Source organism: Aquipseudomonas ullengensis, from assembly GCF_014174475.1.
Taxonomy (GTDB): domain Bacteria; phylum Pseudomonadota; class Gammaproteobacteria; order Pseudomonadales; family Pseudomonadaceae; genus Aquipseudomonas; species Aquipseudomonas ullengensis.
This window is the reverse complement of sequence record NZ_JACJUD010000007.1, coordinates 113,072-170,742: the sequence shown is the minus strand read 5'-3', so window position 1 is coordinate 170,742 and position 57,671 is coordinate 113,072. Positions and strand designations below refer to the sequence as shown.

47 protein-coding genes (2 of these 47 running past the window's edge) are annotated in these 57,671 nt (G+C 61.7%); 20 read left to right on the top strand and 27 right to left on the bottom strand.

Annotation, left to right across the window (positions count from 1 at the left end; genetic code table 11):
• The 5 genes from H3H51_RS19150 to H3H51_RS19130 form a co-directional block, all read left to right on the top strand.
• Positions 1 to 8 carry the final stretch of an N-acetylglutaminylglutamine amidotransferase gene (locus tag H3H51_RS19150; protein ID WP_183090674.1) on the top strand. The gene continues 1,762 nt to the left of window position 1, outside the view, so 8 of the gene's 1,770 nt are visible here — the last part of the coding sequence; the start codon falls outside the window, past its left edge; it ends in the stop codon at positions 6 to 8.
• 19 nt (positions 9 to 27) lie between these two features.
• The gene (ngg, locus tag H3H51_RS19145; RefSeq protein ID WP_183090673.1) at positions 28 to 1,767 is read left to right on the top strand and encodes an N-acetylglutaminylglutamine synthetase; all 1,740 of its coding nucleotides are present in this window, start codon (positions 28 to 30) and stop codon (positions 1,765 to 1,767) included.
• A gap of 43 nt (positions 1,768 to 1,810) precedes the next feature.
• Positions 1,811 to 3,007, top strand: a complete 1,197-nt coding sequence (locus tag H3H51_RS19140; RefSeq protein WP_183090672.1) for an osmoprotectant NAGGN system M42 family peptidase — start codon at positions 1,811 to 1,813, stop codon at positions 3,005 to 3,007.
• 104 nt (positions 3,008 to 3,111) lie between these two features.
• Entirely contained in the window at positions 3,112 to 5,865 is a 2,754-nt protein-coding gene (locus H3H51_RS19135) for a hybrid sensor histidine kinase/response regulator (RefSeq protein ID WP_183090671.1), read from the top strand.
• 29 nt (positions 5,866 to 5,894) lie between these two features.
• Positions 5,895 to 6,125 carry a YheU family protein gene (locus tag H3H51_RS19130; RefSeq protein WP_183090670.1) on the top strand — a complete coding sequence of 77 codons (231 nt, stop codon included), beginning with the start codon at positions 5,895 to 5,897 and terminating at the stop codon, positions 6,123 to 6,125.
• A gap of 24 nt (positions 6,126 to 6,149) precedes the next feature.
• Here H3H51_RS19130 and H3H51_RS19125 read toward each other — a convergent pair whose 3' ends face one another.
• The 3 genes from H3H51_RS19125 to H3H51_RS19115 are packed head-to-tail and all read right to left on the bottom strand — an operon-like array spanning position 6,150 to position 8,170.
• Positions 6,150 to 6,482, bottom strand: coding sequence for a YnfA family protein (locus H3H51_RS19125; RefSeq protein WP_183090669.1), 333 nt, complete (start codon positions 6,480 to 6,482; stop codon positions 6,150 to 6,152).
• 29 nt (positions 6,483 to 6,511) lie between these two features.
• Positions 6,512 to 6,940, bottom strand: a complete 429-nt coding sequence (locus H3H51_RS19120; protein WP_183090668.1) for a hypothetical protein — start codon at positions 6,938 to 6,940, stop codon at positions 6,512 to 6,514.
• A 60-nt stretch (positions 6,941 to 7,000) separates the two neighbouring features.
• The gene (locus H3H51_RS19115) at positions 7,001 to 8,170 is read right to left on the bottom strand and encodes an MFS transporter (protein ID WP_183090667.1); all 1,170 of its coding nucleotides are present in this window, start codon (positions 8,168 to 8,170) and stop codon (positions 7,001 to 7,003) included.
• A gap of 583 nt (positions 8,171 to 8,753) precedes the next feature.
• On the opposite strand from H3H51_RS19115, the gene H3H51_RS19110 reads away from it, so the two are divergent.
• Positions 8,754 to 10,934, top strand: a complete 2,181-nt coding sequence (locus tag H3H51_RS19110; protein WP_235981429.1) for a hypothetical protein — start codon at positions 8,754 to 8,756, stop codon at positions 10,932 to 10,934.
• Between the two features lie 46 nt (positions 10,935 to 10,980).
• Here the strand turns inward: H3H51_RS19110 and H3H51_RS19105 are convergent, their stop codons facing one another.
• From H3H51_RS19105 to H3H51_RS19090, 4 genes are all read right to left on the bottom strand, one after another.
• Positions 10,981 to 11,757, bottom strand: coding sequence for a hydroxypyruvate isomerase family protein (locus H3H51_RS19105; RefSeq protein WP_183090666.1), 777 nt, complete (start codon positions 11,755 to 11,757; stop codon positions 10,981 to 10,983).
• Positions 11,754 to 12,644, bottom strand: coding sequence for an NAD(P)-dependent oxidoreductase (locus H3H51_RS19100; RefSeq protein WP_183090665.1), 891 nt, complete (start codon positions 12,642 to 12,644; stop codon positions 11,754 to 11,756). Before H3H51_RS19100 ends, H3H51_RS19105 begins: the two co-directional genes overlap by 4 nt.
• A 105-nt stretch (positions 12,645 to 12,749) precedes the next feature.
• Positions 12,750 to 13,109, bottom strand: a complete 360-nt coding sequence (locus H3H51_RS19095) for a DUF5064 family protein (RefSeq protein WP_183090664.1) — start codon at positions 13,107 to 13,109, stop codon at positions 12,750 to 12,752.
• Between the two features lie 70 nt (positions 13,110 to 13,179).
• Positions 13,180 to 13,497 carry a DUF2288 domain-containing protein gene (locus tag H3H51_RS19090; protein WP_183090663.1) on the bottom strand — a complete coding sequence of 106 codons (318 nt, stop codon included), beginning with the start codon at positions 13,495 to 13,497 and terminating at the stop codon, positions 13,180 to 13,182.
• A 320-nt stretch (positions 13,498 to 13,817) separates the two neighbouring features.
• On the opposite strand from H3H51_RS19090, the gene H3H51_RS19085 reads away from it, so the two are divergent.
• From H3H51_RS19085 to H3H51_RS19065, 5 genes are all read left to right on the top strand, one after another.
• Entirely contained in the window at positions 13,818 to 14,939 is a 1,122-nt protein-coding gene (locus H3H51_RS19085; RefSeq protein WP_183090662.1) for a branched-chain amino acid ABC transporter substrate-binding protein, read from the top strand.
• 118 nt (positions 14,940 to 15,057) lie between these two features.
• Positions 15,058 to 15,981, top strand: coding sequence for a high-affinity branched-chain amino acid ABC transporter permease LivH (gene livH / locus H3H51_RS19080; protein ID WP_183090661.1), 924 nt, complete (start codon positions 15,058 to 15,060; stop codon positions 15,979 to 15,981).
• Positions 15,978 to 17,246 (top strand): high-affinity branched-chain amino acid ABC transporter permease LivM, encoded by a 1,269-nt coding sequence (locus tag H3H51_RS19075; RefSeq protein WP_220791085.1) that lies wholly within the window; start codon positions 15,978 to 15,980, stop codon positions 17,244 to 17,246. The genes livH and H3H51_RS19075 overlap by 4 nt, the downstream gene beginning before the upstream one ends.
• The gene (gene livG / locus H3H51_RS19070) at positions 17,243 to 18,010 is read left to right on the top strand and encodes a high-affinity branched-chain amino acid ABC transporter ATP-binding protein LivG (RefSeq protein WP_183090660.1); all 768 of its coding nucleotides are present in this window, start codon (positions 17,243 to 17,245) and stop codon (positions 18,008 to 18,010) included. The genes H3H51_RS19075 and livG overlap by 4 nt, the downstream gene beginning before the upstream one ends.
• Entirely contained in the window at positions 18,010 to 18,711 is a 702-nt protein-coding gene (locus H3H51_RS19065; RefSeq protein ID WP_183090659.1) for an ABC transporter ATP-binding protein, read from the top strand. The genes livG and H3H51_RS19065 overlap by 1 nt, the downstream gene beginning before the upstream one ends.
• A gap of 182 nt (positions 18,712 to 18,893) precedes the next feature.
• On the opposite strand, the gene H3H51_RS19060 is transcribed toward H3H51_RS19065, so the two are convergent.
• Together H3H51_RS19060 and H3H51_RS19055 are read right to left on the bottom strand one after the other, a co-directional pair.
• On the bottom strand, positions 18,894 to 20,156 hold the full coding sequence (locus H3H51_RS19060; RefSeq protein ID WP_183090658.1) for a type II toxin-antitoxin system HipA family toxin: 1,263 nt from the start codon (positions 20,154 to 20,156) through the stop codon (positions 18,894 to 18,896).
• A complete protein-coding gene (locus H3H51_RS19055; protein WP_183090792.1) occupies positions 20,149 to 20,466 on the bottom strand; it encodes a helix-turn-helix domain-containing protein in 318 nt (105 codons plus the stop codon). The genes H3H51_RS19060 and H3H51_RS19055 overlap by 8 nt, the downstream gene beginning before the upstream one ends.
• 304 nt (positions 20,467 to 20,770) lie before the next feature.
• Between H3H51_RS19055 and H3H51_RS19050 the strand changes: the two genes are divergently transcribed.
• On the top strand, positions 20,771 to 22,468 hold the full coding sequence (locus tag H3H51_RS19050; RefSeq protein WP_407926522.1) for a VRR-NUC domain-containing protein: 1,698 nt from the start codon (positions 20,771 to 20,773) through the stop codon (positions 22,466 to 22,468).
• Entirely contained in the window at positions 22,465 to 24,738 is a 2,274-nt protein-coding gene (locus H3H51_RS19045) for an ATP-dependent DNA helicase (protein ID WP_183090657.1), read from the top strand. The genes H3H51_RS19050 and H3H51_RS19045 overlap by 4 nt, the downstream gene beginning before the upstream one ends.
• Before the next feature lie 475 nt (positions 24,739 to 25,213).
• On the opposite strand, the gene H3H51_RS19040 is transcribed toward H3H51_RS19045, so the two are convergent.
• The 6 genes from H3H51_RS19040 to H3H51_RS19015 all read right to left on the bottom strand — a co-directional run bounded on the left by H3H51_RS19040 (position 25,214) and on the right by H3H51_RS19015 (position 32,040).
• Positions 25,214 to 26,593: an MmgE/PrpD family protein gene (locus tag H3H51_RS19040; RefSeq protein ID WP_183090656.1), complete on the bottom strand. Its 1,380-nt coding sequence runs from the start codon at positions 26,591 to 26,593 to the stop codon at positions 25,214 to 25,216.
• Positions 26,594 to 26,660: 67 nt separating this feature from the next.
• Positions 26,661 to 27,269: a 3-isopropylmalate dehydratase small subunit gene (gene leuD, locus H3H51_RS19035; protein WP_183090655.1), complete on the bottom strand. Its 609-nt coding sequence runs from the start codon at positions 27,267 to 27,269 to the stop codon at positions 26,661 to 26,663.
• 1 nt (position 27,270) lies between these two features.
• Positions 27,271 to 28,695 carry a 3-isopropylmalate dehydratase large subunit gene (gene leuC / locus H3H51_RS19030; protein ID WP_183090654.1) on the bottom strand — a complete coding sequence of 475 codons (1,425 nt, stop codon included), beginning with the start codon at positions 28,693 to 28,695 and terminating at the stop codon, positions 27,271 to 27,273.
• A 2-nt stretch (positions 28,696 to 28,697) separates the two neighbouring features.
• Positions 28,698 to 29,720 carry a phosphoglycerate dehydrogenase gene (locus H3H51_RS19025; protein WP_183090653.1) on the bottom strand — a complete coding sequence of 341 codons (1,023 nt, stop codon included), beginning with the start codon at positions 29,718 to 29,720 and terminating at the stop codon, positions 28,698 to 28,700.
• 167 nt (positions 29,721 to 29,887) lie between these two features.
• Positions 29,888 to 31,171, bottom strand: coding sequence for a CitMHS family transporter (locus H3H51_RS19020; protein WP_183090652.1), 1,284 nt, complete (start codon positions 31,169 to 31,171; stop codon positions 29,888 to 29,890).
• A gap of 134 nt (positions 31,172 to 31,305) precedes the next feature.
• Positions 31,306 to 32,040: a MipA/OmpV family protein gene (locus H3H51_RS19015; RefSeq protein ID WP_183090651.1), complete on the bottom strand. Its 735-nt coding sequence runs from the start codon at positions 32,038 to 32,040 to the stop codon at positions 31,306 to 31,308.
• Between the two features lie 181 nt (positions 32,041 to 32,221).
• On the opposite strand from H3H51_RS19015, the gene H3H51_RS19010 reads away from it, so the two are divergent.
• The 7 genes from H3H51_RS19010 (at position 32,222) to H3H51_RS18980 (ending at position 41,675) form a co-directional block, all read left to right on the top strand.
• On the top strand, positions 32,222 to 33,424 hold the full coding sequence (locus tag H3H51_RS19010; RefSeq protein WP_183090650.1) for a citrate synthase: 1,203 nt from the start codon (positions 32,222 to 32,224) through the stop codon (positions 33,422 to 33,424).
• A gap of 283 nt (positions 33,425 to 33,707) precedes the next feature.
• On the top strand, positions 33,708 to 35,486 hold the full coding sequence (locus H3H51_RS19005; protein WP_407926521.1) for a DUF1302 domain-containing protein: 1,779 nt from the start codon (positions 33,708 to 33,710) through the stop codon (positions 35,484 to 35,486).
• A 10-nt stretch (positions 35,487 to 35,496) separates the two neighbouring features.
• Positions 35,497 to 36,855 carry a DUF1329 domain-containing protein gene (locus H3H51_RS19000; protein WP_183090649.1) on the top strand — a complete coding sequence of 453 codons (1,359 nt, stop codon included), beginning with the start codon at positions 35,497 to 35,499 and terminating at the stop codon, positions 36,853 to 36,855.
• 211 nt (positions 36,856 to 37,066) lie between these two features.
• Positions 37,067 to 38,452 carry an acyclic terpene utilization AtuA family protein gene (locus H3H51_RS18995; protein ID WP_183090648.1) on the top strand — a complete coding sequence of 462 codons (1,386 nt, stop codon included), beginning with the start codon at positions 37,067 to 37,069 and terminating at the stop codon, positions 38,450 to 38,452.
• On the top strand, positions 38,452 to 38,760 hold the full coding sequence (locus tag H3H51_RS18990) for a DUF4387 domain-containing protein (RefSeq protein WP_183090647.1): 309 nt from the start codon (positions 38,452 to 38,454) through the stop codon (positions 38,758 to 38,760). The genes H3H51_RS18995 and H3H51_RS18990 overlap by 1 nt, the downstream gene beginning before the upstream one ends.
• 877 nt (positions 38,761 to 39,637) lie before the next feature.
• Positions 39,638 to 40,573 carry a lipase family alpha/beta hydrolase gene (locus tag H3H51_RS18985; RefSeq protein ID WP_183090646.1) on the top strand — a complete coding sequence of 312 codons (936 nt, stop codon included), beginning with the start codon at positions 39,638 to 39,640 and terminating at the stop codon, positions 40,571 to 40,573.
• 64 nt (positions 40,574 to 40,637) lie between these two features.
• A complete protein-coding gene (locus tag H3H51_RS18980) occupies positions 40,638 to 41,675 on the top strand; it encodes a lipase secretion chaperone (protein WP_183090645.1) in 1,038 nt (345 codons plus the stop codon).
• A 268-nt stretch (positions 41,676 to 41,943) separates the two neighbouring features.
• On the opposite strand, the gene H3H51_RS18975 is transcribed toward H3H51_RS18980, so the two are convergent.
• The 12 genes from H3H51_RS18975 to H3H51_RS18920 all read right to left on the bottom strand — a co-directional run.
• Entirely contained in the window at positions 41,944 to 43,077 is a 1,134-nt protein-coding gene (locus H3H51_RS18975; RefSeq protein ID WP_183090644.1) for an acyl-CoA dehydrogenase family protein, read from the bottom strand.
• Between the two features lie 10 nt (positions 43,078 to 43,087).
• Positions 43,088 to 44,281, bottom strand: coding sequence for an acyl-CoA dehydrogenase family protein (locus H3H51_RS18970; protein WP_183090643.1), 1,194 nt, complete (start codon positions 44,279 to 44,281; stop codon positions 43,088 to 43,090).
• A 99-nt stretch (positions 44,282 to 44,380) separates the two neighbouring features.
• Positions 44,381 to 45,466, bottom strand: coding sequence for a Zn-dependent alcohol dehydrogenase (locus H3H51_RS18965; protein WP_183090642.1), 1,086 nt, complete (start codon positions 45,464 to 45,466; stop codon positions 44,381 to 44,383).
• A 57-nt stretch (positions 45,467 to 45,523) separates the two neighbouring features.
• Positions 45,524 to 46,864 (bottom strand): coniferyl aldehyde dehydrogenase, encoded by a 1,341-nt coding sequence (locus H3H51_RS18960; protein ID WP_183090641.1) that lies wholly within the window; start codon positions 46,862 to 46,864, stop codon positions 45,524 to 45,526.
• Between the two features lie 164 nt (positions 46,865 to 47,028).
• Positions 47,029 to 49,482, bottom strand: a complete 2,454-nt coding sequence (locus tag H3H51_RS18955; protein WP_183090640.1) for a LuxR C-terminal-related transcriptional regulator — start codon at positions 49,480 to 49,482, stop codon at positions 47,029 to 47,031.
• Between the two features lie 299 nt (positions 49,483 to 49,781).
• Entirely contained in the window at positions 49,782 to 51,149 is a 1,368-nt protein-coding gene (locus H3H51_RS18950) for a DUF1329 domain-containing protein (RefSeq protein WP_183090639.1), read from the bottom strand.
• A gap of 26 nt (positions 51,150 to 51,175) precedes the next feature.
• Positions 51,176 to 53,077, bottom strand: a complete 1,902-nt coding sequence (locus H3H51_RS18945; RefSeq protein ID WP_183090638.1) for a DUF1302 domain-containing protein — start codon at positions 53,075 to 53,077, stop codon at positions 51,176 to 51,178.
• 215 nt (positions 53,078 to 53,292) lie between these two features.
• Positions 53,293 to 54,081, bottom strand: coding sequence for a crotonase/enoyl-CoA hydratase family protein (locus H3H51_RS18940; RefSeq protein ID WP_183090637.1), 789 nt, complete (start codon positions 54,079 to 54,081; stop codon positions 53,293 to 53,295).
• 11 nt (positions 54,082 to 54,092) lie between these two features.
• Complete coding sequence (locus tag H3H51_RS18935; protein WP_183090636.1) at positions 54,093 to 55,088, bottom strand: acyl-CoA dehydrogenase family protein; 996 nt, start codon at positions 55,086 to 55,088, stop codon at positions 54,093 to 54,095.
• A 25-nt stretch (positions 55,089 to 55,113) separates the two neighbouring features.
• On the bottom strand, positions 55,114 to 56,271 hold the full coding sequence (locus tag H3H51_RS18930) for an acyl-CoA dehydrogenase family protein (protein WP_183090635.1): 1,158 nt from the start codon (positions 56,269 to 56,271) through the stop codon (positions 55,114 to 55,116).
• Entirely contained in the window at positions 56,268 to 57,464 is a 1,197-nt protein-coding gene (locus tag H3H51_RS18925; protein WP_183090634.1) for a lipid-transfer protein, read from the bottom strand. The genes H3H51_RS18930 and H3H51_RS18925 overlap by 4 nt, the downstream gene beginning before the upstream one ends.
• Positions 57,465 to 57,492: 28 nt before the next feature.
• Positions 57,493 to 57,671: the 3' end of an acyl-CoA dehydrogenase family protein gene (locus H3H51_RS18920; protein ID WP_183090633.1), read on the bottom strand. It continues 961 nt past the right edge of the window; 179 of the gene's 1,140 nt are visible here — the last part of the coding sequence; its start codon lies beyond the right edge, outside the window; its stop codon occupies positions 57,493 to 57,495.

The window sequence follows — 57,671 nt, the reverse complement described above, 5'->3', positions numbered from 1 at the left end:
GCCTTTGAACACGACAGGGAGATCACCATGCGCGCCACCGCCTTGAACCAACGCCTGCTGCGCGGCCAGACACCCTCCTACGAACGCCTGCAGGCGCGCCTTGCCGAAGACGGCACCGCGCAGGCCAGCACGCCCCAGGTGCTGCACTGCGGCTGGGGCCGGCTGCTGATCGGGCATACCTACCCGGATGCCGCCAGCCTGGCCGCCGACCTGCTCGGCGAGCAGCCGGGCGAGCGCGACATCGCGCTGTACGTGGCCGCGCCGCAACAGGTGCTGGCGCAGGCGCCGCAGCAGCTGTTCCTCGACCCGTCGGACACCCTGCGCCTGTGGTTCAGCGACTACCGCCCGGCCCGCCGCCCGCACCGCGGCTTCAACATCCGCCGCGCCGGCAGCGACAGCGACTGGCAGGCAATCAACCGCCTGCACCAGCAACGCGGCATGCTGCCCGTCGACCCGACACGCCTGACCCCGCTGCACAAGGGCGGCCCCACCTACTGGCTGGCCGAGGACAGCACCAGCGGCGTGGTGATCGGCAGCGTCATGGGCCTCGATCATTGCCGCGCCTTCCATGACCCGGAAAACGGCAGCAGCCTGTGGTGCCTGGCCGTCGACCCGCAATGCCCGCGTCCGGGGGTCGGCGAATCGCTGGTGCGTCACCTGATCGAGCACTTCATGGGCCGCGGCCTGAACTACCTCGACCTGTCGGTGCTGCACGACAACCGCCAGGCCAAGAACCTCTACGCCAAACTCGGCTTTCGCGACCTACAGACCTTTTCCCTGAAGCACAAGAATGGCTTCAACCAGCCGCTGTTCCTCGGCCCTGGGCCGGAGGCGGCGCTCAACCCCTATGCGCGAATCATCATCGATGAGGCGCGGCGACGGGGCATCGGCGTGCTGGTCAATGACGCCGAGGCTGGCCTGTTCAGCCTCAACCACGGCGGACGGCGCATCCGCTGCCGCGAGTCGCTGAGCGACCTGACCAGCGCCGTAAGCATGACCCTGTGCCAGGACAAGCAACTGACCCACCGCGCCTTCGCCCGCGCCGGCCTGCGCCAGCCCGAGCAGCGCCTCGCCGGCAGCCCCGAGGACAATGCCGCGTTTCTCGCCGAGCATGGCAGCCTGGTGGTCAAGCCGGTGAATGGTGAACAGGGCCAGGGCGTTGCCGTCGACCTGCAGGACGCAGCGGCGGTCGAGGCTGCCATCGAGCGCGCCCGCCAGTTCGACAGCCGCGTGCTGCTGGAGAGTTATCACACGGGCCATGACCTGCGCGTGCTGGTGATCGGTTTCGAAGTGGTCGCCGCCGCGATCCGTCGCCCACCGGAAGTGATCGGCGACGGCCGCCACAGCATCGGCGCGCTGATCGAAGCCCTCAGTCGCCGTCGCCAGGCCGCCACCGGCGGCGAGAGCCGCATCCCGCTGGACGCGGAAACCCAGCGCACCCTGCATGCCGCCGGCTACGACTACGACCGCGTGCTGCCGGCCGGCATCCGCCTGGCCGTGCGCAAGACGGCCAACCTGCACACCGGTGGCAGCCTGGAAGACGTCACCGCGCAACTGCACCCTCAACTGCGCGAGGCCGCCCTGCGCGCCGCCCATGCCCTGGATATCCCCGTGGTCGGCCTGGACCTGCTGGTGCCGGACGCCACCCAGGCCGAGCACGTATTCATCGAGGCCAACGAACGCCCCGGCCTGGCCAACCACGAACCGCAACCGACCGCCGAGCGCTTCGTCGACCTGCTGTTCCCACTGCTGCGCCAGCAAAGCTGACGCCAGCGCGCCCACCCAGGCGCCGTACAACCAAGGAGACCCCATGCCCAGACTGCCCGAGCCCGATCTCGCCTACCTGCGCAAAGTCCTGCTGGAAATGCTCGCCATCCCCAGCCCCACCGGCTTCACCGACACCATCGTGCGCTATGTTGCCGAGCGCCTGGAGGAACTCGGCATCCCCTTCGAACTGACCCGTCGCGGCACCATCCGCGCCACCCTCCAGGGCCGCCAGAACAGCCCCGACCGTGCGGTATCCGCGCACCTCGACACCATTGGCGCCAGCGTGCGCGAGATCAAGGACAACGGCCGCCTGGCCCTGGCGGCCGTCGGTTGCTGGTCGAGCCGCTTCGCCGAAGGCAGCCGCGTCAGTCTGTTCACCGACCAGGGCGTGCTGCGCGGCAGCGTGCTGCCCCTGCTCGCCTCCGGGCACGCGTTCAATACCGAAGTGGACCAGATGCCGATCAGCTGGGATCACATCGAGCTGCGCCTGGATGCCTACTGCAGCACGCGCGCCGATGGCGAGGCGCTGGGCATCGCCATCGGTGACTTCGTCGCCTTCGACCCGCTGCCCGAGTTCACCGAAAGTGGCCATATCAGCGCCCGCCACCTGGATGACAAGGCCGGCGTGGCGGCGCTGCTCACGGCCCTGAAGATGGTTCGCGACAGCGGCGCCGAGCTGGAGATCGACTGCCACCCGCTGTTCACCATCACCGAGGAGGTCGGTTCAGGCGCGGCGGCCGCCCTGCCCTGGGATGTCAGTGAGTTCGTCGGCATCGACATCGCCCCGGTGGCACCGGGGCAGCATTCCAGCGAGCACTGCGTCAGCGTGGCCATGCAGGACTCCGGCGGCCCGTACGACTACCACCTGTCCCGCCACCTACTGCGCCTGGGCGAGGAAAACAAACTGCCCCTGCGCCGCGACCTGTTCCGCTACTACCACAGCGATGCGCAATCGGCGGTGACCGCCGGCCATGACATCCGCACCGCGCTGCTGGCCTTCGGCTGCGATGCCACCCACGGCTACGAACGTACCCATATCGACAGCTTGGCCAGCCTGACGCGCCTGCTCGGCGCCTACATGCTCAGCCCGCCGGTGTTCGCCAGCGATGCGCATCCGGGCAAGCACCATTCGCTGGAGCGCTTCAGTCACCAGATCGAACACGACGCGCAGATGGCCAGCGAAACCCAGGTGCCCACCGTTGAAAGCGTGTTGGGGGCACGTCCGCCGCAGGCCGACTAAGCTGCTCTAGGGTCTGTGCCTGGGGCAACACAGGGGGGCTTGTGGCCCCCTTGGCATACAAGGCACAGTGCAGCTACGGACGTATAAAAACAAAGAGGTAAGCGATGCCTCGCTTTTGTCTGGCCCTGCTGTTGTTGTGGCTTAGCGGGCCGCTCTGGGCGCTGACTCCAGCCCCCCTGGACCGCGAAGAACTGCGCCTGTCTCTGGCGCCCTACACCGGCTATTACCAGGACCGCGACGGTTCCCTGAGTGCCGAGCAGGTCCAGCACCTGCCCGACAGCGACTTCCAGCAGATCAACGGCGACCACGCCAACCTGGGCAAGAACGATTCGGTCTGGTGGTTCAAGACGCGCCTGGTCAACAGCCAGCAACACGTGCTGAACGGCTACCTGGAAATCAACTACGCCCTGCTCGACCAGATCGACGTCTACCTGCAGGACGCCGACGGCAACCTGCAGCATCAGGAAAGCGGCGACCGTTTCGCCTTCGCCCAGCGCCCGGTGCAGGTGCGCCACTTCTGGTTCCCGATGAACCTGCCGCATGGCAGCAACACCCTGCTGATGCGCATCGAATCCACCAGCACCCTGTTCGTGCCGCTGTTCTTCAGCACCTACGGAGCCAGCGCGGCAGCCCAGGAAAACCTCATGGGCATCAACGGCGCCTTCTACGGCGTGCTGTTCGCGATGTTCTGCTACAACCTGTTCCTGTTCATTTCCCTGCGCGAGAAGGCCTACTTCTGGTACCTGGTGTACAACGTCAACATCGGCCTGTTCGCCGCCTGCTTCGACGGCATGCTGTTCAAGCTGCTGCCCGAGCACGTTGCCCTGCAGTCGGTGAGCATCTACATCCTGATGTTCCTGCACTGCCTCACGGCCACCCAGTTCAGCCGCCACTTCCTGCATACCCGCCAGTATTTCCCGCGCCTCGATCGCGGCCTGCGCCTGCTGATGTTGCTGGCCTGCGGCTGCCTGTTGTCCGTCGGGGCCATCGGCCTGCAGGCCTGGAACATCCTCGCCAGCCTGGCCGTGCTGTTCGTCTCGCTGGTCCTGTTGCTGGCCGGCATCTACGTCTGGCGCCGCGGTATTCGCCACGGCTCCTACTACGTGCTGGCCTGGAGCGTGCTGCTGGTGTCGTTCATGCTGGTCACCAGCGGCTCGCTGGGCGTGGAGCTATTCGGCATCTACGGCGCGGAGATCGTCAAGGTTGGTGTCACCATCGAGCTGCTGACCCTGTCCATCGGTTTGGCCGACCGCATCAACCTGCTCAAGGAAGAAGGCTACCGCTCGCGCCAGGCCGCCGAGCAGGCCGAGGTGGAAAGCCTGGCCAAGAGCCGCTTCCTGGCCAAGATGAGCCACGAAATCCGCACGCCGTTGAATGGCGTGCTGGGCATGCTGCAACTGCTGCGCGACACCAGCCTGGACCGCAACCAACGGTTCTATGTCGACACCATCAGCAGCTCCGGCAGCTCGTTGATGGCGGTGATCAACGACATCCTCGATTACGCGCGCATCGAGTCCGGCAAGCTCAGCCTGGAAGAGATCGAATACGACCTCGAACAACTGCTCACCGACACCCTGATCCTGTTCAGCGCCCAGGCCCAGGACAAGCGCCTGCGCCTGTATGTCAGCCTGCAGGCCGGCGTGCCACGACGCATCCAGGGCGACCCGACGCGGCTCAAGCAGGTGCTGATGAACCTGCTGGGCAATGCCCTCAAGTTCACCCAGGAAGGCCATGTGGCGCTGAACATCTGCCGGCGTAGCGACAGCCTGGGCAACGCACACCTGGTGTTCAGCGTCAGCGACAGTGGCATCGGCATCCCCAACGAAACCCTAAGCGAGCTGTTCAAGTCCTTCTCCCAGGGCGACTCCAGCACCACCCGCCGCTACGGCGGCAGCGGCCTGGGCCTGGCCATCAGCAAGGAGCTGGTGGAAATGATGAGCGGCCAGATCGAGGTGCAGAGCACCCTCGGCCAGGGCACCCGTTTCAGCTTCAATATTCCGCTGCGCGCCGGCAGCGACGAGCCAGACGAGCTGGCCAGCCTGACCAGCGGGCGCACCGCCCTGCTCTGCTCGCTGGATGGCGCAGGGCTGGAAGCACTCAGTCACCTGCTCGAGCGCTGGGGCATGCGCACCCAGCGTTGCCAGGACCCCGAGCGCCTGCGCGACTACCTGGAAGACTTCGCGACACCCCCACTCCTGGTGCTAATGACGCCGTGGCCCGGCAGCACCAGCCACTGGCTGGACAGCCTCGGGCCCTTGCTTGACCGCGGCCAGCGCGTGCTCCTGCTGCACCCGCCCGAGCAGACGCCCAACCTGCCCAACGGCCAAGGCCTGCGCCTGCTCAACCTGCCACTGCCGATCGCCATCACCAGCCTGCGCAGCACCCTGCTGGAGCTGTACAGCGAGCGGCGCAACGAAACCCGCGCGGCCGAGCCGGAGCCCAGCAGCAATGGCAGCGCCGTGCCGTGCATTCTGGTTGCCGAAGACAATGTGGTGAACCAACTGGTGGTGCAGGGTTTCCTGAAGAAACGCGGCTACTGCGTGCGCCTGGTGACCAATGGCCTGGCAGCCGTCAACGAATACCAGCGCGACCCGGACTCGATCCAGCTGATCCTGATGGACTGCGAGATGCCGGAAATGGACGGTTTCGAGGCGACCCGGCAGATCCGCAAGCTGGAACACAGCAAGCAACTGGCCAACGTGCCGATCATCGCACTGACCGCGCACATCCTCGATGAGCACCGCAAGATGGGCGCCCAGGCCGGCATGGACGGTTTTCTCGGCAAACCGCTGGATAGCCAGTTGCTGTTCGCCACGCTTGATCGCTTTCTTCTCGATCAGCCCCTGACGAAGGATTAGCATGGGCGCCCCGTTGTAGAGAGCCCGCCATGCTGATCCCCTATCACCTGCTCGAAGCCGACACCCTGGACCGCCTGCTGGAAGATTTCGTTACCCGCGACGGCACCGACAACGGCGACGAAACCCCGCTGGTGACCCGTGTCGAACGCGCCCGTCACGCCCTGCACAAGGGCCAGGCCGTGATCGTCTTCGATGCGGAAAGCCAGCAATGCCAGTTGGCACTGAAAAGTGAGGTGCCACGCGAGTGGCTGGAAGAGTAACCCGCTAGCGCAGCAGCGCGCGGCTCAACGCCAACCGAGCCGTGGGCCGAACAGGATGATGCCGGCCCCGAGCAGGCACAGCCCTGCCCCCAACCAGTCGGTCGTCATCGGCCTGGCCCGCTCGATCAGCCACAGCCACAGCAGCGACGCAACGATATACACCCCGCCATAGGCCGCGTAGGCCCGCCCGGCATAGCTAGCCTCGACACGGGTCAGTAGCAGCGCAAACAGCGTCAGGCTGAGCAGCCCCGGAGCCACCCACCAGGCGCTCTTGCCCAGCCGCAGCCAGGTCCAGAAGGCGTAGCAGCCGGCAATTTCGAACAGCGCGGCAAGAAAAAACCAGAAGTAGTTGAGCATCACGGGCCTCAGGGCCTGGAGTTGATCGATCAGCCGCGCAGGCTGCCTTCACGTTCCCACACGCAGCGCATGCGCAGGTCATCTTCCTGCGGGCTGTGGAAGCCGCTTTCGGACTCCCAGCGAAAGGTGTGCATACCATTCAGCTCGGTTTCCAGGTGCACCACGGCGCTGGCCCAGTACAAGCGCTTGAGCAGCGCCTCGAACTCCTCGACCCAGAGCTTCCACTCGTACTCCACCGCCCGGTAGCTGGCACCGAAGTGAATCACCTGGGTCTGGTACAGGCCCTCGCCATCGGCCGAGCAGAAGGAAAACATCTCGCGCCCGAGGAAAGGCCAGGCCTCGCCCTGGGGTAGTTGGTCAAGCATCCGGCGGTTGGTATCGCGGCGCAGCAGACGCTGCTCGCGATCGCCAGAAGGCCAGTCACGGATGCAGCCATAGACGATGGATTCAGGCTCCACGCGGGTACTCCAGAAAGATCAGGCAGCCTTCTATCACAGGGTTTAGCCGCTGCAAAGGAACTATGCCTTAACTCGCTGCTCGCTTGGTGAACGCAATGCCCAGGCGAGCACGGTCATCAGCAGCGCCAGGCCGATCAGCACCATGAACGGCACCTGATAGCTGCCGGCCAGATCGCGCCCCAAGCCAACCAGAATCGGCGCCAGACAGGCCATACCGTAACCGGCGCAGAGCATCATCGCGGTCCAGCGGCTGACCGCAAGCGGCGTATGCACCTCATACAGCGGCAACACCAGAGACAACGAGAACGAGCCACTCAGCGCCAGCCCCATCAGTACCGCCCAGGTCTCGGGCAGAAACTGCGGCAGGAACGTGATCATGCCTAGGCACACGCTCATGCAGGCCCCACACGCCACCAGCAGCGGCTGGCGAATATCGAAGCGTTGCGCCAGCCAGGGCATCAGCCAGGCACTCGGCAGCCCCACCAGCATGAACAGGCTGAACAGACCGTTGCTGTGCAACAGGCTGAAACCGGCCTCGTGGTAGCGCGCCACCAGCCAGGTGGCCATGGTGTAGAAGAACCCCGCCTGGATGGCGAAGAAGCCGGTCACCAGCCAGGCCCGCGGCTCACGCCAGGGCAGGCCCTGGGCATCACTCTGCGCGGCGTGTTCGGCGCGGTTCGGCAGACGCAGCCAGAACAACAGGGCCAGCAGCGCGGGTAGCGCCCAGGCTGCCAGGCCATGACTCCAGTTATCACCCAGCCCCTGGGTCAGCGGCACGGTCAACACCGCCCCGCCTGCGCCGCCGATGGCCATGCTGAAGGAGTACCAGCCCACCACCTGACCGACATGATCGCGGAAATGCCGCTTGATGAAGCCCGACAGCAACGGCCCGGCCACAGCGATACCGGCACCGAGCAGCACCGCACTGCCAATCAGCAATACGCTGGCCTGGCTGCCCAGACGCAGCAGCAACGCCAGGGTGATCAATGCCAGACACAGGGCAATGGTGCGCTCAAGCCCCAGGCGTACAGCCAGGCGCGGCGCCAATGGCGCCAGCAGGCCCATGCACAGCACGGGCAAAGCAGTCGTCAGGCTGATCAGGCCACGGCTCAGAGCCAGTTCGGTGGCGATTCGCTCGATCAGCGGCGCGAGGGAAGTGATGCCAGGGCGCAAATTGATCGCCGCCAGCACCAAGGCCAGCATCAGCATGGCCTTAGATACGGGTTTCACAGGTCATCCAACAACATCGAGGCCAGGCAGGCCGGGCCTGCAACCCTACTCCCTGGCCCGCCTTCCGGGCAAGGCAAAACACGATAAAGCTGACTGCAAAGACAGTTATTCAGTCCAGCAGAGACTGCTTACAGCGACCCCCACTCCATTAGTCATCCCTCTCAACAAGAAACAGCGGAGAAATGCGACAGATAATCGGCCGACGCGCTTGATGCCTGTTCTTGCCACCGGGAAACCAGCTAAAGTGCAATCAAAGTGCCACCCCAAGGCTGATCGAGCCCTTCCTTTAACTCCCACCTCACAGCATTGATTACGCCCAGCAGCAACCGGGCGTGGAGCCGACGCGTGGGGGATTCAAGGGGATGTTCGACACGCTGCAAACAGCTGTGACCAGGCGGGCAAAATGCGGATGACCAGGCAGGCTAAACAGCCCGATCAAAGGTGATGAAAAAAGCCTGCAACGAGCCGGCTCCCGGCTCGAATAGTGCGAATTCGCTGTATATAGTGCTACTCATGTAACAAAACAGAATTTATTTAGTACGTATCACCGGTCCGTACTCGTTCACCCATTGGAATGTCGACGATGAAAACAACAAAAGACGCAGATTCCACAGTCTCCGAAGCACGTGCCGTAGCCGCTGCTGCTGCCGCAGAGGCCCAGCAAAATCTATTGCCCGCGCTGCCGATCACGGCCATTACGCCGAATGGCGAGCAGTACATGTACTTCACCGAACGCGATATCGATCGCATCCTGGAAAACCTCGACGGCCTGCGCGAGCGCGTGTTTCCCCAGGTGCGCAACGATGACGGCAGTGAGGCGCGCAACACCCAGCCCTTCCCGTCCGTTTGCCTGATCGGCCTCGGCCGCTGCGGCTCGAACATCGCCCTGGATGTCGCCTCGCTGGTGTACAACGCGCGCAAGTTCTACCTCAACGAGTTCAGCAACCAGGAGAAACTGAACAGCGAACAGCGCCCGGCCAGCTGGATCCGCAACAACCTGCGCCTGTCCCCGAGCCGTGCGGCCAAGCCGGTGTTCCTGATCGAGCCGCTGGTGATGCTCGGCGACCTGGACAAGGACATCGAGGGCCGCATCCGCTTCTCGCGCAAGACCGAGACCAGCGGCTTCCTCAACGACTACAGCAAGATGAAGATCATGGACCTCTCCGAAGTCCATGCCGGCGGCGCTGGTAACGCACCGATCCTCGGTCAGTACCTGGCCAAGATCATCCTCAACAAGGACACCCAGCGCTTCACCAACGAAGACTGGAAGTTCATCCACAGCTACCTGATCGACTCCTGCGGGATCAAGGCCAACCAGTCGCGCCTGTACTTCTACATCTTCAGCGCTGGCGGCGGCACCGGATCGGGCATGGCCTCGGAGTTCGGCCTGGCCCAGCAATTCGCCTACATGAGCAAGACGTTCGAGATCAAACCGGAAGTCAGCGGCGACAACCGCGACCACTCGTTCGTCTTCGAGCCGATCTTCACCAGCGGCATCTGCATCCTGCCGAACATCTCCGACCAGCGCATCGAGATGTCCGAAGCCCTGCACATCAACGCCGGCCGCCTGCTGTGCAAGTACCTCTCCGAAGAGTGGGACTTCTCCTACAACTTCGACAGCGAAGAAACCGGCGAAGAAAGCGTGATGCGCCGCATCCGCCCCTGGAACGCGATGATGCTGATATCCAACGACATCATGCGTTACGCCGAGGAAAGCGACGGCGGCAACATCCAGAACATCGACGTGAACGCCATGGAGCGCCACGCCAACCAGTACATCTCGCAGCAGATCTTCAACATCCTCACCGCCCAGGCGGTGACCACCGACTACGACCAGAACTACTTCCGGCGTGCCGGCATCGATATCGGCGAGACCATCCGCCTCGACGCCAACGACCTGTTCATGAGCCTGGCCGGCCCGGTAGCCGTGGCGTATGCGGAATCCGTGGTGGCCGAACAGGCCACGCCACCGACCGACAAGTTCAAGGTATTCGAGAAAGAACAGCCCAAGCTGAACATCGACGACCTGTTCTTCCGCTCCATCGACCTGCCGCACTTCAACAAGGCGACCCAGGCGATCGAAGGCATCAGCCTGCTGCCAATCGAGGCCAAGCGCTACCGCGAAGCCCTCGACCAGTACAAGAAGACCGGCTTCGACGCCAGCGCCCTGAGCGACCTGCACTTCTTCAAGAACTGCTCCTCGGTGGTGTCCATCGTCTCGCTGCCGAAGGACTACAAACTGTCCTACATGGACCTGAACCGGCTCAAGACCCACCTCAACAGCCTGTTCCCCAACACCACGCTGAAGCGCTACGCGCTGGTGATCGGCGCCTCGGCGAACCTGTCGCTGACCACCCTGATCGTCAAGAGCCCGTGCCTGTCGGACGACTTCCTGACCCTGATCGTGGCGTTCATCAAACGCTGCTTCGCCCGCGACCAGTACCGCTACGACGACAGCCTGGACAACGCCATGCTCGACTTCATCGTCTCCGAGGAGTTTGACGAAGAAATGATCGAAGCCATGCTCAACGAGCACGAGAACCCGGCGAAGATCCTCGACACCAACTGGTACGCGATCAAGCCGATGTACGAGAAGAAGTACCGCGAGCTGATCAACGACCAGGACAAGTTCGTCTCGATCAACGACATCCGCCTGTCACGTGAAAGCGTGAAAAAGGCCATCAAGTACCTGCGCGAAATCTACCGCCACCGCGTCGGCAAGACTCGCGTCATCTCGCTCAACGATTACCACGGCAAAGCCTGACCCGCACCGCCCCCATAAAAAGGGCCTGCAATTGCAGGCCCTTTTTTTATCCAGCCAGTTCAGCCAGCCAACCCAGGGTTTCCGTGGTGGGCCGCCCGGGCTTGTACTCCGCAGCCAGCCAGCCCTGGTAGCCAACGCCCCGGAGCTCGCTGAACAGGGCCGAAAAATCCAGAGCCCCGCTACCTGGCGCCCCGCGCCCCGGGCAGTCGGCAAACTGCACATGGCCGATCCGCCCAGCCAGCAGGCCGATACCGGCTTCGATATCCAGCCCCTGCCGCGCCATATGGTAGAGGTCGAACTGCGCCAGGCAGTTAGGGTGGTCGACCGCCCGCAGCAGTTCATCCAGATGCTCAGGCGTATTGATCAGGAAGCCCGGCATATCCAACGGGTTGATCGCCTCGCACAGCACATGAATGCCGAGAAGCTGAAACGCTTCGGCCGCCGTGCGCAAATTGGCCACCAGAGCGGCCAGCGCCTGCTCGCGGCTGACGCCTTCGGCCTGTCGGCCAGCCAGCACATTGACGCAAGCCGGGCGCACCATCGCCGCATAGGTGAGCGCCTGCTGCAGCGCCGTATCGAACTCGGCCTGGCGCGACGGCACTGCCGCCAGGCCCGGGCCGCCGGTCATGAAGTCACCCGCCGGCAGGTTGATCAGCACCAACGGCACGCCCGCACGCGCCAATGCCTCTTTCAGGCGGATCGCCGGCAGGTCGTACGGAAACTGGATTTCCACCCCGTCGAAGCCCGCGGCGGCCGCAGCCAACACGCGTTCAGCCAGCGGCACTTCGGTGAACAACATGGACAGGTTGGCCGCGACCTTCATGCCTGCTCCTCGCGATACTGCTGCACCAGGGTGGCCGGATCATGCTCAAGGTGCCCCTGGCTGGCGTGCAGCCGCATCAACTGCGCGGCCAGACCACTCATGGGCGTGGCGCTGCCCTGCTCGCGGGAAAGCTTGGCGGCGGTATCCAGATCCTTGAGCAAGGTACGCACATGCCACTTGATCGGCTCGAAACGACTCTCAGCCATTTGCGGCGCCAGAATCTGCAGCGGTTTGGAATCGGCAAAGCCACCTGCCAGAGCGGGGGCAATAAGGCTGGCATCGACTCCCGCCTTTTCTGCCAAGGCAACCACTTCGGCAATCACCAGAGCATTGCAGGCAACGATCATCTGGTTGCACACCTTGGTCACTTGCCCAGCGCCCACGTCGCCCATGCGTGTTAGGCGCTGACCAAGATGCGCGAGAATCGGCCGTATGCGCTCGATATCGGCCACCTCGCCGCCGGCCATGATGGCGAGCGTCCCCGCCTCGGCACCCGGCGTGCCGCCGGACACCGGCGCATCCACCCAGCGCATGCCGGTTCGCGCAGCCAGCTCGGCGGCCATCTCCCGGGTTGCCGCCGGCTCGAGACTGGAGAAGTCCACCAGCACCTGACCGGCTCTAGCGCCCTCGACAATGCCACCAGGGCCAAATACCACCTCACGCACCGCCGCAGTGTCAGCCAGGCACAGCATCACTATGTCAGCCTCTCGGCACAACTCAGCGGGACTCGTCACCCGCACGGCACCGCCCTGCTCCAGCGGCAGGCACTTGTCGGCATTACGGTTCCACACATGTAACGAATGCCCCGCAGCCAGCAACCGGCGAGTCATGGGCAGGCCCATCAGGCCAATACCGGCAAATGCCAAGGTAGGAAGGTTGGCGAACATGCGCAACTCCACGGCAATAAAGGCGCCTATCTTAACCGCAGCGTCTTTCGTCGTTGCCGTGAAATGCAAAACCCCGGGACTGGCCCGGGGTTTTGTGGTGAAGGATTACAAACCGTCTTTTTCCAGATGGTCGAAATCCACCGTCTCGCCCGGCTTGGCGCCCAGCTTGTCGCGAATATCCTCGAACATGCGATCGAACTCGGTGTGGCCGCGCATAATCAGGCTGTGGTTGGTCGGCAGGCCATGCTTGGCCGCTGTGCGCGTCGCCACGCTGGCGAAGTTGAACGCGGTGTCACGGTGCAGTTCGAACTCATCCTTGAACGGCTTGCCTGCGACTTGTCCTTCCATGCGGAAGTGCATCATCGGCCCTTCCTTGGGGTCGCGGCGAACCTCGTAATAAAGATCGATGGAAAAATCGATCTGCCCAGGCAGGCTGGCGCGGTGCAGGTGACCCGGCTCGAACATGGTGACTCTCCTTGATTGAATGCAAAAGCTCAGTCTAGACCGTCTCTGCCGAAGATGATCGCGCGCCGTATCAGTGCAGCACCACGTCGCCAGCACGCTCCTGGACCAGTACCCAGGGCGCTACTACCACCGCCCACAGTTTGGGATCGCGGGCCAACAGGTCCTCTGCAATCTCGGCTTCTACCTTGCGCAGCGAACCCGCTGTGAGCCAATTGGCCACTTTGCCCTGGTCGTCTTCAGCCACGGCTTGAGCGACTTCGACCAAATCCAGCTCCGCGCCCACCCACAGCAGCGCACCGCGGGCAAAGAACGGCTGCAGCTCTTGCCAACTGATCGGGGCGGTTTCGCCAAGCAGCTTGGCATAGAGGGTGCTAGGTTGTTCAGTCATGGTTTGCTCTGTATCCAGACACATACGAAGGGAAATGCGGCGTCATGATAGCGCCGCCCCCGACACGGGCAAACCCGCGTACAGTCACGGCTACAAAGACTCATCAGTCACTGAAAAAGCGCGCCGTTATTCTGTACGTTTATTTCAATTAAGCGACACACCCCCTCCATGCCTCCAACTGCCTGCTTTTCAAGCCGCGAAACGGAGTTCTACACTGTGCCGGTACAGTTGCGGGGGTATGGCCGGGGTAACTGATCCGGTCCTGCAGCTTTGGCCGCATGGATTAAAACAACGAAAACACTAATAAAGAGTGGAGCACTATGAACAAGGCTAGCAAGCAAGTTTCCAAGCTGTTCGCCGCCATGGCCCTGGCTGGCGTTGCCAGCTACTCAATGGCTGCTGACACCATCAAGATCGCCCTGGCCGGCCCGGTAACCGGCGCCGTCGCCCAATACGGCGAGATGCAGTTCATCGGCGCCGAAATGGCCATCGAGCAGATCAACAAGGCTGGCGGCGTGAACGGCGCCAAGCTCGAAGGCGTGAAATACGACGACGCCTGTGATCCGAAGCAAGCCGTTGCCGTAGCCAACAAAATCGTCAACGACGAAGTGAAATTCGTGGTTGGCCACCTGTGCTCCAGCTCCACTCAGCCAGCGTCCGACATTTACGAAGACGAAGGCATCCTGATGATTACCGCGGCCTCCACCAGCCCGGACATCACTGCTCGTGGCTACCAACTGGTGTTCCGCACCATCGGCCTCGACAGCCTGCAAGGCCCGACCGCCGGCAACTTCATTGCCGACCACGTCAAGCCGAAAACCGTTGCCGTGATCCACGACAAACAGCAGTACGGTGAAGGCATCGCCACCGCCGTCAAGCAGACCCTGGAAGGCAAAGGCACCAAGGTTGCCCTGTTCGAAGGCATCAACGCCGGCGACAAGGACTTCTCCGCACTGATCGCCAAGCTCAAGCAAGCCAACGTCGACTTCGTCTACTACGGTGGCTACCACCCGGAACTGGGTCTGCTGCTGCGTCAGACCAAAGAGAAAGGCCTGAACATCAAGTTCATGGGCCCTGAAGGCGTCGGCAACAAGGAAATCTCCGCCATCGCCGGTCCGGCTTCCGAAGGTCTGCTGGTAACCCTGCCGAAGTCCTTCGACCAGGATCCGAAAAACCAGGCACTGGTTGACGCCTTCAAGGCCAAGAACCAGGACCCGAGCGGCCCGTTCGTATTCCCGGCTTACGCTGCCGTGCAAGTCATTGCCGAAGGCATCAAGAAAGCCGGCGACACCGACACCGCCAAAGTGGCCGCAGCCCTGCGCGCCAACAGCTTCGAAACCCCGACCGGCAGCCTCGGCTTCGACGACAAGGGTGACCTGAAAGACTTCAGCTTCGTGGTTTACGAGTGGCACCAGGACGGTACCAAGACCGAAGCCAAGTAAGCTTCCTGCCTGAAACCCAGAGCCCACTGCGCGAGCAGTGGGCTTTGTTTTATTGAGTTTTCCGGGTATCCGCCGCGCCACAAGCGCTGCTGTACGCGATGTCCCGAGGAGTTGGGTAATGCCTGATCTCTATCACTACCTGCAACAGCTGATCAACGGCCTGACCGTTGGCAGTACCTATGCCCTGATCGCCATCGGCTACACCATGGTTTACGGCATCATCGGCATGATCAACTTCGCCCACGGCGAGGTGTACATGTTGGGCTCCTATGTAGCCTTCATCGTCATCGCCGGGCTCACCATGCTGGGCCTCGACAGCCTGCCGATCCTGATCATCGGCGCCTTCGCCGCCAGCATCATCGTCGCCAGCGCCTATGGCTACAGCATCGAACGGGTGGCCTACCGACCCTTGCGCGGCAGCAATCGCCTGATCCCGCTGATTTCGGCGATCGGCATGTCGATCTTCCTGCAGAACGAGGTTCTGCTGGCCCAGGACTCCAAAGACAAAGCCATCCCTAACCTGATTCCGGGGAACTTCGTATTCGGGGAGAGCGCCATGAACAGCGTGACGATCTCCTACATGCAAGTGCTGATCTTCATCGTCACCATCCTGGTGATGTACGGCCTGACCCTCTTCATCACCCGCTCCCGCCTCGGCCGCGCCTGCCGCGCCTGTGCGGAAGACATCAAGATGGCCAACCTGCTGGGGATCAACACCAACAACATCATTGCCCTGACCTTCGTCATCGGCGCCACCCTGGCTGCCGTTGCCGCGGTGCTGCTGGGCATGCAATACGGGGTTATCAACCCGCATATCGGCTTCCTCGCCGGGATCAAGGCCTTCACTGCCGCCGTACTCGGCGGGATCGGCAGCATCCCGGGCGCCATGCTCGGTGGCCTGGTGCTCGGTGTGGCCGAAGCCTTCGGTGCAGACCTGTTCGGTGACCAGTACAAGGACGTGGTGGCCTTCGGCCTGCTGGTTCTGGTGCTGCTGTTCCGGCCGACCGGCATCCTGGGCCGCCCGGAGGTTGAAAAAGTATGAGTTCCGCTATTCGCAAAAACCTCAAGACGGCCTTCTTCAGCGCCCTGCTGGTACTGGCCGTGGCCTATCCGGTACTCGGCCTGAAGCTGACCACGGTCGGCATCAAGCTCGAAGTACACGGCGCCAGCGCAGACGTGCTGTGGAGCATCACCATCGCGGCGATCACCATGTTCGTCTGGCAACTGTTCCGCGACCAAATTGGCAGTGCCTGGGCCAGCGCCCCGAAACTGCCGGCGGTGCCGAGCAAGGCGAGCAACTTCCTCACCCTGCCCTCCACCCAGCGCTGGATCATCCTCGCCCTGATCGTGGTCGGCCTGGCCTGGCCGTTCTTCGGCAGCCGCGGCGCGGTGGACATCGCCACGCTGATCCTGATCTACGTGATGCTCGGCCTGGGCCTGAACATCGTGGTCGGCCTGGCGGGCCTGCTCGACCTCGGTTACGTCGGCTTCTACGCCGTCGGCGCCTACAGCTATGCGCTGCTCTCGCACTACTACGGCCTGGGTTTCTGGGTGTGCCTGCCGATCGCCGGCCTGATGGCGGCCTTCTTCGGCTTCATCCTCGGCTTCCCGGTGCTGCGCCTGCGCGGTGATTACCTGGCCATCGTCACTCTCGGCTTCGGCGAGATCATCCGCATCCTGCTGCGCAACATGACCGAGCTAACCGGCGGCCCCAACGGCATCAGCAACATCGACAAACCGACCCTGTTCGGCCTGTCGTTCGAGCGCCGCGCCGCTGAAGGCATGCAGACCTTCCACGAGTTCTTCGGCATCGCCTACAACGGCATCAACAAGGTGATCTTCCTCTACCTGATCGCCCTGCTGCTCGCCCTGCTGGCCCTGTTCGTGATCAACCGCCTGCTGCGCATGCCCATCGGCCGCGCCTGGGAAGCCCTGCGTGAAGACGAGATCGCCTGCCGCGCACTGGGTATGAACCCCACCGTGATCAAGCTCTCCGCCTTCACCCTCGGCGCCTGCTTCGCCGGTTTCGCCGGCAGCTTCTTCGCCGCGCGTCAGGGCCTGGTTACCCCGGAATCCTTCACCTTCATCGAGTCAGCCATCATCCTCGCCATCGTCGTCCTCGGCGGCATGGGTTCGCAGCTGGGCATCATCCTCGCCGCCGTAGTGATGATCCTGCTGCCGGAGCTGATGCGTGAGTTCAGCGAGTACCGCATGCTGTTCTTCGGTGCCCTGATGGTTCTGATGATGATCTGGCGCCCGCAAGGCCTGTTGCCCATGCAGCGTCCGCACCTGGAGTTGAAACCATGAGCCGCCCGATTCTTGAAGTCAGCGGGCTGACCATGCGCTTCGGCGGCCTGCTGGCCGTCAACAATGTCGCCCTGTCGGTCCAGCCCAAGCAGGTCGTGTCGATGATTGGCCCCAACGGCGCCGGCAAGACCACCGTGTTCAACTGCCTGACCGGTTTCTATCAGCCAACTGGCGGGGTCATCCTGCTCGACGACGAGCCGGTGCAGAACCTGCCCGGCCACCTGATCGCCCGCAAAGGCGTGGTGCGCACCTTCCAGAACGTTCGCCTGTTCAAGGAAATGACCGCGGTAGAAAACCTGCTGGTCGCCCAGCACCGCCACCTCAACACCAACTTCATCGCTGGCTTGCTAAAAACACCGGCCTTCCGCCGCAGCGAAAAAGCCGCCATGGAATACGCCGCGCACTGGCTGGAACAGGTCAACCTGACCGACGTCGCCAACCGCCCTGCCGGCACCCTCGCCTACGGCCAGCAACGTCGCCTGGAAATCGCCCGCTGCATGATGACGCGTCCGCGCATCCTCATGCTCGACGAGCCTGCGGCCGGCCTCAACCCGCGCGAGACCGAAGACCTCAAGGCGTTGATCGCCCTGCTGCGCGACAAGCATGACGTGACCGTGCTGCTGATCGAACACGACATGAAACTGGTCATGAGCATTTCCGACCACATCTACGTGATCAACCAGGGAACCCCCCTGGCGGACGGCACACCGGAGCAGATCCGCAACAACCCGGACGTGATCAAAGCCTACCTGGGGGAAGCGTAATGCTCAGTTTCAACAACGTCTCCACCTTCTACGGCAAGATCCAGGCGCTGCACGATGTCAGCATCGAAGTGCAGCAAGGTGAAATCGTCACCCTGATCGGCGCCAACGGCGCCGGCAAGTCGACCCTGCTGATGACCCTGTGCGGCTCGCCGCGCGCAGCCAGCGGCAGCATCCGCTACATGGGCGAGGAACTGGTCGGCCAGGAATCCTGCGACATCATGCGCAAGAGCATCGCCGTCGTGCCGGAAGGCCGTCGCGTGTTCGCCCGCCTGACCGTCGAAGAAAACCTGGCCATGGGCGGCTTCTTCACCGAAAAAGCCGACTATCAGGAGCAGATGGACAAGGTCCTGCACCTGTTCCCGCGCCTCAAGGAACGCTTCGAACAGCGCGCCGGCACCATGTCTGGCGGCGAACAGCAGATGCTCGCTATCGGCCGCGCGCTGATGAGCAAGCCCAAGCTGCTGCTGCTCGACGAACCCTCCCTGGGCCTGGCACCGATCATCATCCAGCAGATCTTCGACATCATCGAACAACTGCGCCGCGATGGCGTGACCGTGTTCCTGGTCGAGCAAAACGCCAACCAGGCGCTCAAGCTAGCCGACCGCGCCTACGTTCTGGAGAACGGCCACATCGTCATGCAAGGCACCGGCGAAGCCCTCCTGACCGACCCCAAAGTACGCGACGCGTATCTCGGCGGCTAAGCTTGCCGAGCCACATAAAAAACCGCCCTATGGGGCGGTTTTTTTATTGATCACAAAAGTGAAAACGCAGAGGCAGACAGTGGAGACGTTATCGTCGATCTCCTCCCGGAAACACTGGAGAGCTGTGGCTGGAGAGCCCTCAACTCAAAACCGCCTCCGGATACAGTACGTTCTGGCGAGATTTAACTTAGTCCCGCGATGTTCGCATCAATACGCGCCTGAATCGTTCGCAAGGTGTCCCGGGTTATACCACTGGAGAACTGACGCCTAGCACTCTCCGCAAAACCGCTGGCTATAGTGCAGATCCGCTCAATGATTTCGGCAGCGTTCTTAGCAGAGATATCTGCCTCTTCAATTGCAAGCCTGAGCAGATGCTTGCGCGTGATGCGAAGAGCCTCGCCCATCACGTCCATCTGGTGATATCCACCAGGTCCTTCGCAGAAGGTCACGTCATAAGCCGGAGCTAGCCTCCATTGGCCGCTCGAAGACATGAGATAGGCAAAATTCTTGGGGTGATCGTCTCGGTTGTTAAACACCACGTTGAACACGATCCGCTCGAAAGCGATCGCCTTCTCCCGCACGTCATTGCAGCAGAACTGGGTCGCCCGTAGGAAATTGGTGTAATCCAGCGCACCGGCGGCACGGAAGTCCGCGCCGGTAAAAGCAGCGAGGCTTTGCATAGGGACACGCATACCCTCTTGCCGATCGAATCTCCGGGTGGCGAAGGCAGCCTGCCCATTCGGCAACTCAAAGTATTCAGTATCCGGGGTTTCAATAGCGCATTCGCGCAGGCACTGCGCGTAGACGGCTTCGATGGCGCATACCTCAGGATGCTCACGCGCCGCGGGGAATTTGACCAACCAGGCTTCCAGGCCAGGTGCAGCCGCCGTGCTGAAGCGGCCGTGCGCAAGATCGCGATAGAGCAATGCTTTCGGTCGCGCGCCGTGTGGTGAACCGCCCATTAGCAGCAATTGCTGCAGGAACTCACCACCCTCACCTTTGAGCACGTCCTGGACTTCCGCAGCCAACTTCTCAAGGGCAATCTCTCCGGGCGATGCGGACAGTTCCGGCGCCACAGGTTCGAACGACATTGCCCCCATGGCATGGGGACCGATGTAAGCCAGACGCTCCAAAGGACCGATGTGTGCTGGGTTGAGACCACGGCGCTTGAACAGGCGATCCATCAGTAGCATGCCCCAACCGTCAGGCAACGAGTCATAGACCGGCCCGGGTAACCACAGCTGATGAGCGGGAAACTCCTTGCGCAGCCTTGGCCCATTCAGGGGCAGCCGCAGGGCCGACAGCTCCAACCCCCGCGCCAATGCCTCTTCGCTGTACTCAAAGGCAATAAGCGGGCGCCCGGTGAGCGCGGTCGAGGACACGAGCGAACCCCAGCGCCAATGCTCCCCCCATCCGTCGTAGTAGACGTCGACTCGCTTAGGCATTGTCGGACTTCCTTTTGACACGCTGACGCTGAGCGCCCTGCTCATAACGGAGAATGTCGTCAAGGCTGTCCAGTCGCGGCATGAACAACTGCTCCAGTTCGTTAAGACGCCCCAATACCATGGCCACCCGAATCACGCTGTCGAATGCCACGCTGCGCCCCGCCTCTAGATTGGACAGAGTGCCAACCCCGATGCCAGCACGGGCAGCCACTTCGGCCTGTGTCATCTGCTGGGACAGACGCTCCTGGCGCAGTCGAGCACAGAGCAGCTTGACGACTTCATCCGGCTTGATAATGCCTAAATTCATCATATTGGGCTTTAAACCATAAATTCGCATTTAACATCTAGAATTATAGAGTTAAATAAAGCCATGGATAGGAACGTAACCTCATAAATCCACGGTTTACTCGCAGATACCACTAGATAACATTCAAAATTCTGGATTTATCCTGTAAGCCAAGCTCCTACTGATAGAGATATCGTTCAGCAGTTAGCGCGCGACGGCCCACAGGAGTCATTGGCATCACTGAATTGCCCCGAGTTTTCTAGACGAACCCAATTGGCCTCTGCTTCCAACTGCTCATTGCACTGAGAATGGCTACAACCTCTGACAGTTGATCGCCCCGGCCTCAAAGCGGACAATCCTGTACAAGAATACAGTGATTGCCGCTATGCACACCCTGCTTCCTTCCGAGTTCTACTACCTCAACAACTTCCGCACCGCGCTCGCCTGGGTGGGCGAGCGTTATGCCGATTTGCTGACTACGGAGGAGCTGACCTTCATCAGCAATTTCGAGGCGGTGGAGTGGCGAGCGCAGGCACTCTTGGTGCGCATGATCATGCGCCGGGGCTGCCATTTTCGCCTGAGCAAACTCGACTATCCCGAGATCGGCGATTGTAAGGATGCTGCTCTCCCCTTGCTTGAACACGACTGGGTCAGCGAGCAGGCGCCGCTCACTGCGGTGGAAGTTGCCGAGCTGTTACGCAAAGACGAGCTGCTGGCCCATCTGCCACTGCTGGATCGGCGCAGCTCGCAGAAGAAGACCGAGTTACTGGAGCAGCTGCTGACTCAGGATTTACCTGCACAACCCTTCACAGCCTGGTGCCCGGCCCTGAATGATCAACTACTGAGCCTGAAAGTCGATGAGTTGTGCAACCGCCTGCGCCTGATGTTTTTCGGCAATCTGGCTCAGGACTGGTCCGAGTTCGTGCTGGCAGACCTGGGCATCTATCGGTACGAGTCGGTGGACATCAGCCCGGAGTCTCGTGGTTTTCGATGTCGACAGGATCTAGAGGACTACCTGTACTTGCGCGAACTGCGGATTCGCTTCGAGGAAGGTGAGGCAGCGGAAGCTGTACTGCCGCCGCTGTTGAGCTTCTCCTCTGACAATCCGTATCTGAGCAGTCGCCAATCAAAGCAGCTGTTCCACATTGCCCAGCACCTGGAGAAGTGCGGCGAGTTTGAGCAGGCGCTGGCCGTTTATCAACGCAGCGAATACACCCAGGCCCGCTGGCGGCAGATTCGTGTACTGGAGCAACTGGGCCGCGATGCTGACGCCCATGAGCAGGCATTGGCATTCAGCGCATTGCCCAAAAGTGATGAAGAAAGTCAGCGGCTCGAGCGCGCCCTGTCCCGCCTGCAGCGCAAGTTGGGCTTACCAGTGGCGAAGCGGCTAAAGGCAGTCGAACCATCATGTATCGCGCTGACCTTGCCCGTGCCTGGGCATGGCAGCGTAGAGGTCGCCGTGCGCGATCACTTCAGTACAGAACAAGCTCCCGTGCACTACGTGGAGAACACTCTGCTGTGCAGTTTGTTCGGCTTATTGTGCTGGGACGCGATTTTCGCGCCATTACCCGGCGCCTTTTTCCATCCATTCCACAGTGGCCCAGTGGATCTCTACAGTGCGGACTTCTACGCCCGCCGCCAGGCGTTATTCGATGAGTGCCTGGCTCGTTTGCAGCAGCCCGACTACCCACAACTGATCCTGCAGCGCTACCGCGAGAAGGTCGGCACCCAGTCACCCTTCGTGTTCTGGACGTTGCTCGATGAACCGCTCCTGGAGATGGCGCTGCACTGCATTCCGGCGCAGCACCTGCAGACCTGTTTTGCCCGTCTGCTCCTGGACATCAAAGCCAACCGCGCCGGCATGCCCGACCTGATCCAGTTCTTCCCGGCCGAACGACGCTATCGGATGATCGAGGTGAAAGGCCCTGGCGACCGCCTGCAGGACAACCAGAAGCGCTGGCTGGCGTTTGCCGCCGAGCATGGCATTCCGGTCGAGGTCTGTTACGTGAACTGGGACGCGGCATGACCTACGCAGTGGCGGTACGTGCCCTCTGCGAATTCACCGCCAAGGAGGGCGATCTCGATCTGCGTTTCACACCCTCACCTACGGCTCAGGAAGGCATCGCCGGCCACCAGACCGTGGTGGGCCGCCGCGGTTCTGACTACCTCGCCGAACTGCCACTGAGCGGCAGCTACCCCGGACTGTTGGTCAGTGGTCGCGCCGACGGCTATGACCCAGAGCGCAATCGTCTCGAAGAAATCAAAACCCATCGGGGCGATATCAGCCGCATCCCGGCTAACCACCGAGCCCTGCACTGGGCGCAGGTGAAGGTCTATGGCTGGTTGCTCTGCCAGCAGTTGGATCTGCAGGAGGTGGAGCTGGCCGTCGTTTACTTCAACGTGCTCACCCACACCGAGAATGCCTTCATCGAAGTGATGAGTGCCGCCGATCTGCAGCAGTTTTTCGAGCGGCAGTGTCAGCGCTTTCTGGTCTGGGCGCAGCAGGAAGAAGCCCATCGCAAAATACGCGATACCTACTTGGATACGCTGCGCTTTCCCTACCCCGATTTTCGCCGTGGGCAACGCCAGTTGGCCGAAGCGGTGTATCGCAGCGCCCGTGATGGCCATACCCTCATGGCACAGGCCACGACCGGTATTGGCAAGACGCTGGGCACCCTCTTCCCTCAGCTCAAGGCCATGCCGGGCCAGCAACTGGATCGGCTGTTTTTTCTCACGGCCAAGACGCCCGGTCGGCGCCTGGCGCTGGACGCCCTGCACAGTCTGCGCAAAGGAAACGATGCCATCCCGCTTCGCGTGTTGGAGCATGTCGCCCGCGACAAAGCCTGCGAGCACCCCGACAAGAGCTGCCACGGCGAGTCCTGCCCGCTGGCCAAGGGTTTCTACAACCGTTTGCCTGCAGCCCGCGAGGCAGCGCTGCGGCAGAGCTGGCTGACCCAGGAGCAGGTGCGCAGCATTGCCCTCGCTCATCAGGTATGCCCCTACTACCTGAGCCAGGAGCTGTGCCGCTGGGTCGATGTGGTGGTCTGCGATTACAACTACTACTTCGACATGGGCGCCCTGCTCTACGGCCTCGCCCAGGTCAACGAATGGCGCGTGGCCGTGCTGGTCGACGAAGCCCACAACCTGGTCGAACGCGCGCGGGGCATGTACACCGCCGAACTCGATCAAGAAGAGTTTCATGAGCTGTGCCGGATCACACCCCCAGGTCTGCGCAGCGTGCTGCAGCGCGTCAGCCGGCATTGGGAGCAACTCAACCAGGTGCAGCACGCCGACTACCAGATCCATCCCGTCGTGCCGGACCTGCTTGTGGCGGCGCTGCAGCGAGCCGTCAGCGCCATCACCGATCACCTGACGGACTACCCCAGCGGCCAAGATCGTCTGCTGCTGCAGTTCTATCTGAATGCCATGCTGTTCTGCCGGCTGAGCGAGGCTTATGGGCCGCACTCGCTGTTCGATGTCACCCGCCAGGACACCCAGGCCATTGGTGAACACTCCACGTTGTGCCTGCGCAACATCGTGCCGGCGCCCTTTCTCGCCAGCCGCTTCAGCGACGCCCACACCACCACCCTGTTCTCCGCGACGCTGCGACCGGCCCGGTACTACCAGGATCTGCTGGGGCTGCCTGAGGAAACCCAATGGATCGATGTGGAGTCGCCCTTCTTAGCCGAGCAGCTGGCCGTGCGCGTGGTGCGCAACCTGTCGACCCGCTACCAGCACCGCGAGTCCAGCCTTGCCCCGATCTGCCGGCTGATGGCCGAGCAGTACCGCAGCGCCCCGGGCAACTACCTGGCCTTCTTCAGCAGCTATGCCTACCTGCAGCAGGTGCGTGAACTGTTCATGACGTTGTATCCAGAGATTCCGAGCAGCGTGCAGACACGCAGCATGAATGAAGGTGAGCGCCAGGCCTTTCTCGACAGCTTCACGATCCACTCCGAGGGCATCGGTTTTGCTGTGCTGGGTGGAGCGTTTGGTGAAGGGATCGACCTGCCCGGCAAGCGTCTGATCGGCGCCTTCATTGCCACCCTCGGCCTGCCACAGATCAACGCGATCAACGAAGAAGTCAAAGCGCGCATGCAGCAGATGTTCGGCGAGGAGAATGGCTACGACTACGCCTATCTCTATCCCGGCATGCAGAAGGTAGTGCAGGCGGCAGGACGAGTCATTCGCACCACTTCCGATCACGGCGTGGTCTATCTGCTGGATGACCGCTTTGGACAGAGCAAGGTCAAGGACCTGCTACCGGGATGGTGGAAGGTGGATCCGTACCGGCTATGACTACTCGACCAGTACTCGGCTCTTGGCCAGGGAAAAATCTCCGCCAACAACACAAACGCTTACGCCGCCACAAACCCCGCCTCGAAGAACACCACAGCGCCACGTACCAGTAGATAAATCTGTATCAGCAGGATCACCAGGTTGAATATGGTGCCAAGCATTCGATCACCTGATCCAAGGCAGCGTTGAATCAGGTCGGTTCACCGCCGTAGGCCAGGCGAGCCAAGCCCACCATCAACAATAAAAGACCCATCACGACGACATATTCAGTCAGCGAGTTCAGCAGGATCATGGCAGCCTCCGATGATTGCGATGTGCTGACCTTAGGCCTCCCTTACCCTCAGAGGCGATACGTAAACTTTTCGTCCGTAAACAATCCAGACACATGCGTAGCCAAACAGACGCTCCTCTCTTGCGGGCTCTAAAAATCACTAGGTGAGGAACCGGCTGCTTATGGCATGGACGTAACCCGCAGCTATATCAGCAGCGTGGACATTGCCCTAAATAGCGGCGCATAACTCGTCTGACGCTCAAGGCCTGAGATGAACGCCAGTACCTCGTTCTGGGCAGCACAGCTGATATGCGGCTGCGCCATCTTGCAGAACTTGCGCTCGAAGTCGGCATCGCTCATCGGTGTTTCAAGCGAGCCGGGCCCGCTGATCATTTCGCTACTGAGCTCCTCGCCCGATATCAGCGTCACGGTCACCCGGTTCGCCAGATACCTGGGGAAGAGCTTCGTCAGCCCAGGATCCTCACTCACCGTCGTGCATTTCATCAGTGCGATCGCACGCGGGTCGGCGATCTGCTCTTCCGAATAGGACGCCAGCGTGATGTCACCATCCAGTAACGCGCGAGCCACGTTGTAGGGCAGGCTGTGATCTGCCGTTTCCCGTGTGCGAGGACGCCATTTTTCGGGGGAGTCAGCCAGCACACGGCGGTTGAATTCCGAGGTTTCGATGTGGATGGCTTCCACCGTGCTCAGGTCGGCGATGCGCTCCCTGAGGTCAATTCCCGCCCACACCGCAGTGTGTAGCTCACCATTGGTGGGGAAGGTCTTGGTCAGTGATTTGAGGATGGCGAAGCGACCATTGTCGGCGCTGCCGAAGCTATCCACGTCAAGCTCGAACTCACCCGTGACCTGCTTGAACAATCCCATCTCGCCCTCGAATACCGGCGATGGGCCGGTCATGCCGTGGCGCGCCAGGTTTGCCGCAAAGATCGCATTGCGCGCCGCGTTGGCAGCCGAGCAACCTTTCCAGTCCGAGAGCGCCCCGGAGCGCACTTGGCGCATAGCCAGATGCGCGCTGAGGGCAATGTTGATCGCCTGTTCGGTGCGCGCCTCGTCCAGCTTTAGCAGCCGGGAAGCGGCCGCCGCCATGGCGACGTTGATGTAGTTCACGTGGTCCCAGCCGCGTTTGTTGAGGCTGGCCGCATCCTGCAGTCGCATCTGGATTTCGTAGGCGACGACGATGGCCGCGATCAGCTCTCGACCACTCGCCCCTTCAGCCTCTGCTAGCGCCAGGCAGCCGGGAATGTTGTCGCTTGGATGGCCCGGCTCGAGCCCCATGTAGCCATCGTTGTAATCCAGAAAACGAACCATGGTGCCGTTGGCGAAGGCGGCCAGCTCTGGAGTCGTCCGTAGCCCGGTGCCAAACACGCTCGACGCTGGCTGTGGGGTCTGCGCTGCCAGCGCGATGGCGGCCTTGACGGGCCCCGCCTCATTGGCCCCGAGGGCACAGGCCAGGCTATCGAGAAAGCGGCGACGAACGCAGGACACCACCTGTTCGGGTATCTCATCCGCCACTAGTTCGCAGGCGTAACGTGCGAGGCGCCTGGCCAGGGTCAATTTGCTCATACGAGCTCCTCTCTTTTTTGTCATGGCGGTACGCCCCGCTCGCGGGACCGTACGGGTGGGTCGACACTCAGGCCAACCAGGGATTGGCGCGCAGGTGCCCAGCTTCGAACTTGCGTATCTGGGCTGTGCGTTGCAGGGTGCTGCCAATGGCGTCCAATCCCAGCAACAGGGCTTCCTTGCGCAATGGCTCGATCTCAAAACCGATGCAGCTGCCATCGCTCAGGCGAATCTGCTGTCGCTCCAGGTCGACACCTATTTGTGCACTGTCAGGCTGGCTTACTGCACGTCCGACCTGCTGCAACTCGCTGTCGTCGAGCTGGATCAGCAACACGCCGTTGCGCTGGCAGTTGTCGAAGAAGATGCCGGCGAAGCTGGTGCCGATGAGCGCACGAAACCCCAGCTGCTTGAGCCCCCATACCGCATGCTCGCGGCTGGAACCGCAGCCAAAGTTCGGCCCCACGACCAGGAAGCTCGCCTGGTTCCAGGGAGCCTGGTTGAGTACAAACTCAGGGTTGGGCGCCCCGCCCTCCAGAAAGCGCAGGTCAAAGAACAAACCACGATCCAAGCCGCTGCGATCAATACCCTTGAGGAACTGCTTGGGCATGATCACATCGGTGTCCACGTGGGCGGCCAGCATGGGAGCGGCGATGCCGCTGATAGTAGTGAACGGCTGCATATCAGCTCTCCAGAGACAGGCTGCGGACATCGATCAGATGCCCAGCGACAGCCGCGGCGGCGACCATGGCCGGGCTCATCAGATGAGTCCGTGCGCCCGCGCCCTGACGGCCCTCGAAGTTGCGGTTGGTGCTGGAGGCGCAGCGGTCGCCCGGCGCCAGCACGTCGTCGTTCATCGCCAGGCACATCGAGCATCCGGACTGCCGCCACTCGAAGCCGGCATCGCGGAATACCTGTGCCAGGCCTTCGGCTTCGGCCTGGTCGCGCACCTGCGTGGAACCAGGCACGATCATCGCCCGCACATGCGCGGCAACCGTGCGCCCACGCACCACCCGCGCCGCGTCGCGCAGGTCCTCGATCCGAGCATTGGTGCAGGAACCGATGAAGGCGTGGCTGATGCGAATCTGCTCCAGCCGCTCGCCGGCCTCCAGGCCCATGTAGCGCAGGGCGCGCTGCAGATCCTGACGGCGAATAAGGTCCGGCTCCTGCAGCGGGTCAGGCACCCGTTCGCCGATGGCGGCGGCCTGGTCGGGGCTGGTACCCCAGGTCACCATCGGCTGCAGCTCAGCGGCGTCCAACTCCACGTAGACGTCGTACTGCGCGCCCAGGTCGCTGTACAGCTCGCGCCAACACGCTACGGCCTGTTCCCAGAGCGCCGCCTGTGGCACCCGCGGTTTGTCTTTCAGATAGGCGAATACCTTGTCGTCTGGCGCCATGAAGGCACCGCGGGCACCGGCCTCGACCGCCATGTTGCAGATGGTCATGCGCGCCTCGACGCTCAGCGCGGCGATGGTCGGCCCGCAGAACTCGATGGCGAAGCCAGTGGCACCCGAGGCGCCGATGCGTTGGATCAGCGCCATGATGATGTCCTTGGAGGTCACCCCGTGGCCCAGTTCGCCCTGCACGGTCACACGCATACTGCGCAGCTTCTTGTACACCAGGGTCTGGGTGGCCAGTAGGTGCTCGATCTCGGAGGTACCGATGCCGAAACCAAAGGCACCCAACGCGCCGTAGGTGGTGGTGTGGCTGTCGCCGGCGGCCACCACCATGCCGGGCAGGATGAACCCCTGCTCGGGCGCCACCACGTGTTCGATACCCTGGCGCTTATCCAGCACGTCGAACAACTCCAGGCCGAAGTCACGGCAGTTCTGTTCGAAGTAGGAGACCTGCCGCGCGCCGCCGGCGTCCGGCATCGCAGCGATGCGCTCCGGTGCGGTGGGGTTGACGTGGTCGACCACGCACAGCGTGGCGGACGGCCGCCAGACCGTGCGACCGGCCTCGCGCAGACCACTGAAGGCCTGTGGACTGGTGTACTCGTTGGCCACCTGGCGGTCGATGTACAGCAGCACATGACCGTGGTCGTCGAGGGCGCAGACGGTATGCGAGTCGATGTGCTTCTCGTAGAGGGTCCTCGGGCGCGCCTGCATGGTCACTGCCCTCCCGCGCCGTGGCCACGCCCATCGGCGATGACACAGGACGCCGGCGGCGTGGCGCCATCGAGTACCGCCACCGCGCACTGGGCAGCGATCAGGTTGGTGCGCTGCAGCCCTTCGTGGGTTGAAGCGCCGCTGTGCGGGGTCGCTACCACATTCGGCAGGGCCAGCAGCGCCTCGGTGGTGGCGCGGTAGGTCGGATCGGTTTCGCTAAGAAAGACATCCAGGCCAGCACCGGCGATGGTTTCATCCAGAAGCGCCTCCAGCAGAGCGCGGTCGTCGACCAGGCCACCACGGGCGGTATTGATCAGAACGGCCGTGGACTTCATTCGGCTAAGGGCAAGCGCGTCGATGAGAAAGCGCGTGCCGTCCTGCAGCGGTGCATGCAGTGTTACGTAATCGCTCTCGACCAGTAGGGTGGTGAGATCGACGTAGGTCACGCCCGCCTCTCGCCCGTAGTTCCAGTCCGGATGCGGCGAGTACGCCAGCACGCGGGCATCGAAGCCAGCAAGGCGCTTGGCAACACCACGACCAATGCGCCCCAGGCCGATGATTCCGACGGTCTTGCCATACAGATCGCTGCCCAGGGCGATGGCCCAGTCACCGCTGACCATGCGCGCCTTCGAGTCACCCAGGCGCCGGCCCAAGGCCAGCATCATGGCCAGGGCATGGTCGGCAACGCTGGCGTCGTTACCGCCGACAGCAATGGTCGCCACCTTGCCGCTGGAGCGCACCGCGTCCACATCCACGCGTTCGTACCCCACGCCGCGCCGGGCAATAACCTGCAAGCGCGGTAGCTGTGCCAGCAGCTCGGCGGTAATCCAGGCGTGGCCGACGATCCAGGCATCAACATCAACCAGCAGGGCCAGCAACTGTTCCTGGCTCAGATCGCCGTCACCCTGCCCTTCGGCCAGCTCGGCGATGTGCACCTCACAACCCTGGCTACGCAGGTAGGCCAGGCTTTCGGGATCGAAGAAGCGCTGGGTGACCAGCACCTTGCGCGCGGTTTGTTCGGGCATGTTCATTGCCTCAGTGCGTGACATAAGCCGCCTCGGGAGCAGCACTCAACCAGCCAGCCGCGCACCGTCAGGGCAGCACGCCCGGTACGCGGTGACGTTTCTTGCGGCAAGCCGCCGCCAACTCCCCAACCGTGGCGGATGAGGAATGACGTGACGAAGGGGTACAGCTAGATGATCGCGCCGGTGACCAGCGCCGACAGAATCAGCACCGCCGAACAGCCCAATGCCCAGACCAGGCCATAGCGCTGCAACTCGCCCATATCGCGTTTGAGCAGCCCAGCCAGCAGGTAGGGCGCGGCAATCAACGGGCTGAGGGCGTGCACCGGCTGCCCCAGCACCGAGGCGCGGGCGATGAACAACGGGTCCACACCGTACTGCGCGGCAGCGCCGTTGAGGATGGGCAGGATGCCGTAGAAGAAGGCGTCGTTGGACATGAAGAAGGTGAAAGGAATCGCTGCCAGCGACGTGATCACACTCATGTACGGCCCCGAGCTTTCCGGCACCATATCGAGGAAGGCTTTGGACATGGCATCGACCATGCCCGAGCCGGTGAGAATGCCGGTGAAGGCACCCGCGGCGAAGATCAGCGCTACCACGTTGAGCACGTTTTCCGAATGTGCGGCGATGCGTTCCTTCTGCTCGGCCAGGCGCGGGTAATTGATAACCAGCGCCAGGGCCAGGGCGATCATCATCAGCACCGGCAGCGGCCCGAGGCCCAGCCCCATGCTCACCACTAGCCCCAGGGTCAGCGCCAGGTTGACCCAGAACAGGCGCGGACGATGGCTGTCCTTTATCTTGCGTTCCAGCTCGGGAGCCGCTGCGTCAAGCTGGCCAGGCACCCAGCCAAGACGCCGACGCTCGCGCGTGCCCAGCCACCAGGCGGCGCTGAAGGCGTAGACCAGGCCAATCAGCATGGCCGGGATCAGGCCGACAAATACGTCCATGGCATCCACATGCAGCGCACTGGCGGCGCGTGCCGTCGGCCCGCCCCAGGGCACGATGTTGATCACCGTGTTGGTCAGTAGCAGCATCACCGCCAGAATCAGCGGGTTCATGCCCAGACGCAGGTACACCGGCAGGAAAGCGGTAACCACCACCAGCACGGTGGTCGCACCGTCGCCATCCAGGGAGATGACGGTCGACAACGCGGCAGTACCGAGGGTGATGCGCAACGGGTCGTTACCAACCCAGCGGATGATTCGCTGAACCGCCGGCTCGAACAGCCCGGCGTCGAACATCACTGCGAAATACAGCAGGGCGAACATCAGCATCATCGCGGTCGGCGTCACCTTGAGGACGCCATCCAGCACCATATCGCCCATCTGCGTGCCAAGGCCCAGCGCCAGCGCGAACGCCACCGGAACCAGGATCAAGGCGACGATTGCCGATAACCGCCGCGTCATGATCAGCAGCATGAAAGCCGAGACCATCGCAAAACCAACCCAAGCCATTCTCTTATCCTTGTTATCAAAAGCATTCAGGTAAGGAGACGCGCATCAGACGCAGGCAGCGCCATAGGTGCACGATGGGCGAAAACTACACATTGATAAATTAACCGTAAATCTGTATTTTTTTTGTACACCATTTAATCAAACAGCCAAGACAACCCCACCCTCACCCCGAGCTGGCCAGAGTCCCCTTCCAGCAGCGGGCTGTCACTGAGGCGATCGGGCAGCATCTGGTAGCTCGCCTCGCCACTCAACAACCAGCGCTCGCCAAGCGGTTGCGACAGGCTCAGGCCCAGGCTCGGCACCACCGCACTGCCGGGACGATAGCGCGCCACGCCGCGTGACTCTTCGTCGCTCAGGGTGCCGTAGTAGTAATCGGCAAGCCCACCCGATAGGTAGTTCAGCGCAACCGACGGCGTCACTGTCGCACCCGCTAGCACCACGGGGTAGCCATATTCCAGGCTAAGTTCGTAGCCATCACTGGCGCCGCTGACATCACCCTTGGCAGTGGCTTGCAGCTCGCCGAGCGTGCCTTTCCAGGTGGCGTGCAGGCCCAAGTCGACACCATCGTCGCGGTCGTCGAGCAGGTCGCGATCGATACCGTTTTCAGCAAGTTCCTGCCGCCCGAAGTCGTCGGCATCGATACCATCGAAGCGCCCGGCGACGATCACGTCCACACCAAAGCCATCGCCCTGGTACAGCTGCGCCCCCGCCCGCAAACCGCGCACGAACAGGCGTTCCCCCTCGTAGTTGAGCAGCGGCAGCAGCGACAGTGAGCTGTCTGCCCCGGCATAAGGGCTCTGCGCAACCGAGACACCCAAGCCGACAGACTTCAAGCCGGCTTCATCCGCCTGTGCGACCAAGGGCAACATCAAAACCCCGGGAATAACGGACAACGCGAGACATACCGATTTCATCAGGACAACCTTTTCCGAGTGCTAATTACCAGTCGAAAGCGCCGACATAGAGGCCTCCAACCAACCATTTACAGAAATGTAAACAGTCGACTAAGATCGGTAAATCTGTACTTATTTTGTCCACATAAGGCCACCCATGACCCAACCAGACGAGCTCTACCTCTCCGCCGAAGAGGCCGCCGCCCTGCTCGGCGTCAACCTGCCAACGCTGTACGCCTACGTCGGCCGCAAGAACATCCGCTCGCTCAAGGTCGAGGGTTCGCGCAAACGCCGCTACTGGGCGGCAGATATCCAGCGCTTGGTCAAAGGGCCGAAGAGTGGTGATGCCAGCAGCAAGCGCAATGTGGACTCCCACAGTTCGCTAACCCTGCTCACCGAAGACGGCCTCTACTACCGCGGCCGCGATATCAACGAGCTGGTGGAAACGGCCACGGTGGAGGAAGTCGCTGAAATGTTCTGGCAGGTGCCAGGGGCCTTCGGCACCTCGCTGCCGCACATGCCGGCCGGCGTCGACCAATTGCTCGAGCTGTACGCCAACACCACGGTGATCGAGAAGGCCATCGCCCTGTTCCCCCTGGTGGAACGGGTCAACCCCAAGGCCTTCGACCTGTCGCCGGAAGGCTATGCGCGTACCGGCGCCGACGTGGTGCGCTGGTTCGCCGCGCTGGTGGTTGGCGTGAAAGTGCCGGACACCCGCCCGCTGCATGAATTCATTGCCTCATCCTGCGGTGTCGACCAGCGCTTTGCCGACCTGATCCGGCGCATGCTGATTCTGTGCATCGACCATGAACTGGACCATTCCACCTACAGCGTGCGCGCCGCCGCGAACACCGGCGTAACCCCCTACTACGCCGCCATCACCGGCCTGGCCACAGCACGCGGACGCCGCGTCGCCTATGGCCGTAACGAGGCGGTCAGCCACCTGCTGGACGACATCTGCAATGCCAAGGATCCGGCCGAGCCGATCCTCCAGTACTACAGCCAGGGCGGCGACATCCCCGGCTTCTGCGCCAATGCGCACACTGCTCACCACGTACACAGCGTTGCCGACCCACGCGCCATCAGCCTGAAGAAGACCCTCGACGCGATGTTCGCCGAAGACCCGGAATACCTCAGCCTGCTCAAGGCCATGAAGGTGGCCGAGGAACTGGTACAGCGCCCGGCCGAGTTCATCCTGTTGGTCAGCTTCGTCGGCCGCAAACTCAACCTCGGTGGCCAGGAACTGGCGCTCGCCGCCGTCGCCCGCCTGATCGGCTGGTTCGCCCACGCCAGCGAACAGTACAACCAGCAGCCGCTGGTTCGTCATCGCGCCCGCTACACCGGCGCCCTGCCCGGCTAATCCCGCCTCCTCCCGCGCCGGTAAGTTCAGCTGAACCGCCGGCGCCGCCCCGTCCTATCCCCCAAGCAACGCCTACCACCAGCTACCTGGAGGCAGGCGTCGCCATGCATGCACAAAATTCGTACAGATTTACATCTTATTTTCGTACGTATAGCGTCTATTGGAGATCAAGTCATACATGTAGATTATTTCTGTACACATATGACGATCTTCAAGCCTAAGGATGTCTCGGAACACGGCCCGCCGCATTCCGCATCGAAAACAAAAACAAAGGTGACAAGACGTGAAAGCAACCATCAAGCGACCCGGCTTGCCTGGCGCAGCCTTTCTTGCCGTGGCAACGGCGGGTTACATGACCGGCGCCCAGGCGGTCAACTTCAACATCGGTGAAGTGGAAGGACAGCTCGACTCTGCCCTGTCCGTCGGCGCGAGCTGGGCGGTGCGTGCCCCGGATCCTGACTTCATTGCCCAGGGCAACGGCGGCCAGGGTGACTCGCGCACCTCCGACGACGCCCGCCTGAACTTCAAGAAGGGCGAAACCTTCTCGAAAATCTTCAAAGGCATCCACGACCTCGAACTGAAGTACCGCGACTCCGGCGTGTTCCTGCGCGGAAAGTACTGGTACGACTTCGAGTTGAAGGACGAGAGTCGCCTGCTCTACGACATTCGCGACGACAACCGCAAACGCGGCGCACAGTCGTCCGGCGTTGAACTGCTCGATGCCTTTGTCTACCACAACTACGAGCTCGCCCAGCAGCCCGGCTCGGTGCGCGTTGGTAAACAGGTGGTCAGCTGGGGCGGCAGTACCTTCATCAGCGGTGGCATCAACAGCATCAACCCGCTGGATGCCAACGCCCTGCGTCGCCCAGGCTCGGAGCTGAAGGAAGGCCTGCTGCCGGTCAACATGATCTACCTGCAGCAGACGCTGACCGAAGACGTCAGCATGGAAACCTTCTACCAACTGGAATGGGACCAGACTGTCGCCGACAACTGCGGCACCTTCTTCGCCAGCTCGGACATCGCCGCCGATGGTTGTGACGACCGTTATGTCGTGCGGGGAGCGGACATCGAGCCAGGACAGTCCGACAACAGCGGCCTAAACGGCAACACCATCTACATGCCCCGCGGCGGTGACCGCGATGCCCGGGACAGCGGCCAGTTCGGCCTCGCGCTGCGCTGGTTCGTGCCCGAACTGAACGACACCGAGCTCAGCGCCTACTACCTGAACTACCACAGCCGCACGCCGGTGGGCAGCTCGGTCATCAGCAGCGCAGCCAACCCTTTCGCGACCCCGGGCTTCGGTGCCGCCAATGCCCAGTACTTCCTCGAGTACCCGGAGGACATCCGCCTCTACGGCCTCAGCTTCAACACCACCCTGGGCACTGCCTCGGTGGAGGGCGAACTGAGTTATCGGCCGAACATGCCCCTGGCATTCGATGACCTGACCTACGCAACCTTGCGCCTCGACCCGATTGTGCCGAGCGTGATCCCGAACTCAAAAACGCCGGGCGATGTGATTCACGGCTATACGCGCGTGCCAATTACTCAAGGGCAGATGAGTGTGGTCCAGACCGTCGACCAGGTACTGGGGGCGAGTCGATTGAGCCTGATTGGCGAAGTTGCCTTCAATCATCTCAATAGCATCAACGAGGGCGACTACGGCGAGTACCGCTTCGGCCGCGCAAGCCACTTCGGGCCGGGCGAATACTACGGCGATGACGGCTCTGACCTGTGCCGGGCACTGCTGAGTGGACGACCGGAGTACTGCAACAACGACGGCTTCTTCACCCGCAACTCCTGGGGTTATCGCCTGCGCGCCGGCCTGACCTACAACGGCGTGATCGGTGGCCTCGATCTCAGCCCCAACCTGGCCTGGTCGCATGACGTGGATGGTTACGGCCCCAACTTCAACGAAGGCGGCAAAGCCATCAGCGTGGGCCTCAGCGCCAAGTACCTCTCCAACTACGAAGCCAGCATCAGTTACACGGACTACTTCGGTGGCGATTACACCACCAACGGTGACCGCGACTTTCTTAGCGCCAGCTTTGGCGTGACGTTCTGAGGACGTTCCAATGACAAAACAATATCTATCGCGCTGCGCGCTCTCACTGTGCCTGCCCCTACTGATCAACCCCGTATTCGCCGCAGTCGATGCCGCGCAGGCTGACAAGCTGGGCACCGTCCTGACACCGGTCGGCGCCGAGCGCGCCGGCAATGCCGCCGGTACCATTCCCGAATGGACCGGCGGCCTGGCCAAGAACGCCGGCACCAGCACCGATGGCTTCAGGACGGATCCTTTTGCCAGCGAAACACCTCTGTTCACCATCACCGCGCAGAACCTCGACCAGTATCGGGCGCAGTTAAGCCCTGGCCAGCAAGCCATGTTTGCCCGCTACCCGACCACCTACAAACTGCCGGTGTACCCCAGCCACCGCAGTGTGACTTGGCCGCAGAAGGTCTACACGACAATCCGCAAGAACGCTGTCGCAGTCACCGCCGTGGAAGGCGGCAATGGCCTGGAGAACTACACCAGCCCGCTGGCGTTCCCCATTCCGCAGAATGGCCTTGAGGTGCTTTGGAACCACATCACCCGCTACAAGGGCGGCAGTTTCACCCGAGAAACCACGGCCTTCATGACAACGCCCACGGGCAACTACTCATGGAAGACCGAGCGTGATCGCCTGGCCTACAGCGAGGAGCTGCTGGACTACGACCCGAGCAAGTCATCGAACATCCTCTACTACTTCACCTCCGAGAACATCGCACCCGCACGTGATGTCGGCGGCGTGCTGCTGGTCCACGAGACACTCAACCAGGTGAAAGAACCGCGCATGGCCTGGCAGTACAACTCCGGCCAGCGTCGGGTGCGGCGTGCGCCGCAGGTTGCCTATGACAGCCCCGGCCCGGGCAACCTGCGCACCACCGACCAGACCGACATGTTCAACGGCTCGCCGGATCGCTACGACTGGAAGCTGGTGGGCAAGCGCGAGATGTACGTGCCCTACAACAGCTTCCGCCTGGCCGACCCGAGCAATAGCTACGACGAGCTGATTACCCCCGGTCACATCAACCAGGACAAGACGCGATACGAGCTACACCGGGTCTGGGAAATCATCGGCACGCTCAAGGAAGGCCAGCGCCACGTCTACTCCAAGCGCCACCTGTTCATCGACGAAGACAGCTGGACCATCGTCGAGGGCGACCACTACGACAACCGCGGCAACCTGTGGCGTGTTGCGGAGAACCACATCCTGCCGCTGTACGACGTGCAGACGCAGATCTCCGCCGGTGAGCTGACCTACGACCTGATCTCCGGGCGCTATCTGAGCAACTACATGTTCAACAAGGTGAAGGACTCCTACCAGTTCGGCCTCAAGGCCAAAACGTCGGACTTCACCCCGGCCGCCCTGCGCTCAATGGGTATCCGCTGAACATGCCCCGCTCGCTCCTCGCCAGCTCCTCGTCTCTAGCACCCCAATCATCGACGCAACGCTAGAGGCTTTTGCCGCCCTCTCGGGCGGCTTTTTTACCGGAGTACCAGCTACCGAGAAGAGTCACAGCAACCCACGCACTCACGGAAAACGACAAGACCAACAACGCGCAATTGAACGTCATCAACGCGCAGAGGCTTAGGAAGACACGATGGATAACCCAGTCAAGATTCTGATCCCGTGCGGATCGATAGGCACCGGCATACGCGAAGAAGAAATCCGCCTCGGCATCTCGCTCGGCGCACAGGCGATTGCCAGCGACGCCGGCTCGACCGACAGCGGCGCCGCCTACATGATCCAGGGCGTCGGCAAGTACCCACGCGCCACCATCAAACAAGAGCTGGCAATCCTCATGAAGGCACAGGCCGAGGCGAAGATCCCGCTGATCATCGGCTCCTGCGGCCAGTCGGGCAGCGATGCCGGGCTGAACTGGATGCGCGACATCGCCCTGGAGATCGCCCAAGAGAACGGCCTGACGCCGAAGATCGCTGTGCTCTACTGCGAACAGGACAAGGCCACGCTGAAAGCCAAGCACGCCGCCGGCAAAATCAAGGAGCTGCCACCGCTCGGCCCGATCAGCGACGAGCTGATCGACTCCTGCGAGCACATCGTCGCGTCCATGGGCGTGGAACCCTACATCGCGGCCCTGCGCGAGGGCGCCGATATCGTGCTCGGCGGGCGCACCACCGACACCGCGGTGATCGCCTCCTACGCCCTGCTCAAGGGCGCACCTGCCGGCCCGGCCTGGCATGCGGCGAAGATCGCCGAGTGCGGCGCGCAGTGCACTGTCGACCCCACCAACGGCAACGGCATCTTGATCAGCATCGACGACGATGGCTTCGAGGTCGAACCGCTGCAGCCGAACAACAGCTGCGCGCCGGAAACCGTGTGCGCGCACATGCTCTACGAGAACTCCAACCCATTCCTGCTCACCGAGCCAGGCGGCGTACTCGACGTCACCGACGCCAAGTATGTGCAGAAGGACGAACGCGTGGTGCGCGTCACCGGCTCGCGCTGGATCGAGAAGCCCTACACCATGAAGCTCGAAGGTGCGGCTGCCGGTCGTTACCAGACGCTGATGCTGATCGGCATCGAGGACCCGGAAATCCTCGGCCGCATCGACGAGTTCCACGACCGCATGCATGCAGCACTCACCGGCCGCGTGCACTCGGTCATCGGTGCCGAAGCCGGGGACTTTCACATTTCCCTGCGCGTCTATGGCTGGAACGCTGTGTCCGGGATGCAACGCCCGGCGGGCACACCTGCCCCACTGGAGGTCGGCATCCTGTTCGTCGCCACCGCGGCCACCCAGGCCCTGGCCACACGCATCGCCAAGACCTGCAACCCGTGGTTCTTCCACTGGCCACTGGAGCGTAATCGCGAGCTGCCAAGCCACGGTTTTCCCTTCTCGCCCGCCGAACTGGAACGCGGCGCCGTGTACGAATTCAAGCTCAACCACGTCGTGGAAACCGACGACGGCTTCGAGCTGGTACGCAGCCAGTGGATCGACCTTTCCAACCAAGCGGAGACCGTTTAATGGCCACTCTCAAAGACGTAAGCCGTCACGTACGCTCGAAGAACGCCGGCCCCTTCTGGGTCACCGTGGACATCTTCTTCGACAGCAAGGAGAGCTTCACCCGGTACGCCAAGACCGAAAAGCTGGCGCCCAGCGTGTTCGCCCAGCTCTACAGCGCCGACCCGGCACACGTGCATCACTACCTGGTACCCGACCTGAACATCCTGAAGATCTCCTACCCGCGCACCTGGCCGCAGGGTGGCGAGCTGGAGCGGGACATGCATGCCGGTAACCAGTGCAAGCGCCTGCTCAACCTCGAGCTCGACTGAGAACGCCAGGAGAGTCGCTATAGGCGGGAAGCGTGGGGAAGTTTGTACTCCCGCACGCTTACCACCACCTATCAGCAACTCAACCGAACAACCTCCGACCGCTCTCGCTCATCCACTTCGGAGCAGTGGTGACTGGTCATCGCAAGAAGGTGCCGCTTCCGGTACTGGACTCAACGGCGATAGGCTGGGGCGGCGATGACTTCCCATAAAACCTTTGCCCCGAAACGGAAAAACTCGATCACTAAGAGCTTCCCAGTCCCATTCTGAATAGGTGATTCTTTCTTAGAGACTATCAAGCAACTAAGGCGGTCAGCTGAATAACAGCGAATCAATCCGCTTTTGGCCGACGCCAGCCTGATGCTACTGACGACTTCCGGCCTGATGCAGACATTCGGCGACTGACAACAGAACTAGGCCGAAGAGCTATCCCGGAAGCACCTACCCCACCAAGCAAAGCGGTAACACTCACTGGCTCAAGCAGCTAGAAACAGTCGACCCAGAAGCTAAATACCACGGCATCCTCACCTGTTTGAGTTAGCCCACCCATACCCCAATAGCAAAAAAATCCTGATTTCAGCGCGCACCACAACTATTTTCGGCAAAAAAACCTCCACCTGTTAGTCATTTGTGCTGCGATAAAGCGGAAACATGGGTTCTTTTTCCGCAGCCGACGCTTCCTCGTGTAACAAGCCGCCGCTCCCTCGCCAACCAACCCAACATGCCCTGCAAGCCGCAGAAGTACGGCGCAGAGCGCTCTGTCGCGAAGATCGTGTGGTGGCATGGTTCCTGCTCCCCTCCTCTTCACTCACCCATGGAGGGGTGAAATGGACCAGCAAGGCCTTGCCAATCGCCCGCAATCCAACCCGAAGAGCACACCATGAATAAAAACAATACTCTCCTCGCCGTTTGCTTCGGCACTAGCATGGCGTTGTCAGCGCAAGTCCAGGCTGGCCTGTTCGACTCCACATACACCAAAACCAAATACCCGATCGTACTCGGCCACGGCTGGATGGGTTTCGACCGCATCTTGGGCGTTGGCTATTGGTATGGCGTTCCGGCAGCCCTACAAAGCGACGGTGCAACCGTATACCTGAGCGAGGTCAGCGCTCAGAACGGTAATGAAATCCGCGGCGAGCAACTGTTGGCCCAGGTACAGCAAATCGTTGCAATCAGTGGCAAGGCCAAGGTCAATCTGATCGGTCACAGCCAAGGGGCGCCCACTGCGCGCTACGTAGCAGCTGTACGACCAGATCTAGTGGCCTCGGTTTCCACTGTAGGTGGCGCCAACAAGGGCTCCGAAGCCTCCGCAGTGCTCAGCGACCTTTCGGAAGGCGCCGCGCCGCTGCGCAACTCCCTGCTCAATGCGCTCGGTACCTTAATCGACTTCTTCGCGAGCCCAGGCAGCTCCAGCCCGCAAGATGCCGCCTTGGCTGGAGCCGACATTACCCCCGCCAACATGGCTGTGTTCAATGGCAAGTATCCACAGGGCGTTCCAACTAGCGCCTGCGGTGAAGGGGCTTATGCGGTGAATGGTGTGCGCTACTACTCGTGGAGCGGCACCAGCCCTCTGACCAACGCCTTGGATATTGGCGACCCGGTTCTAGCGCTCGCTGCCTTAACCTTCAACGGCGCCCCCAGCGACGGTGCAATCGGCAAATGCTCCTCGCACCTGGGCCAAGTGATCCGCGACGACTACCGCATGAACCATCTGGATGAAATCAACCACAACTTCGGCCTGGTCAGCCTGTTCGAAACCAACCCGCTCACTGTTTATCGACAACATGCCAATCGCCTGAAAAACGCCGGGCTGTAGCACGTCGTGCCGGGGTTCCTTTCGGAACCCCATCGATTGTCCATAAGCAGGATGAGGATTTACTTTGAAAAAACTGCTGCTATTGCTCCCGATTGCCATCGGCGCTGGTGTCACGTTGGCGCTGTATTGGCAAACAGCTCCCTCTATACCCACACCATCTTCGGCCTCCAGACCAGCTGCCAAAACAGCAGAGAACGAGAAAAAGTCGGCTACCACGAACGACGACCAGTCTCCGGTTTCCAGCTTGCCGACAAGTGTTACGCCGCTGCCAGCATCCTTCCGCGGCACGGAGATTGATGGACGTCTGATGGTCGACGAGTCGGGTAACCTGGTCATCAGCCGTGAGATCCGCAACCTCTTCGATTACTTCCTCAGCGCCATTGGTGAAGAACCCTTTCAGCTCAGTATCAAGCGCCTCCATGACTACATCACCGCCCAGCTCGAAGAGCCTGCAGAAAGCCAGGCCCAGACGCTGCTGCAGCAATATCTTAGCTACAAACGCGAGCTGATCATGCTCGAGCGGGATATGCCGAAACTGGGCAGCTTGGAGGCAGTCCGACAACGCGAAGCTGCGGTAACAGCGTTGCGTGAAAGCATCTTCAGCCCTGACGCGCATCAGGCTTTTTTCGCCCAGGAGGAGTCCTACAACCAGTTCAACCTGCAACGCCTAGTCATCAGTCAGGACGCCAGTTTGGATGCAGCAGGCAAAGGTGCCGCCATTGACCGCCTGCGTGCCAGCATGCCTGAGGAGCTTCAGGCCAGCGTAATGCCTTCCTTGCAGGAGGAATTAAACGCGCAGACCGCCCAACTCCAGGCCCAGGGGGCAACTTCCGAGCAGATCCGCGCCATGCGTCAGCAACTGGTTGGAGCGGAAGCAACCATGCGCCTGGAAACGCTAGATCAGGAACGTGTTGCCTGGCAGCAACGCGTGTCGGCCTACAGTGCTGAAAAAGTCAGAATCGAGGCACAAGAAGGTTTGAGCGATAGTGACAAGCACGCCGCTATCGAGCACCTAGCCGCCGAGCAATTTGACGCGCACGAACGTTTGCGCCTGAACGCGGCGGAGCAACTGCTCAAGGCACAACAGAAAGACAAAACCTGACTCCCGCCCCCCATAGCACTTCATACCACGCGCAAAGTGCTATGGGGCTGCGTACGCGTGAGTGATAGGGCTGGCGCTAAAGACGCCAAGTGCCGCAACCAAGAACAAGAGCCGCACAAGCCACACATCTACCCACCAACAAACTCGGTAGGAAACCGGCTGCTAGTGCGCGAAGCCCTAGCCACTCGTCTCATGCGGCAGGTCGGATGCTAATCATAAAAAAACCGGGCCATCCGGGCCCGGTAAAAAGTGAAGCGAGTGTCGATCCTCAAGCCACCTGTAGCAGCTCGCTATAGATGCGCAGGTGATAGTCGTCATCACCGAACTGACGGGCGACCATCAGCAAGTGCTTGGCATGGTGGGAGAGCACGTATTCCCAGGTCAGGCCGATGCCGCCATGCAGCTGAATGCCCTGGTCGGCGATGAAGCGCGCGGCACGACTAACGACGTACTTGGCCGCCGCCAGGGTGCGGCTGCGTTCGGCGCTGTCCGGCTCGTCAGCCACGCAGGCAGCTAACATGGCCATCGAGGTGGCCTGATCCAACTCAATGCGCATGTCGACCATGCGGTGCTGCAGGGCCTGGAACTTGCCGATCACCTGACCGAACTGCTGACGTGTCTTCAGGTAGTCGAGGGTCAGTTGGCAGGCTGCTTCCATGCTGCCAATCGCCTCGGCGCACTGCGCTGCGATCGCCCGGCCCTGCTGGTAACGCAATGCAGCCAACGCCTGACCCGGCTCGCCGAGCAGGGTGCCGCGGACGTTCTCGAGGTACAGCTCGCAAGCCTTGCGACCGTCCACTGTCGGCAGCACTCGACGCGTCACTCCGGCGCTGGCTGGATCGACCAGAAACAGGCTAACGCCCGCCTCATCGCGTGACTCCCCGCCGGTACGTGCCGAAACCAGTAGCAGGTCCGCACTGTGCCCGGCCATCACCACGGCCTTGTGTCCGCTCAACCACCAGCCACCGTCTACCACCACGGCGCGGGTCTGCACGTCGTGTAGCTGGTAGTGGCTCTGCGGCTCATCCAGGGCCACCGCCAGCTGTAGCTGGGCGCTGGCCACTTGCGGCAACAACTCACTCTTCTGCGCGTCACTACCAAGCTGATCGAGCAGCCCACCGGCAAAGATCACCGAGTACAGGTAAGGCTCCAGGCATAGGCCGCGGCCCAGCTCGGTGGCAATCAGCAGAGTGTCTACGCCACTGCCGCCGAAGCCACCGAACGCTTCGGCAAACGGAACTGAGGTCAACCCCAGCTCGCCGAGTTGTGCCCAGAACTCGCGGCTAAAGCCCGGATCACCCTTGAGGAATGCCTCGCGCTGCTCGAAGCCATAGGCATCACGCACCAGGCGCGCCGCGGTGTCCTGCAGCATCTGCTGCTCTTCTGTCAGTTTGAAGTCCATGGTCCGCCCCTTACAGCTCGAGAATCATCTTGGCGATGATGTTCTTCTGGATTTCGTTGGCGCCGCCGTAGATCGATGCCTTGCGCATATCCAAGTACTGATAGCTGGCGGCGCTGCTGTACTCGCTGTGCAGCAAATCGGCATGGCCATAGCCCAGTTCTTCATCGAGGAACGGCAAGGCGTATGCCCCCACAGCCTTGCTGATCAGGTAGGTAATCTGCTGGCGCAGCTCGGTGCCCTTGATCTTCAGGATCGAGCTCTCGGCACCGGGTACACCGCCATCGCGGGTCGCAGCCAGGGTGCGTAGGTTGCTCATCTCGGCCGCCATCAACTGCATTTCCACATCAGCGATCTGCGCGCGGAAGAGCGGGTCGTCGAGCAGAGGCTGACCGTTGCGCAGTTCGCTACTGGCGACCCGCTTCAGCTTGGTGAGCAACGCCTTGGTCTGGCCAATACCGGCGATGCTGGTCCGTTCGTGGGTGAGCAGGTACTTGGCGCAGGTCCAGCCTTTATTCTCCTCACCGACCAGGTTTTCCACCGGCACGCGCACATTGTCGAAGAACACTTCGTTGACTTCGTGCTCACCGTCCAGAGTGATAATCGGTCGCACGGTGATGCCAGGGGTCTTCATGTCGATCAACAGGAAGCTGATACCACGCTGCTGCTGCGCCTCGGGATCGGTACGCACCAGGCAGAACATCCAGTCGGCGTAATGCGCGTAGGTGGTCCAGGTCTTCTGGCCGTTGACCACGAAATGCTCGCCATCGCGCACCGCGCGGGTTTTCAGGCTGGCCAGGTCGGAACCAGCGCCCGGCTCGGAATAGCCCTGACACCACCAGTCCTCACTGCTGCGGATGCGCGGCAGGAAGCGAGCCTGCTGCTCGGGGGTGCCGAACTTGATGATCACCGGGGCGACCATCTTCACGCCGAAGGCCACCACGCGGGGCGCGCCGGCAGCGAAACATTCTTCCTCGAAGATGTGCTTCTGCACTGCCGTCCAGTCCGGGCCGCCATGCTCAGCCGGCCAACTCGGTGCCAGCCAGCCGCGCTCATTGAGAATACGCATCCAGGCGACCTGGTGCTCCTTGCTCAGGCGCTTGCCTTGCAGGATACGAGTTGAAATTTCGACCGGCAGCTGGCTGCGCAGGAAGGTGCGCACGTCCTCGCGGAACGCGCACTCCTCGGGAGTGAACTGGATGTCCATCGGATGAAGCCTCGATCTAGGGTCGGCGACGGTGCCGGCCGCGTTGAGCGGATGCATGCGGAACCGCCGCGCAGCTACGAGCGCGGCGGCAATGGCGCCTCACTGGTCGAAGATGATGACCGAGCGTGCCAGCTCGCCACGACGCAGTTCGTCGAAGGCTTCATTGATCTGCTCCAGCTTGATGCGCTGGGATATCATCTCGTCGAGCTTGAGACGCCCCTGCATATAGAAATCGACCAGACGCGGCATATCGACCGGGAAGCGGTTGGAGCCCATCAGCGAACCCTGGATGCGGCGCTCATGCAGCAGCTGGAACGGATCGACTTCGATCTTCAGCCCCGGCTTGAGCATACCGATCACGGTCGCGGTACCACCGCGCGCCAGCATGGCGAAGGACTGCTCAGCGGTTTGCTTGAGGCCGATGCATTCGAAGGAATGATCCACACCTCCACGGGTCAGTTCCAGCACTTGCTTGACTGCGTCGCCATCCTTGCCATTGACCACATCGGTAGCGCCGAACTGCTTGGCCAACTCCAGCTTGGAGTCGAGCATGTCGATCGCGATGATCCGCCCTGCCCCGGCCAGCGCCGCACCATTGATCGCCGCCAGGCCGATACCGCCACAGCCGAGCACAGCCACGGTCTCACCCGGCCGTACCTTAGCGGTGTTGAATACCGCACCAGTACCGGTGGTCACCGCGCAACCCAGCAACGCGGCACGGTCCAACGGCATGTCACGACGGATCGAGACACAGGCGTTCTCATGCACCAGCATCTGCTCGGCGAAACCCGACAGATTGACGAACTGCGGCATCGGCTTCTGCACATAGGTCAGACGAGACTCCTCGTCCTTGCCACGCTTGGTTTCCGGCGACACGCACAACGACAGATGACCAGTGACGCAATGTGCGCAGTGACCGCAGAACACGGTCAGGCAGGTCACCACGTGATCGCCCGGTTTCACCGAACGCACCTCCGAGCCAACCTGCTCGACGATACCGGCCGCCTCATGGCCGAGCACCATGGGCCCCGGATAAGGGAAGGCGCCATCGACGACATGCAGGTCGGAATGGCAGACACCGACCGCCAGGGTACGAATCAGAACTTCACGCGGGCCCGGTTTGCTGATACCGATCTCTTCGATACGTAGCGGTGCGCCAACTTGATGGAATACGGCAGCTTTCATGGTGTACCTCTGAACAGGGGGCAGAATGACTCGGCCTGGACCAAGCCAGCAGATCGCTTAGTTGCCGGCGCGGAATACCGCTCGGGCATGACTGAAAGTGCGGAAGCCGTCGATACCGTGATAGGCACCCATGCCGCTAGCACCGACACCGCCGAATGGCAGACTCTCGACGCCGGCGTGGCTCATCACGCCGTTGAGGGTTACCCCGCCGGAACTGGTGCGTCTTAGCACCAGAGCCTCTTCCGCAGCATCTTTGCCGAAGTAGTAGAGGCCGAGCGGGTGTGGGCGCGCGTTGATAAATGCCAGCACCTCGGTGATATCCCGGTACGGCTTGAGCGGCAGTAACGGGCCAAAGATTTCGTCCTGCATCACCTGCAACTGGGACCCCGGATTGCGCAGCAAGGTCGGCACGATCTTGTTGTGGGCCTGGCTAAGGTCTTCGCCAGCCGGGTTCAGCTCGATCAGCTCGACACCTGCCTCACGCGCCTCAGTCAGGTAACCCTGTAGGCGCTGGTAATGACGAGCATTGATCACCGAGGTGTAGTCAGGGTTGTCCTTGAGGGTTGGGAACATCTTCGCCACTACCGCCTTGGCAATGGCGATGAACGCCTCCATCGACTCTTCGGGGACGAATACGTAGTCCGGTGCGACGCACAACTGGCCGGCGTTAAGCATCTTGCCGACGACGATCTTGCTCGCCGCGGCCTGGAAATCGGCCGAACGGGAAATGATCACCGGAGACTTACCGCCCAACTCGAGGGTCACCGGTACCAGATTCTCGGCGGCCGCACGCAGCACATGCTTGCCAATGCTGGTCGCACCGGTGAACAGCAGGTGATCGAAAGGCAGACTGCAGAACGCCTGGCCTACTTCAGCCCCGCCGGTAATCACCGCGACTTCCTCTTCGGCGTACACAGAGCTGATCAGCCGTGCAATCAATGCAGAGGTCTGTGGGTTGAATTCCGAGGGTTTGATCATCACCCGGTTGCCGGCGGCCAGGGCACCCGCCAGACCATTGAAAACCATGTTTCCCGGCACGTTCCAAGCCGTAACGATACCCACCACGCCAAGCGGCTGGTACTGCACCCAAGCTTCACCCTGCTCGACATGACGAGCCTCAGGCTGCATCCACTCAACCAGCTTGGCTTTGGTCTGCTTGAGCGTTGCCAACGGCGACAGCACTTCACTGCCACGCGAAAACATCGGACTGCGATGGCCAAAATCGGCAGACAGGGCATCGATGATGTCTTGCTCATGCTCGACCAGCAGGCCGATGGCACGGTCGAGCAGTTCGCAGCGCTGTTCAGCGGTATAGGGCTCGCTGGCCTGGAAGGCAGCGCGCTGCTTCTCCAGAGTTGCCCGAATGTCCGTGGCAGCCGGACGCTCAATAACAGTCATCACACCATCTCCTCTTATTTTTGTGCCGAGTCGTCAGGCGAACAACCTCGGTTGCTCGCTGATGGGCTTGATCTAATGCTCGAACAGACTCCGGTGACTGCGCGCCACCCACATCAGGTGGGTAATCGAAAAATCCTCCTCGGTTGCAAATCAACTGCAATGGTTCAGATCAGAACCCCCATCGCCTTGGCCGAATTGATGGCCTGGGTACGCCGGCAAGCCCCAAGCTTGACGTTGATGTTCTTGGCATGGGTTTTCACCGTATTCACTGAAATGAACAGGCTGCTGCTCACTTCGCGAATGGACATGCCCTGGGCCAGTAGCTTTAGCACGGCAATCTCGCGCGGTGTCAGCCCGCCCTGGACGGAGGGCCCGTCTGGCACAAGTACACTGCCCGCCGCCACGTCCGCAGCGGCGGCCTTACCGTCAATACGAGCCATGACCTGGCGTACCTCGCCCGCTAATGCGACGAAGCCCAGTAGTTCGCATTGCTCAAGAAGCCGCCAGAGCCGCTGGACGGCGAGTTCGATATCGCCGGTGTGATACTCCGCCTGCGCCAGCAAAAGCTGGTTGCACTGGGCCAGGGACGGCACCTGCAGCGGCGACAGGCAGGGCCGCACACCCTGTAAACGCTCCTCCAGCGTGCGGGCGATTGGTAGCACCTGTACCCAGCAATGCTGAAACGCCAGCACCCGCATGTGCTGTAACGCGATGGCGCTGGCGTAGCACGCCTCGTCGATGTTGCCGCAGTGCATGCGCCGCTCTCCCTCATGCATCCGCAGCCGAGCCAGCTCGAACTGGCCTTTCCGGGCGGCGACCTCGGCCAGCATCAGGTAACCATGCAAAATGAATGGTGCAGAACAATCCCGGACCTGCTGCAGACCTGCCTGCAGAACCTGCTCGCCCTCATCCTGGCGACCCAGCAGAACCAGCAACTCCCCCTGCATGAACAGCAAGCGCCCCAGCAGCGGGTTGCGCTGGCTACCGGTGTTGGCGACACGCTGCAGATCCTCCTGCAACAAAGCCTCGGCCAGGCTCAAATCACCTTGCAGGATCATCAAACGGAACCGATCGGTGTTGATCAACACCTCGACATCCAGGCTACCCTGCCGCCGAGCCAGTTCGGTGGCCTCATGCAAAAGCTGCCCGGCTTCTGGCAAATCACCTGCAACCATTGCGACCCGAGCCAATGTTGAGTAACACAGCATCCGCGACAGCCAGTCCTGCGCAGCCAGTTGGTCGATCGCCTCTCGGCACTGCAGGCGCGCCGCCTCGGCGTTCCCACGATGAGCTTGCAGCCCACCGAGCAAGGCTTGCCAGTTGGCCAGCAGGCGATGGTTTTTCTGTGGTTCCGGCTGCGGTAGGAAATATGCAAATCGCTTCAGGCAGTTTTCCGCCTCATCCAGCCTGCCACTGACCAACAAGGCTCTGGCACACAGCGAGATCAGCCGCAGCGTGCTCTCCAGCAGTTGCGGCGGGAGCTGCTCCATCCAACCCAGCAACCGACTCAGATGCTGATCAGTCAGCAACCAGGAGAGCTGTAGGCGCTCCATATAGTTGGCCGCCACTTCCGCCTGGCCCGCACTGAGCGCTTGTTCAATCGCCTCATCGAGATGACCCGACGCACTCAGCACCCGGCAAGAACGTAGGCGCAGATGATTCAATGCAGCCCCGCTCAAGCCATCCTGCAGCGCTTGGGCCACTGCAGGCAGCATCCGGAACCAGAGTTTCTGCGGAGCGATGGGAAATAGAAACGCCTGGCACTGCAGCAAACGCTTGAACAAAAAGCCGCCGCCTTGCTCGTCCCAAAGCTGATCGCAGAGTTCCACAGAGACCTTCGGCAGATGCGCCACACCATGCAGAATTTCTCGCTCCTGCACGCTCAGTCGCAACAACAACTCATGCTCCAGGTACTCACGCAACAGCGGTGAATACCCCGCCTCGATCCTGCCACCCACAGCAGCAGGCGAGAGTAGCAAGCGAATACCGGCCCCCCACCCCAAGGTCTTCAGCCAGAGCTCCGCACGAGCGTCGACGTCGATATCGGGGACCAGGAGAGTTACCAGCCCCTCAAACTCCTCAAGGGAAAAGGCCAGTTCCGCTGCCCCGAGCTCCAGCAGCTCGCCTTCGAGTGCTAGTCGCGGCAAGTTCCAGTTGGGCCGCCGCCTGCAGCTCACTCGCAGCTGCAACGTGTTGGCTGGCAGGGCCAAGAGCTGCTCTATCCACGCATCCAGATCAGATGGTGTCTCATCCGGCCAGTCGTCCAGAATGATCTGGATCGTTTCAGTGCTCTTTCCAATGAATGCCAGCAACTCACAGGCAGTGCTCTGCGGAGCAAGCCCGAGCGCTGAGGCTAGAGCAGCGCTCAACTCGCCTAACGAGAATGGGCGTCCCGCCAGACTGAGCCAAACCACACGCGTAGACTCGCGCCTTTGCGACAACCAGTCACACAGCAGCGTGGATTTACCATAGCCAGCAGGAGCGCAAAGCAGAGATAGCCGTTGCTCCCCCGCCAACGCATCGATAAGGCGCTGCCGAGACAGATAGATGGCAGGCAGCACCGGAACCTGCACAGCATGAACAGGCACCCTAGAGCGATTGGAACCAAGACCCAGCATGACGGACCTCGATCGAGAGTAGTTTCGGAACAGTCGCAACAGGCCAAGCGCAAGGGCACGCAAGGTCGTCGACGCTTCATGCCGTTGTTCACGACACTTCATAGTCGACCGCAAACTCTGCAAGCGCGCCCCCCACATCAGGTGGGGATACGGCTACCAATGGGTTAGCAGATCAGGAAAGAACGCGTCCACGGGATATCCAGGATGGCGTTAGGAAGAGGCAGGAAATAGAGGAAGAAACAGACGTCGAGAGGCCATGCCTGGGACCCCAGGCATGGCCTTGCTCGTCACATCAGGGGTTAGCGGATACCGGCGTTACGCAGCGAGGCCGGTGTAAATTCAGTCATCGTGAGGTCCGCACCGTACTCGGTACCCGACTCCGACTCGTTAGCCAGGTTGCTGACCAGATAACGCCCTGCGATCAGGTCGTACAGGGCAATCGCAGCATAAGAGGCTATACCTTGCTGGTAGTCATTGAGCGCGTGGCCCTCACCGACCCGCCACAGCTGACCACGCCCATCGTAGTGGTCGACCTCGACAGCCTCCCAGGTATCCTCGTCGAAATACATGTCGCGCTTGCCGTAGATATGCCGCTCACCTGCCTTCAGGGTCGCAACGACATGCCACACGCGATGCAGCTCATAACGCGTCAGATCCTGGTTAAGGTGCCCCGGCTTGATGATGTCGTCGTATTTCAGCTTCGGCGAGTTGAGCATGTAGTTGTTATACGGAACGTACATCTCCTTCTTGCCAACCAGCTTCCAGTCATAACGATCTGGCGCGCCGTTGAACAGGTCAGCGTTATCGGCGGTTCTCAGGCCGTCGGCCGCAGTACCCGGACCGTCGTAGGCCACCTGCGGAGCACGGCGCACCCGACGCTGGCCTGAGTTGTAGACCCACGCCATGCGCGGCTCATTGACCTGATCAAGCGTCTCGTGAGCCAGCAGCACGTTTCCGGCCAGGCGCGCCGGCCCAGTCACTCGCTGCTTGTAGTAGAACAGTACGTTGGCACCGCTCTCTTTATCCCCACCACTGATGTATCGCGGGAAAGCAGCCTCCTCCTTGAACGTAACGGTGGTGTATACACCGTTAGCTTGCGGGGCTGCCTGGGCGGTTTCCCGACGGAAGTTCTGTCCCCGATAACGGGTGATATGGTTCCACACAACCTCTACACCGCTCTTCGGGATCGGGAAGGGGTAGTAGTGAGCATCGGAGAAGTTGTTCAGCCCACTGCCGTCATTGATCAGCTCAGCAGTCACCGCGGTCTTCTTCACTTCATCAGCGATCACCTGCGGAGTGGCAGCTGTGCGCTGAGTCTTGTAGACCGGGATCTTGTAGGTGCTGGGGTAGCGCTTGAGCATCGCGTACTGCCCTGGCGTGAGCTTGTCCTTGTATTGGTCGACGTTGGCTGCGGTGATGGTGAACAGCGGTTGCTCACCCTCGAAGGGGTTGCCGAGAAAGCCATTGGCAACAGGTGCCGCCCCCGGTGCCAAACCGCCGTTCCAGGCTGGAATGCTGCCATCCGCATTGCCTTCTTTCTGCCCACCCAGCGGAGTGAGGGAGCTGCCCAGCTGCGCCGCTTCCTGTTCAGTAACGGCAGCCATAACCCCGGTAGCCAGCAGAGAGAGCGCCAGGGCGCCGGTTTTCAACATAGTGATTGTCTTCATGCTTTTGTCCCTTTGTCAGCAGCGCGTCAGAAGTTCACGCCGAAGCTGAGCGCAACGAAATCGCGGTCGATGTTGGTGTTGAAGTCGCCACCGAAAAAGTCGGTGTAACTCAAGCTGGCGGTATAGGTATTCAGGAAATCAGCATCCAGACCAACACTGATCGCCTTGTTGCCTTCCTCAAAGTTAGGACCGTATCCATCTACGTCATGCGACCAGGCCATGTTGGGCGACAGGTTGATGCCGGCAATCACGTTGTTGTAGTCCAAACGGGCACGCGCTCGGTAACCCCAGGAGGAACTGGTGTAGAAACCTTTGTCGCTACACTCCTGCGCAGGGTTGCTGGCCGTTGGCAGGCCGGCATTGGTGCCGATGCAAACGCCGTTGTTCACCCCTGGAAACTCGCCAGCACCAAACGCTGGGCTACGACCAAAGCGCAGATCAGTGCCATCGGTATCACCCAAGCCATTGATGTGGTTGTAGCCAACCTCACCGACCAGAGTCAGACGGCTAGCGCCCATGACCTGATCGAAGAACTGCGTGGCAGTCATCTGAGCCTGGAACACAGGCATACGCTCGTAGCCGGAAATCTCTGACCCTGGCGCATTCACCGAATGGCCCGTCGTAAAGACCGGCGACATGCCGCCCACTACACCCGGGGCGAGCAGCCCTTGTTGGTTCAATGCCGCCAAGTTGAGGTCGGCCGTGTTGATTTGCAGCGGCATGTTCGGTCGGTAGCTGACCTCCCCGCCTAGCGAAGTGCCACCAATGTTGGTCTGGAAGCTCAGGCCGTAAAGGTGGATATCTTCGGGGTAGTCGACGAAGTAACGCGCCCCGCGAATACGCGCGAGACCGTTGACACCTGCCAGGGTCTCGTTGAGCGCTGCCGGCAGTGCCGGATTGGCGACATAAGGCGCGACAGTCGTGGCATTGAGGCTCAGGTACGGATTGCGGCTGTGGTAGCTCATCGCATAAGCGCCGAACTCCGTTTCATTCAGCTCCGGTACAAACCAGCGCAACGCCAAACCGTACTGACCACTATCACGGGCCTCGTCATCCTCCAGGCGCGGGATATAGGCGTTGTCCAGACCCGCGCGTACTTCCGCCAGGCCGGTGTTATTGGCAACTCCGGGGGCCAGATCAGGACCGGTGATCACCAAGCGGTCATCGCAGCCTGCGGGCACACCATCGTTACCGAAGAATGTGCCGCAGTTATCAAGGACGCTGTTGTCCCACTCAAGCTGGTAAAAGACCTCTGCGGTGACGTTCTCACTCAGCCCCTGGGACAGGTAGAACATATTGACCGGGATCAGGCCCTCCTTCACTTCAGCCCCAGGACGGCGCAAGGCGGCGACGTCAACCGGGTTGATGCTGTTAATCGAGTTACCGATGAACGTGCTCTCACCCCAACTGACTACCTGCTTACCCAGGCGTACGTTACCCGCCAGGTCATCGATGGTGTAGTTGTGGTAAACGAAGGCATCGAGAAACTCAGCGCCAGAAGATTGGGCGGAGCGATCACGGCCGCTGTCGTCGATGTCATAGAAAAGGCGGTTTTCATCCTTCAACTCGAAGTCATACCAGTACTTACCGCGCACGAATGCACCGCTATCGCCATAGCGCAGCTCAAGGTCATGGGTGCCCTTGAAAATCTTCGAGAAGGTCTCGCCTTTCTTGAAGTTCAAACGGTTGTCGTCAACCGTACGAGACGATGAACCGCCTCGCTTACCCATCGGGTTGAAGTTGGAAATGAAAGCCGGATCGGCCGAGCGCACAGCCCAGCTGGCCCCCACGGACAACGACGAATCGAAGTCCCCCTCGATCTCCCCGATCTTGAAGTCAATTGCGTAAGCCTGAGTACTTACACCGACGGCAACGGCTACAGCCAGCACACTTGGCTGGAGGACTCCGCGCATTGTTTTTCTTGTCATGCGGTTCTCCGATTAAGGATGAAGTGGAGGGGTCATGCTAGCCATGCGCCCCTGAACCCCTAACACCCAAATGGGTGATTTGAGGCGATATTTATTGCACTGTTTTTTAAGGCTTTTACTGGGAATTGCACGGTGGTTTTCCGCACTTCCCGAGGCCGCGTTACCGTGCGTGACACTGCGCTCTTTTGACGGATTGATGGCACGCAAAAAACCCATCAACCACTGAATGTCGGCTGACGTTTTTCGATGAATGCCGAGACAGCTTCGCGGTGATCTGCGGTCTGGTGCGAGAGCACCTGGTAGGCCGCCGACATCTCCAACAATGTGTCCAGTCGGGTGTGCATGGCTTCGCGCATAAGCCGCTTGGCCAAACGCACCGCATGCGGTGGGTTGGCGGCAATCGCCGTAGCCATTTCCTGAGCCGTGGCGAGCAATTGCTCATGCGCAACAACGCGTGACACCAGGTTCCACTCGGCGGCCTGGCGGGCGTCGATCATCTGCCCGGTCAGGGTTAGTTCACTGGCACGCGACAGGCCGATGATGCGCGGCAACAGCCAGGCACCGCCGTCGCCGGGAATGATCCCGAGCTTGACGAAGCTCTCGGCGAACTTGGCCTGTTCGGATGCCACGCGGATGTCGCACATGCAGGCGAGGTCGAGGCCGGCGCCGATGGCGGCACCATTGACGGCGGCAATCACCGGGACTTCCAGGTTGAACAACGCCAACGGCAACTGCTGGATGCCCAGGCGGTACTCCTGGCGCAGCTGCATGCCCGACATTTGCGCATAGCGGTCCATGTCACGCACATTGCCACCGGAGCAAAACGCGCTGCCGGCGCCGGTGATGATCACCGCACGGACGCTGGAGTCACGGTGTATGCGATCGATCGCCTCGAGGAACTCCGGCACCGCGTTGTTGCCCGTCAACGGATTGCGCCGCTCCGGGTCGTTCATGGTCAGGGTGACGATATGGCCATCCTGCTCGTATTTCAGAAATGAACTCATGGTTGCTGTCCTCACGCAGATTGGGTGACGGTGCGCACGAACTCGCTGGCGCCCAAGGGCGCGCTGGCAAGCAGGGCTTCACCGACAATGCGGTTCCAGTAATGTTCGGAGCCTTCGGCCAGGCGCCACTCATGCAGGCGACGGGTGTACAACTGCAGGTCGAGTTCTTCGGTCACACCGATAGCCCCGTGCAGGGCATGGGCGGTGGCCGCCACCAGCGGCACTGCCATCGCCGTGCGGGCTTTGCCAATCGCTGCCGGCAGCAATGCCGGCACTGGCTGCGAACCACAGAACGCCAGCGCGGCGGCGACACCCGCCGCAGCCACCTGCTCGGCCATGACACTGAGCTGGTGCTGCACGGTCTGGAATTTGCCGATGGCTTTTCCGAACTGCACACGGTCGTTGCAGTACTCGAGGGTCTTGCCGAACAACCACTCCATGGCACCCGCCATGGCCGCCGCCTGAATCGCCGCACTGAAGCTGCGCAGGGCTTCACCATTGCTGGCAATTGCTGCCGGAACCGCAGCGGCCGGCCAGCGCAGGGTGGCGAACAAGGTGCCATGACCGCCGGCCGGCTCACGCTGGGCCTGGGCACAGTCGAGCAACAGCAGGTCACCGTCAAGATTGACCAAGGCGAACTGCGCCAGCAGCCCGAAGCTCACCTGGGCCGCACACAGCGAACCATCGGCTTCACGGCGAGCGCTGCCCGCCAGGGTCAACATGCCGGCGGGTGCTCGCACGCCCGAGCCTTGCAGCAGCGCGCGGGCAGCAATGCTCTGCGCCGCGGGCACGGGCAGCGCGTAGCGACCAAAAGCGAGCAGAATCGGGTAGACATCGGCCAGCGCCAGGCCGGCACCACCGTCTTCCTCGGTGCTCAACAGTTCGAGAAAACCGCTGTCTTCCAACGCCTGCCACAACGCAGCCGGCGATTGGCCCTGCTCCACCGCACGGACCACGGCTGGGGTACAGGCATCAGCGAGAATTTTTTCAATTGCTTGGGTAAACATGCATGGGCTTCCTGTCTGTTGACGGTCAACGCAGACCGAGGCCACGGGCGATCATGCCGCGCAGAATTTCGCGGGTGCCGCCGCGCAACGAGAAGGTCGGGGCAATCTGGTTGAGGTAGGCCACAGTGCGGTACAGCTCGGCATCCACTGCCACATCCGGGTTGGCACTGATGGCGGCGGCAATGGCACTGGGAATGGCCTGTTCGAACTCAGTGCCGATGTCCTTGACCAGTGCCGCCTCCACCACCGGGCTTTCGCCTTGGGCGAGCTTGGCGGTGACCGCCAGCGACAGGCTGCGCAGGCTGGCTAACTGGCTGAGGAAGCTGCCCAGCAGCGTCGCTTCGGCCGCACTGGCGCCGCTGCGGCGCAAGTGGGACAGCCACTGATCGAGCAGCACTACGCTGGAATAGAAACGCTCCGGGCCGCTGCGCTCGAACGCCAGTTCGGCGTTCACCTGCTTCCAGCCACTGCCCTCCTCACCCACCAGGGCATGGTCGCTCAGCATCACATCGTCGAAGCTCACTTCGCAGAAATGCGCATCGCCAGCCAGGTCGACAATGGGCCGCACCGTCACCCCCGGTTGTTTGAGATCGATGATCAGCTGCGACAGCCCGCTCTGGCGGTCCTCCGGGGCGCCGGAGGTGCGTACCAGGGCAATCATGTAGTGGGCGTGCTGGGCGTTGGTGGTCCAGATCTTGCGCCCGTTCAAGCGCCAACCACCCTCACAGCGCGTTGCGCGGCTGCGCACGCTGGCCAGGTCGGAACCGGAGTTCGGCTCGCTCATGCCGATGCAGAAAAACGCCTGCCCGGCGCAGATGCGCGGCAGAAAGAAATCCTTCTGCGCCTCGCTGCCAAACTTGAGAATCAACGGGCCACTCTGGCGGTCGGCGATCCAGTGCGCGGCCACTGGTGCACCCGCCGACAGCAGCTCCTCAACTAGGACAAACCGGCTGAACGCATCCAGCCCGGCACCGCCGTAGGCCTTCGGCAGCGTCAGGCCAACCCAGCCGCGCGCGGCCAGTTTACGGCTGAAATCGGCGTCGAAACCGGTCCAGGTGCGCGCGCGCTTGTCCGCTGGCGCAGGCGCGAGGCTGCTCGCCAGAAACGCTCGAACTTCGGCGCGAAACGCCTCCGCGTGAGCTGGCAATTCGGCGAGGCGAAAGGCCTCCAGCAGGCTGCTCACTGGGCACCTCCGTAGAGGGTAACGACGCACGCGCCACCCAGGCCCAGGTTGTGCGCCAACGCCAAGCGGGCACCTTCAACCTGACGTTGCTCGGCATTGCCGCGCAGCTGCTGAGTCAGTTCATAGCACTGCGCCAACCCCGTGGCTCCCAGCGGGTGGCCCTTGGACAGCAGACCACCGGACGGGCCGATGACGATCTTGCCGCCGTAGGTATTGTCGCCGTCGCGGACGAACTGCTCGGCACCGCCTTCGGGGCAGAAGCCCAGCGACTCGTAGCAGATCACCTCGTTCTGCGCGAAACAGTCATGCAGCTCGCAGACGTCAATATCTTGCGGGCCGACGCCAGCCTTCTCGTAGACCTGGCCGACGGCCGCATGGGTCATGTGTATGCCGACCCAGTCGAGCATCGAGGGTTTCTCGAAGTTGAACGACTCTGGCGTGTCGGTGGTCAGCGCCTGGGCAAGGATCTGCACGTCGCTGCGCAGGCCATGCTTCTTGGCAAAGCGCTCGGAGACCAGAATCGCCGCGGCACCGCCACAGGTCGGCGGGCAAGCCATCAGGCGAGTCATCACCCCCGGCAGAATCACCGGATCGTTCATCACGTCTTCGACGCTCAGCACTTTGCGAAACAGCGCAAGCGGGTTATTGGCAGCATGCCGGCTGGCTTTGGCGCGCACCGCAGCGAAGGTCTCCATGCTGCAACCGTACTTGGCCATGTACTCGCGGCCGGCACCGCCGAAGGTACGGATAGCCTGGGGCATACCGTCCATGTCGGCGGTCAGACCGCGCAGGATCGGCAGGAAGCGCTCGCGGGTCGGCGGGCGATCATCCCAGTGCGACTTCAGCGCACCGGCCTGCATCTGCTCGAAGCCGACGGCCAGCACGCAGTCCGCCGCACCGCTCTCGATGGCCCGGCGCGCCAGGTACAACGCGGTCGAGCCGGTCGAGCAGTTGTTGTTGACGTTGACCACCGGAATGCCGGTCATGCCTACTTCGTAGAGCACGGTCTGGCCGCAGGTGGAGTCGCCGTAGACGTAACCGGCGTAGGCTTCCTGCACTAGCTCATAGCCAATGCCAGCATCGGCAAGGGCACGACGGATCGCCTCGGAGCCCATCTGCACATAAGTGCCACTGGCACTGGGCTTGTTGAACGGGATCATGCCGACCCCGGCTACCACTACTTTTTCGCTCATCTTGTCACCTGAAAATCTGGAGAAAGGATCACAGCTGGCGCGCGATCAGCTCGCGCAGCACTTCACTGGTGCCGCCGAAAATGCGCGTCACGCGCATGTCGACGAAGGCGCGGGCGATCGGGTACTCGAGCATGTAGCCGTAGCCGCCATGCAGCTGGACCATGTCGTCGATGCACTTCCACAGGGTTTCGGTGGCGAACAATTTGG

Coding starts and splice junctions, on each gene's coding strand:
- H3H51_RS19010 (WP_183090650.1), top strand. CDS start 32,222: ATGACCCAACCAGACGAGCTCTACCTCTCCGCCGAAGAGGCCGCCGCC.
- H3H51_RS19095 (WP_183090664.1), bottom strand. CDS start 13,109: ATGTTCGAGCCGGGTCACCTGCACCGCGCCAGCCTGCCTGGGCAGATC.
- H3H51_RS19075 (WP_220791085.1), top strand. CDS start 15,978: ATGAGTTCCGCTATTCGCAAAAACCTCAAGACGGCCTTCTTCAGCGCC.
- H3H51_RS19055 (WP_183090792.1), bottom strand. CDS start 20,466: ATGATGAATTTAGGCATTATCAAGCCGGATGAAGTCGTCAAGCTGCTC.
- H3H51_RS19020 (WP_183090652.1), bottom strand. CDS start 31,171: ATGGCTTGGGTTGGTTTTGCGATGGTCTCGGCTTTCATGCTGCTGATC.
- H3H51_RS19000 (WP_183090649.1), top strand. CDS start 35,497: ATGACAAAACAATATCTATCGCGCTGCGCGCTCTCACTGTGCCTGCCC.
- H3H51_RS18925 (WP_183090634.1), bottom strand. CDS start 57,464: ATGAGCGAAAAAGTAGTGGTAGCCGGGGTCGGCATGATCCCGTTCAAC.
- H3H51_RS18965 (WP_183090642.1), bottom strand. CDS start 45,466: ATGAAAGCTGCCGTATTCCATCAAGTTGGCGCACCGCTACGTATCGAA.
- H3H51_RS19135 (WP_183090671.1), top strand. CDS start 3,112: ATGCCTCGCTTTTGTCTGGCCCTGCTGTTGTTGTGGCTTAGCGGGCCG.
- H3H51_RS19040 (WP_183090656.1), bottom strand. CDS start 26,593: ATGAGCAAATTGACCCTGGCCAGGCGCCTCGCACGTTACGCCTGCGAA.
- livH (WP_183090661.1), top strand. CDS start 15,058: ATGCCTGATCTCTATCACTACCTGCAACAGCTGATCAACGGCCTGACC.
- H3H51_RS19065 (WP_183090659.1), top strand. CDS start 18,010: ATGCTCAGTTTCAACAACGTCTCCACCTTCTACGGCAAGATCCAGGCG.
- H3H51_RS18960 (WP_183090641.1), bottom strand. CDS start 46,864: ATGACTGTTATTGAGCGTCCGGCTGCCACGGACATTCGGGCAACTCTG.
- H3H51_RS19140 (WP_183090672.1), top strand. CDS start 1,811: ATGCCCAGACTGCCCGAGCCCGATCTCGCCTACCTGCGCAAAGTCCTG.
- H3H51_RS18955 (WP_183090640.1), bottom strand. CDS start 49,482: ATGCTGGGTCTTGGTTCCAATCGCTCTAGGGTGCCTGTTCATGCTGTG.
- H3H51_RS19105 (WP_183090666.1), bottom strand. CDS start 11,757: ATGAAGGTCGCGGCCAACCTGTCCATGTTGTTCACCGAAGTGCCGCTG.
- H3H51_RS19085 (WP_183090662.1), top strand. CDS start 13,818: ATGAACAAGGCTAGCAAGCAAGTTTCCAAGCTGTTCGCCGCCATGGCC.
- H3H51_RS19130 (WP_183090670.1), top strand. CDS start 5,895: ATGCTGATCCCCTATCACCTGCTCGAAGCCGACACCCTGGACCGCCTG.
- H3H51_RS19015 (WP_183090651.1), bottom strand. CDS start 32,040: ATGTTGCCCTTGGTCGCACAGGCGGATGAAGCCGGCTTGAAGTCTGTC.
- H3H51_RS18935 (WP_183090636.1), bottom strand. CDS start 55,088: ATGTTTACCCAAGCAATTGAAAAAATTCTCGCTGATGCCTGTACCCCA.
- H3H51_RS19060 (WP_183090658.1), bottom strand. CDS start 20,156: ATGCCTAAGCGAGTCGACGTCTACTACGACGGATGGGGGGAGCATTGG.
- ngg (WP_183090673.1), top strand. CDS start 28: ATGCGCGCCACCGCCTTGAACCAACGCCTGCTGCGCGGCCAGACACCC.
- H3H51_RS19110 (WP_235981429.1), top strand. CDS start 8,754: ATGAAAACAACAAAAGACGCAGATTCCACAGTCTCCGAAGCACGTGCC.
- H3H51_RS18990 (WP_183090647.1), top strand. CDS start 38,452: ATGGCCACTCTCAAAGACGTAAGCCGTCACGTACGCTCGAAGAACGCC.
- H3H51_RS18985 (WP_183090646.1), top strand. CDS start 39,638: ATGAATAAAAACAATACTCTCCTCGCCGTTTGCTTCGGCACTAGCATG.
- H3H51_RS18995 (WP_183090648.1), top strand. CDS start 37,067: ATGGATAACCCAGTCAAGATTCTGATCCCGTGCGGATCGATAGGCACC.
- H3H51_RS19090 (WP_183090663.1), bottom strand. CDS start 13,497: ATGACTGAACAACCTAGCACCCTCTATGCCAAGCTGCTTGGCGAAACC.
- leuD (WP_183090655.1), bottom strand. CDS start 27,269: ATGCAGCCGTTCACTACTATCAGCGGCATCGCCGCTCCCATGCTGGCC.
- H3H51_RS18975 (WP_183090644.1), bottom strand. CDS start 43,077: ATGGACTTCAAACTGACAGAAGAGCAGCAGATGCTGCAGGACACCGCG.
- H3H51_RS18950 (WP_183090639.1), bottom strand. CDS start 51,149: ATGAAGACAATCACTATGTTGAAAACCGGCGCCCTGGCGCTCTCTCTG.
- H3H51_RS19045 (WP_183090657.1), top strand. CDS start 22,465: ATGACCTACGCAGTGGCGGTACGTGCCCTCTGCGAATTCACCGCCAAG.
- livG (WP_183090660.1), top strand. CDS start 17,243: ATGAGCCGCCCGATTCTTGAAGTCAGCGGGCTGACCATGCGCTTCGGC.
- H3H51_RS18945 (WP_183090638.1), bottom strand. CDS start 53,077: ATGACAAGAAAAACAATGCGCGGAGTCCTCCAGCCAAGTGTGCTGGCT.
- H3H51_RS19025 (WP_183090653.1), bottom strand. CDS start 29,720: ATGCCCGAACAAACCGCGCGCAAGGTGCTGGTCACCCAGCGCTTCTTC.
- leuC (WP_183090654.1), bottom strand. CDS start 28,695: ATGCAGGCGCGCCCGAGGACCCTCTACGAGAAGCACATCGACTCGCAT.
- H3H51_RS18970 (WP_183090643.1), bottom strand. CDS start 44,281: ATGGACATCCAGTTCACTCCCGAGGAGTGCGCGTTCCGCGAGGACGTG.
- H3H51_RS19125 (WP_183090669.1), bottom strand. CDS start 6,482: ATGCTCAACTACTTCTGGTTTTTTCTTGCCGCGCTGTTCGAAATTGCC.
- H3H51_RS18940 (WP_183090637.1), bottom strand. CDS start 54,081: ATGAGTTCATTTCTGAAATACGAGCAGGATGGCCATATCGTCACCCTG.
- H3H51_RS19100 (WP_183090665.1), bottom strand. CDS start 12,644: ATGTTCGCCAACCTTCCTACCTTGGCATTTGCCGGTATTGGCCTGATG.